This window comes from Deinococcus deserti VCD115 (genome assembly GCF_000020685.1).
Taxonomy (GTDB): Bacteria; Deinococcota; Deinococci; order Deinococcales; family Deinococcaceae; genus Deinococcus; species Deinococcus deserti.
Window position 1 is genome coordinate 167,501 of record NC_012526.1, and the last position, 55,559, is coordinate 223,059.

Consider the following 55,559-nt stretch of genomic DNA (forward strand, 5'->3'; position numbering starts at 1 on the left):
GGTCCTGGTGGGCATCGTGACTGGTGCCAGCGTCTGGTATTACCTGGCTGCGCTGGCGATGGGCGGCATCCTGCTCTATGAGCACCGTATCGTGAATCCGCAGGACCTGACTCGGGCCAATGTGGCTTTTTTTGACGCCAACATGTGGCTGGCGCTGACCATGCTCGCCGGAGTGGTCGTGGATGTGGCGTGGCGAACGCTGACTTAAGGGGCATCCACGACTTAAGGGCTCTGGTGCCCCCGGAAGCCAGGGAAGCGTTCGTCCAGGGTGACGAGCGCTGGGCTGCAACCCTGCTGGGCCGTGCCCGTGACGACCATCAGCCCGGAAGCCTGCCATGGGCGGTTCTGGAACGCCTGCTGGGGCTGGTCCTGATCCATGTCCTGCGGGAAGTTGAGGGTACCTTTGCTCTGGAAAGGGCCGATCCTGTGCTGGACGCCGCCGGAATGCCGCGTCCTACCCTGGGCTGGCTGGAGGCAGACGGCCTGAGCGACGATGGCCCGCTAGAATCTCCCTGATGCGCGCGTGTGGAGGGCTGGCTTGACACTTGAAAATTCCGAGAGCGAGTTCACGGCGCGTTTTGCGGAGTATGCCGCACAGGGAACGCTGTATCCCCAGCGAGAGGGCAGCCCTTTGATGGAATTTTCTGCTGGTGGCCGGGTGCTGTACCTGTTCGACCGCAACGGTCCTTATGCCGCTAAGGCTGGACCCGCACATGTCATCGTGCATGGCGTGCTGGAACCTGAAGCCCTGACTCTGCTGCCTGGCCCCCAGCAGGAAAAGCTTGCCCTGGTGGGGGTCTCAGCCCTGGAAGGCCAGGGGCGGGTGCTGGCCATCTCGCGGCAGATCTGCGTGGTCCAGGCTCGCATTCCGCTGGTGTTGGCTGCCTTCACCCCTCTGCCTCAGTGCCGGCCAGAAGACTGGGTGAGTTTTCGTACAACAGCCCCACTGCATGGTTTTGTACTCGGTTGAAAGCTAAAGAACGCTGACAGGCACGGTAACCAATCTTTCATTCTCATAGAGATTTAGATAAGATGAATGCCTTCCTATGCGCGAACTTCTGCTTCCCCTCCCCCCACCTCAGGAACTGGAAAGTATCCGTGCCTGCCTGGTGATGGTTGATCTGGTTGGAAGCACAGGGATCGCGCATCGCCTTCCGCTTTCGCATTACATGGCCCTGATGACTGAGTTTGTACAGGTGATGATTCTCAGTTTTGAGGCCTCAGGTGGCGAGGTATTGCAACATCAGGGGGACGCCGTGCTGGCCCTGTGGCCAGCTGACCGGACTCCTCACGCCGCACAGGCAGCGCTGCAGGCCCATGAACGTGCTGCCCGAATCGGCCTGGCTCAAATGCTTGGTCTGCCCCTTCATTTACGGGCTGGTGTGGCGGTTGGGGAAGTCATTACCGGTGTTGTGGGAGGGCAGCCCAGTGCATACGGCCTGCCGGTTAACTATGCGCGTCGCCTGTGCGAAGCCTGTCAGCCCGGTGAAACGCTGGCCTGCGGGGGTGTGCTGAAGCATCTGGAGCCTGCTCAACAGAGCGGCTCCCACCATGTGCTGGAACTTCAGGGCTTTGGGCACAATTGCCAGGCTCATAGTCTCATTCCTCTGGCCGCTCAACGCACTGCCTGACCGGGCGGTTGTTGTGAACGCCTGGAAGCCATGCTGGTCCCGGGCTGATGACGGCCATGAATTTGGATTAAGCCCCGCGGGCGGCTTCTCATGAGAACGCTTCATACACTAGCGTCCATGGAACGCAAACCGCTCGTCCTCGTTATCGAGGATGAAAAAGACATTGCCCGCTTTATCGAACTGGAACTTGCCGCTGAAGGCTATGCCACCGAGGTGGCCTTTGATGGTGTCACCGGTCTGTCGAAATTTCGTGAAGTCAACCCTGATCTGGTGATCCTGGATTTGATGTTGCCGGTGCTTGATGGTCTGGAAGTGGCCCGCCGTATCCGGAAGACCAGCAACACGCCGATCATCATCCTGACCGCCAAAGACGGTATTCAGGACAAGGTCGAGGGCCTGGACTCCGGGGCCGACGATTACCTGATCAAGCCGTTTTCTATCGAGGAACTGCTGGCCCGCGTGCGCGCCCACCTGCGCCGTGTGAACCCGGCCGTGACCGGCGAGGTACGCGTCGCCGACCTGGTCATGAACCTCGATGGCCGTGAGATCTTCCGTGGAGGCCGCCGTGTGGAGTTGTCGGCCAAGGAATTTGAACTGCTCGAACTGCTGGCCCGCAACCCGGGCAAGGTGTTCTCGCGCTTTGAGATCGAAGAGAAGGTCTGGCCGGAATACACCGGGGGCAGCAACGTTGTGGACGTGTATATCGGTTACCTGCGCCGCAAGCTTGAAGAGGGTGGAGAGCGCCGCCTGATTCACACAGTCCGCGGCGTAGGATACGTACTGCGCGAAGAGTAACCATGCCGCTCCGCTGTGCCCTGTCGTGCAGGCGATCAGGGCGAGGTTGTGCGCACGCTCCTGCTTCTGAAGGCAGTATCTTCACGCACATGCTGGAGGTGCTGTGGTAAGCCTGCGCTGGCGCCTGACGTTGTTCTATACGGCGCTGCTCGCCGTGCTGCTGACCGTGGTGGCCGTCGCAGCGCTGTACATGATGCGCACCAGTCTGATCAGAGGTCTGGACCGGGAACTACAGGACACCTACAGCAGTTTCACGGCGGTGGCGTCCACGCTGAATCTGGGCAGCAGAAACGCCCAGGTGGTGCGGGATGAGAGCGGTCAGCCGATTATTCTGCGTTACCAGTTCCCGTCCTCGTCCATTCAGGTCGAGGAGTTGTCGTTTTACGATCTGCAGAGCCTGACAAGCGAGTTGCAGACCGCACGGACAGCGCCGGAGCGTGCGCGGCTGCTGGGCTTTCTGCGGGCCATGATGAATGCCAGCCGTCAGGTGATCGCCATTGATCCCACACAGCCTATCCGGCTGGAGGATCAGGAGCTGATACAGCTGATCGAGGCTCCAGACGGTCAGTTGCTGATGAACCGTCTGGTCAAGGAGACATTCAAGAAAGAGCCTACGCTGATGCGCGTGCTGGTGCGGCTGGGCCCGGTCCAGTTGCATCCGGCTCCCCTGGGCAGTCCCGAGGACACCAGTCAGACGCTGGCAGTCACCTATGTCGGGCGGAGCCTCGATGAGATCAGCGATACGCTGGCCCAACTCCGGAGCGTGATCATGCTGCTGTTCCTGGCCGGACTGGCGTCAGCAGGTACCGGAGCCTATCTGCTGGCCGGGCAGGCGCTGAGTCCGCTGCGGCAGGTTCAGCGTGCCGCCGAGCGGATCGGTGGCCAGAACCTTGGAGAGCGGGTTCCGGAACCTCAGACGGACGACGAGGTACAGGCCCTCGCCCAGGCGCTCAACGGGATGCTGGGCCGCCTGGAGCAGAGCTTCGAGTCTCAGCGCCGCTTTACCAGCGACGCCAGCCATGAGCTGCGCACGCCTGTCACGGCCATCAGTGGTCACGCGAGCTATCTGCTGCGCCGCACAAGTCCAACGGGGCAGCAGGCCGAAAGCCTCAAGATTATTCAAAGTGAGTCCGAGCGGCTGACGAACCTGATTGCCAGCCTGCTACAACTGGCGCGTTCAGACAGTGGAGCCCTGGTGCTGAACAAGGCGCCTATCTTCTCTACCCTGTTCCTCGGCGAGATCTCCCGGGAACTGGCCCCACTGGCGCAGGCGCAGCAGACCACGCTGGACGTATCCGGGCAGGACATTCCCTTCGAGGGGGATCCGGACCGGCTCAAACAGGTGATCATCAATCTGGTTGGCAACGCCCTGAAAGCCGGGGCGCGCACCGTGACGCTGCGCAGCGCCCTGGAGGACGGGGGCACCCAGGTACACCTGAGGGTGCAGGACGACGGGCCGGGCATCCCGGAAGATCAGCTGGAGCGTCTCTTTGACCGTTTCTACCGCCTGGAAGACAGCCGCAGCCGGGACCAGGGCGGCGCTGGCCTGGGCCTGAGCATCGCCAAGGGCATTGTTGACGCGCATGGCGGGCGCATCTGGCTGGAAAGCACCCTGGGCCAGGGCACCACTGCGCACGTGCTGTTGCCGGTCGGCAATGTGCCGGTTCTCGACGAGGACGACGTCCCGTGATCCACGCCTCGTAAAAAAGCAGCCAGCCGCTGGAGAGCCTCTCCGGCGGCCTTTGTCCGGGTCTGCCTACCCCAGCATCAGGGCGTGAAATTCCTCCATCAGAGACTCGGCTTCCAGAGTGGTGCGCGCCACCACGAAAATAGTGTCCTCTCCGGCCAGGGTGCCCACGATATCGTCGCGCCGCAGGCGGTCAAGCAGCAGCGCCACGCCGGTGGCATGTCCGTCGGCGGTGCGGATGACCAGCATGTTCTCGCCGCGGTCCACGTCATGCACGAAGTTCTGGAACAGACGCCCGAGTTCTTCCTCGACGTCGGTGTGGCCAGTCATCTGCGCCAGGGCATAGCGGTGACGCCCCTTGCCGATAGGCAGGCGCACCAGCCTCAGCTCGTTGATGTCGCGGCTGATGGTGGCCTGGGTAACCTGAATGTTATCGGCGCGCAGGCGCTGCACGAGTTCGCCCTGGGTGCTGATGCTCTCCCGGGCGATGATGTCCTGAATACGTTTCTGACGCTGCTCTTTGCTGAGTTCCTTGCTGACCACCTTCCAATATTATGTATATGCAGTGAATAATTCAATCACTGAGGGTGGGGATCAGCTGCCGCGCCTCGTTCAGGAGCCGCCGGGCCACCTCACGCTTGCTCAGGCGTGGCCAGGACTCGGAGGTGCCATCGGCGCGGACCAGCGTGACCTCGTTGTCGTCGCCTCCAAACGCAGTGCCCTCGCGGGTGGGATAATTGAGCAGGATAAAGTCTGCATTCTTGCGCTGGGCCTTCAGGGCTGCGCGCTCGATTCCGGCATGCGTCTCCATGGCAAAGCCAACCAGCACCCGGCTGCCCTTGTCGCGTCCCAACTCAGCCAGGATGTCCGGATTGGGGGTCAGGTGAATGGTCACGTCTCCGGCCACCTTGGCCTGTTTTTCGGTGGCGGCGCTGGCTGCGCGGTAATCGGCCACCGCTGCTGTCATGACCACGATTCCCGCGTCACGCCCCGCTTCCACCACGGCGTCACGCAGCTCCAGCGCGCTTTCGATGCGCACCACATTTATGCCTGGAGGGTCGGCAAGAGTGACCGGTCCGGTCACGAGGGTGACCTGCGCGCCACGGTCGCGGGCTTCCTCGGCCACTGCGAACCCCATCTTCCCGCTGCTGGGGTTGCTGATAAAACGCACCGGGTCGAGGTACTCGCGTGTCGGTCCGGCGGAAACGACCACCCTCACGCCTTTCAGATCCTGCGCAGTCGGGGCCTGGTAAGGGGAGAGCAGGGCCAGGGTGGCTGCCACAATGTCCTCCGGCTCGGACATGCGGCCCACGCCACTTCCCTCACCGCGTGTGCCAAAGGCACCAGTCTCCGGACCCAGGAAGCTGTGACCCCAGCCGCGCAGGCGGTCGGCGTTGGCCTGCACCGCCGGGTGGCGCCACATCCGCTCGTTCATGGCCGGAACCCACAGGACTGGTCCCTCCACGCTGAGCAGGGTGGCCAGCGCCAGATCGGCGGCGTGTCCGCCTGCGGCGCCGGCCAGCAGCTCGGCCGAAGCGCCCACCACCACCACGGCGTCGGCCCGGGCCAGCGCCAGGTGCTGAGCGTCCGGGCGCGCGGCAAACCAGGTCTGGTCCGTGGCCACGGTTCCATCGGCTGCGGTGGCCAGACTGAGCTCGGTGATAAAGGCCAGGGAGGCGCGGGTGGCAATCACCTGCACCTGAACGCCTCCTTCCCGCAGCCGACGCAGCACCGAGGGCGCCTTTACTGCTGCCATGCTGCCGCCCACAATCACCAGCACGGTTTTTAAGGCCGGGGCCTGAGCTTGCTCAAGAGTCACCTGGACAGTGTAGGTCGGGGACGCAAAGGAGCAGTGGTATGGCCCGGCGCGACCTCAGGCGTCCGGGTCCCGTGAACACCAGAATCGCGCTTGATGCCGCGCTGAAAGCACTCTACGCTGCGGTGGGCGGGCCGGCGAACAGCGTGTGACCGCTTTAGCTCTCCGCACAGGTATACTGCGCGGGTTATGCGTACGGTGACGGTAGGGACGCGCGGTTCAACTCTCGCGCTCGCTCAGACCCGGTGGGTGGTCGCCCGCCTGAAGGAGGAATGGCCCGACACGGACTTCCGGATTCAGACCATCAGCACAAAAGGCGACCGAAACCGCGAAAGTCTGGAAGCAATGGCTCAGAAGGGCGACAAGGGGTTCTGGGTCAAGGAAATCGAAGACGCCCTGCTGCAGAAACGGATTGATATCGCGGTACACAGCCTCAAGGATCTTCCCACCGAACAGCCCGAGGGGCTGGAGGTGGCCAGTATTCCCAAGCGTGTGGATGCCCGTGACGTCCTGATTGGCAAGGAAGGCATGAAGCGCCTCGCGGACCTGCCTCAGGGTGCGCGGGTCGGGACCAGCAGTGTGCGCCGCAAGGCCTTCCTGCGGGCTTACCGTCCGGACCTTCAGGTCATCGACCTGCGCGGGAACATCGACACCCGGCTCGCGGCCCTGGCCGGAGACGAGTACGACGCGATTATCCTGGCTGCTGCAGGACTGATCCGTACCGAGATGCGCCACCGTATCGACGAGTTTGTCGAGCCTGACATTCTGCTGCCGGCTCCGGGCCAGGGAGCGCTGGCCCTTGAAACCCGCTCGGGTCCTGAAAATGACCTGACTATTGAAGTGGCCTATGCCATTCACGACCACGGCACCGACGACCGCATCACCGCCGAACGTGAATTCCTGGCTGGCCTGGGTGCAGGGTGCATGGCCCCGGTAGGCGCGCATGCCAGCATCAAGGGTGGCGTGCTGACCCTGGAAGGCTGGGTTGGCGCCCTGGACGGCAGCAAGGTGATTCGCGCCACCAGCATTGGCGATCCCGCCGAGTGTGCCGACATTGGTGCGGAACTGGCCGGAGACATGCTGGGTCAGGGTGCCCAGGCGCTGATCGACGCTGCGCGCGAGTAACCGTCAGGTGACCGCGTCATGAGAACCAGACCGTGAAGGTGACCGGCCGCCACGCGGCCCTGGCGTTACTGGCCACCGTGCTGTGGATCGCCATCGGGCTTTACAAGCGGGTCCAGGATGGTCAGCCGTTTCTGGAGGCGACCTGGGCTGAACTGCCGCTGGGTCTGGTGGTGTTCGCAGTGTCCCTATGGTGGGTATCGCGTCAGCGGCACTGAAGGTCTGTCCGGTGAAGAGCAGGCAGAATGCGTGAGATGAAGCGACTTGCGGTGATTCATACAGGGGGAACCATTGCCAGCCGGCCTAATCCGAATGGCCCCGGTGTGACTCCGCAGACCCCTCCCAGTGTGCCCGGCCTGCCGGGAGTGCAGGTCACCGATCACCAGCCATTTACGCTGCCCAGCCCCCATGTGACCCCCACGCACATGCTGACGCTGGCTCAGCTGATCGAGACGCTGGCGCCTACGCATGACGCGGTGGTGGTTACGCACGGCACCGACACGCTGGAGGAGACCGCCTTTGCCCTGCACCTGCTCCTGCGGACCTCGACCCCGGTGGTGCTGACCGGCAGCATGCGTCACGCCGAGGCTGCCTCATGGGATGGTCCGGGCAATCTGCTCGACGCGGCGCAGGTCGCGCTGCACCCTGCCACGGCCGGGCGCGGTCCCCTGGTGGTGTTTGGCGGCGACGTCTTTGATGCGCGCACAGTAACCAAGGTTCACAGTACGGCGGTGGACGCCTTCGGCGGCTATCCCGGCCCGATCGGACGCATTGACCGGGTAGGAGAGACGCCTCAGGTACGTTTCTTTGCCAGCCCGGAGCCGCGCCAGTCGTTTACACCCGTGCAGTTGGGCGCACGGGTGGACATTCTGTATGCCTACGCCGGCTGGACCGGGGAAGGCTACGCCGAAGCCGCCGAGCGTGCCGACGGTCTGGTGATCGCTGCTCTGGGAACCGGGAACCTGCCGGGCGAATTGCTGCCGCTGATCGAGACCACCGAGATCCCCGTCGTGATTGCCACGCGCACCCACGCCGGGCCGGTGATTCCGGTGTACGGCTACGCAGGCGGAGGAGCGACACTGGTGGAGGCAGGCGCCATTCCGGCCAGCTTTCTCAACGCCCATAAGGCCCGGATCCTGCTGCTGGTGCTGCTAAGCCTCGGGCTGAACCGCGACGCCATCCGGCGGGTATTTGTAGACGACCCGTTTTAAAGCGGGTGTTTCTCTGGCGCTGGCAGGTGCCTGCCTCTGGATGGTTTCATCCTGATTTAATTGCAATCTGCAATTACCGAGAGCAGAGTATGGCAGGCTTGTGGGGCGATGACGAATCCCGAAGCCTTACCCATGGCATTTATGCAGGCCTTCTGGGAGGTCTGGCAGACGCTGGGCGCCCGAGTGGACGCTGCATTGACAGCCCGACATGGCCTGGACCTGCGTGCTTTCATCACGCTGGCCTATGTTCAGGGCAAAGAGTCCGGAACCGACCAGCCGGCTGCCCTCGCCCGGGCGACTGGCGTTCCCCGCTATGAAATGAGCCGCATCCTGTCGTATCTGGAAGCACAGGGGTCCATTACCCGGCAGAGCATCCGCTCCGACGCCCGGCGCATCAGCGTGAGCGCCACCCCTGAGGGCCGCGCCCTGTACGCCGGGGCCGAGAAGACAGTCCTGGAAGTGGTGGCCCCGCTGCTTGGCCAGCTGGGCGAGCCGGCCACTGCCAGGCTTACAGAGGCCCTGCGGCAGCTTGCCCAGTCTGCCCGCGCCCAAGGAGATCTGTCATGACCAGCGAGAGCCATTCTCCTGACCCCGCCCGCTGCCCGGTGACGGGCCAGCCAGCCACGGAGCAGGGTGCTGGCCCCGCCAGGGCAAGCCGCACCAGTCGTCAGGAACCGGTCCCCAATGAGGCAATCAAGCGGGATGCCACCGGCGTCTACCGGGTTCATTCGTTCCAGGCCGCCCGCGACATCCTGCGCAGCGAAGGGGTCCGGCAGGCGGGCTTCATGGCTGAGGCCGCCGGAGAGATGGGCGGACGCACGCCCCTGATGACGCGCATGCCGGTCCTGTTTGCTGAAGGCGAGGAGCACCACGAGATGCGCCGCGCCACGGCCCGTTACTTCACGCCAGCGGCAGTGGGAGCGTATCAGCCTATGATCGCTGCCCTAGCGGACGATCTGATGGCGCAGCTGGTCCGGCAGGGAGAAGCCAACCTGGACGACCTGAGCCTGCACCTGGGCGTCAATGTGGCAGCCCGGGTCGTGGGTCTGACCAGCAGCCGTCTGCCGGGAATGGAAAAGCGCATCACGGCGTTTGTAGAGGGTCCAGGTAACAGTGAGCCGGGAGCCGCCCAGCCTTCGGGCCGCTTGGAAAGTGCCCGGCAGCAGGCCCACCTGGGCCTGTTCTACCTGCTTGATGTGAAACCGGCGATTCGGGCCCGCCGCAAGGCGCGCCGCGACGACCTGATCAGCTACCTGCTGGACCGCGGGTACAACGATCTGGAGATCATGACCGAGTGCCTGACATATGGAACGGCCGGAATGGTCACCACCCGCGAGTTCATCACGGTTGCTGCCTGGCACCTGCTGAAAAGCCCCGGACTACGCGCGGATTACGTTCACGGCACCGAGAAGCAGCGGTATGACATCCTGCACGAGATCCTGCGGCTGGAGCCGGTCGTGGGCACGCTGTACCGCCGGGCCCAGACGGAACTGACCGTGGGGGACACGGTCATCCCACCGGGTAGCCTGCTGGCGCTGAATGTCCAGCACGCCAACCTGGACCCACAGGTGGCGGGCGACAGTCCTGAACAGCTCTGCCCGGCACGTCCGCTGCCCCGTGGGGTGCAGCCCCCGGTGCTGTCGTTCGGAGACGGTCACCACCGCTGTCCCGGGGCTTTTCTGGCCATCAAGGAGAGCGATGTCTTCCTGCGCCGGGTGCTGCTATGGCAGGACCTCGAGCTTGTCCAGGAACCACAGGTGACCTACAACGAGGTCGTCAAGGGCTTTGAGCTGCGCGGCCTGCGGGTGCGGCTCGGACGCCGGGCCTGAGGCGCTACCAGACTGCTGGCACGGCAATACCGGCCCGCGATAGCAGAACTTTTCGGCCAGACGGGCGCTGTGTATCTCCCTTTTCAGGAGCCTGATCACTGCGCCGCACTGCGCGTGAAAGTGCTGGAGAAGATCAGGGAATACCTGAAGTCCGGCAGCGTGCTGGAGACGATCTACGGTCTGGCTTCACTGGACGAGATGAGGCCCAAAAAGCCCATGAGTGCAGTGATTTTGCTGCCCAGTGGTGGCGAGAGAACGCTGCCCGATCACACTGACCGGACGTCTTCCTGGCAAGAGCCTAACGAGCGTTAGGTTGGTCTTGCTACACTGATTCCATGTCAAAAGCTGTGATCGTGGCGGCCTCGCGCGTGCCGACCGGCAAGTTTATGGGAGCCCTGGCGGATGTGGGAGCAGTAGACCTGGGGGCCATTACCCTGGCCGAAACACTGAGGCGCAGTGGCCTTCCCGCCGAACTGGTCGAGGACGTCATCATGGGTCAGGTGGTGCAGGCTGGCAGCGGGCAGAACCCGGCCCGGCAGGCGGCCCTGAAGGCAGGGCTGAGCCACGAGGTGGGCGCCCTGACCATCAACAAGGTGTGCGGCAGTGGACTCAAGGCCGTGATCCTGGCCGCGCAGAGCATCCGCGCAGGCGACCAGCAGGCGGTGCTGGCCGGCGGCATGGAAAGCATGAGCAATGCCCCGCACCTGCTGCCGCAGGCCCGCAAGGGGTACCGCCTGGGTCATGCCCAGGTGCTCGACGCCAATACCCATGACGGGCTATGGTGCTCGATCAACAACGAGGGCATGGGATTGACCGGCGAGCGAGTGGCCGAAAAGTACGCCATCAGCCGCGATGAGCAGGACGCCTTCGCCACGGCAAGCCACCAGAAGGCGGTGGCGGCCATTCAGGAAGGCCGCTTCCGCGACGAGATCGTGCCGGTGACCGTCCGGGGCCGCAAGGGTGACGTGGTCGTGGACACCGACGAGGGACCGCGTGCCGACACCAGCGCCGAGACCCTGGGCAGGCTCAAGCCGGCCTTCAAGCAGGACGGCAGTGTGACTGCCGGGAACGCTCCTGGCCTGAACGACGGCGCCGCCAGCCTGCTGGTCATGAGTGAGGAAGCGGCCCAGGCACATGGCCTGACGCCGCTGGCCGAGATCATCGATTACGCCACCGGTGGCCTCGCTCCCGAGTGGGTCATGATGACCCCGGTGCCCGCAACCCAGAAACTGCTGCAGAAACTGGGCATGAGTGCCAGCGATGTGGACCTCTGGGAACTGAACGAGGCTTTCAGCGTGCAGAGCCTGGCCGTCAGCCGTGAACTGGGCCTGGACCCCGCGCGGGTCAATGTGAATGGCGGGGCTGTGGCCCTGGGCCATCCCATCGGCGCGTCGGGCGCACGCATCCTGGTGACCCTGCTGCACGCCCTGAAGCAGCAGGACAAGGAAACCGGCGTGGCGACCCTGTGTATGGGCGGCGGCAACGGACTGGCCATGGCGGTCCGGCGGCTGTGAGGCGCCACAGGCTGAATCACGGCACAAGGGCCGCTCCTGAGGCTGTGACGACGTCCTGCGGCCGCGAGGGCTTAGGCTGACAGCATGAGCCAACCGACCTTGTGGATCATTGAAAGCACCTATCTCAAAAGCGGTGACGAACTGGTGGCCGTCACGCCCCGTCACCGTGAATGGCTCGACCAGCACTACGTCAGTGGAATCTTTCTGACCAGTGGCCGTAAGGTGGACGGCACCGGCGGGGTGCTGGTTGCCCTGGCCGAAACCCAGGAGCAGCTCGAAGCCATCTTCCAGGACGATCCCTTTGTGAAGGAGGGCTGCAGCACCTACCGCTACACCGCCTTTACCCCAGTCAAGCGCGGCCGCAGCCTGGAACTCAGCGGCGTGCCGCTGGTGGAATAGCCGGAATGAATCTGTCTTTCAGCGGCCATGACTTCCACCCTCCGGAAAGCGAGCAGTATCTCAACATTGCCATGAGCCGGCACCCCGCCACCCTGACGGCGTGGCTCAAGGATCAGGGGTGGTTCGATCCCCTGGCGGGCGCTACCCCGCTTTCCGCTGAGGCGTTCGGGCGCCACTGGACCAGGTTTCTGGCCCTGCCGCTCGACGCGCCTCAGATAGACATCAGCTGGGTGGAGCGGGGCTGGTGCTTAAAAGACGATCCTGCCGACGCCACCTTTATCGGAATCGGGCAGGGCCGCTGGCTGGCGTGGAACTGGTTCACGACGGCATAAGCCCCTGTTTGAAAACATAGCGGTCAGACGTGGTGGGCCGGTACGTCACTGACGTTATGACGGCCGCAATCCCCCTGACCATATTCGGGAGCCTGCGCTTTTCCGCACCTTGCAAGGAGAACACATGAAATTCGGAGTCATCGGAGCAGGCCAGATGGGCGGCGGCATCGCACAGGTCGCGGCGCAGAGCGGATTCGACGTGGTTGTTCAGGATGTTCAGCAGGCGTTTTTAGACCGGGGCCGCGGCGTCATTGAAAAAAGCCTTGCCAAGCTGCACGAGAAGGGAAAGCTGACCGGCACGCCGGACGAAATCCTCGGTCGCATCCGCTTCACGACTGACCTTGCGGACTTTGCAGACTGCGACCTCGTGGTGGAAGCCATCGTGGAGAACGAGGCCGTGAAGGCCGAACTGTTTCGCAAGCTGGGCGAAATCGTCAAGCCCGCAGGCATCCTGGCCAGCAATACCAGCTCCATTCCGATCACGGCTCTGGCCAGTGCTTCAGGCCGCCCCGAGCAATTTATCGGCATGCACTTCATGAACCCGGTGCCGCTCATGGCGCTGGTGGAAGTGATCCGCGGCTACAGCACCAGCGACGAGACCGCACAGATCGTGACCGAGACGGCGCAGAAGATGGGCAAGACACCGCTGTCCTGCAATGATTTCCCCGGATTTGTCAGTAACCGCATCCTGATGCCCATGCTGAATGAGGCCATTCAGTGCGTCATGGAAGGTGTGGCGGAACCCGAGGCCATCGACGGCATTATGAAACTTGGGATGAACCACCCTATGGGACCGCTCACGCTGGCCGACTTTATCGGGCTGGATACCTGCCTGGCCATCATGGAGGTGCTGCATCAGGGTCTCGGGGATGATAAATACCGTCCCAGTCCGCTGCTCCGCAAAATGGTGCAGGCCGGTCTGCTTGGGCGCAAGAGCGGGCAGGGCTTCTACAAGTACTGAGCTGAAGACTGCGGACCGGCCTGAGCACTATGAGAACAGTTGCCTGTCTGACGCAGATCCCTCAGGACTGGCTGACGTTCTTCATGAGGGGGTCTGGTACAACCCCCAGGATGAAAGGAATCTTCTACGCCCTGACCGTATTCGCTGCCCTGCTGGGAGGCGCTGCGGACGCAGCGTCACCGGCTGCGGCCAGCTGTACGCCCGCCCAGGACCAGGAAGCAGCCCGTGCAACGGCCGTCAGTACCGCGCGCAGCAAGCTCGCCAGTGCCGCCTTTTTTTACCGCCTGCAGTACAACGATGTGGGCTACGACGTGAAGGTCCGCGACGCCAAGGTTGCTGGCAGCAGCGCGACCGTCCGCGGCCTGCTGACCCTGCGGGCCACCCAGCGCCGTGACGGCAAGGCGATAGGAGTCACCTATGAGGGCGTGGTGTACCTCAAGCGCCTCAGTCCCTGCACCTGGACCGCCACTGGGTACAAGCAGGAAGGCGTTCAGTAAGGCTCAGCCTCTGCCCCCTTTCGGGGAGTGCAAAGTGAATCACCTCGCTGCCCCGGTCCACAAGACTAGACTGGAGAGGTGAAGAGTTCAGGCACGAGCAGGAAGTGGTCCGTGGAGAATATGCCGCCCTACCGGCAGGTTTTCCGGCGGGCCACTTCCCGTGCCCTGACTGCCGTGCAGGTGCGCCCATGAGTGCCATCTATCAGCGTGCCCGGCCCATCCGCTGGGACGAGGTGGTGGGTCAGGAGCATGTCAAGGACGTCCTGCGTGCGGCGCTGGAGCAGGGGCGGGTGGGTCACGCCTACCTGTTCTCCGGGCCGCGCGGGGTCGGCAAGACCACCACGGCGCGCCTGATTGCCATGACGGCCAACTGCTCCGGACCGCTGCCCAAACCCTGCGGTGAGTGCGAGAGCTGCCTGTCTGTGCGCGCCGGGTCGCATCCGGACGTCCTGGAAATCGACGCGGCCAGCAACAACAGCGTTGACGACGTTCGTGACCTGCGCGAGAAGGTCTCGCTGGCAGCCATGCGCGGCGGTAAGAAGATCTACATTCTCGACGAGGCGCACATGATGTCGCGGGCAGCCTTCAACGCCCTGCTCAAGACGCTGGAAGAGCCACCTTCGCACGTCATTTTTATTCTGGCGACCACCGAGCCGGAAAAGATTATTCCGACCATTCTGTCGCGCTGCCAGCACTACCGCTTCCGCCGCCTGACCGCCGAGGAAATTGCCGGCAAGCTGTCTGGTCTGGCCGCGAAGGAAGGAGTGCGGGCTGAGCCCGACGCGCTGCAGCTGATCGGACGCCTGGCCGACGGAGCCATGCGTGACGGAGAAAGCCTGCTGGAGCGCATGCTGGCTGCCGGAACAGCCGTTACCCGCGTCGCCGTGGAAGAAGCGCTGGGGCTGCCGCCGGGTGAACGGGTGCGCGGCATAGCCGGCGCCCTGGTGCTTGGGGACGCCGGGAGTGCCCTGCAGGGCGCAGCGCAGCTGTACCGCGACGGATTCGCCGCGCGCACGGTGGTCGAGGGGCTGGTCTCAGCGCTTGGTACGGCCCTGCACGCCGAACTTGGCCTGAGCGGCGAACGTCTGGAGGGCGCCGATGTGCCCCGGCTGCTTAAACTGCAGGCTGCCCTGGACGAGCAGGAGGCCCGCTTTGCTCGCAGCGCCGACCAGCAGAGCCTGGAACTGGCCCTGACCCACGCCCTGCTGGCCGCAGACAGTGGTGGCGCAGGCAGTGAGCGCGCGCCTGCGTCAGCGCCGGCAGCCGGCATTCCGGCGGATCTGGTGCAGCGGCTTAACCGTCTGGAGAAGGAACTGAGGTCTCTGCGGGCCGCTGGAGTCACCATTCCCTCTGCTCCCACAGCGCCTGTGGCTGACTTTGACCCTGTGGCGCGTCGTGGTCCGGCTCCGGTGCGCGAAGTCGCGGCGCAGGCGCTGGGCCAGGTGGCCCCGGCTGCGGCACCGGCAGCGGTCCAGGGCAGCTGGGCCGACGTGGTACGTCAGGCCAGCATGCAGCTCAAGGCCTTTTTGAAACCCGCCCGCATGCACGCCCAGCCGGGGTATGTCAGCCTGAGCTACGACGACAAGAATGCCTTTCATGCCAAACAGATCGCGGGCAAGTTCGATGACGTGGCCAAGCTGGTTCTGAAAGTGTTTGGACCAGTCACCTTCGAGCTGATCGCGCCGGAAGGTGGGCGCAAAGTCAATCTGGGTGGTGCAGGCAGCCACACTGACGCTCCTGTCGCGGCTCCCCCGGTGCCTGAGCCTGCTCCTGTTCGGCCGGAACGGGAAGAGGTGGCCCCGGTAGAGGTCGCTCCCTTTGATCCTGCCCCGCGCCGCACCAGCAGCCGGGGCCCGGCGTTCGAGCCGGTCGACGTCGGCCCTCAGGCGGCGGTCCCGCGGCCCGCGGTCCGGCCTGCCGGCACTGCTGTGGCCACGCTGGACGTTCCACCACCGCGTCCGCCAGTGGCCGAGCGCTCTCAGACTGAGCGGCGGGTGCCGCCGGCCAGCCCGGACGATGTGGCGCGGGCGCCGCTGCCTGTGCACGCCCCAGCACCCTGGGAGACGGGGCATGTGGCCGACAATCCCCAGCCTCCTGCGGATGCCCAGGGGGGCGACCAGGTACTTTCTGCTGCGCAGAGCCGTGAGCTGTATGTCGTCGAGCCCATTACCGAGGAGCCTGACTGGGGCCAGATCGGTGGTCAGCTTGCCGGCGAGGCGGCCCCGGACCTGGGTGATTCTCCGTTCACCGAATATGTCCCCCAGCGGCCCCGCCCCGCGGCCCCCTCACCGGCGCCTGCAGCCGCCGAGCCCAGCGCACCCGCCACGCCGGGCCGCCCCGCAGACATCCGGGCTCATCCCATGTACGAGAACATCAAGAGCCGGTTTAATGGCCGCGTTCGCGAAATCGGCAAGAACCGCAACGTCCCGGCGGTCACGCCAGAAACTGACGCGGACGACGAGGAACCCGAAGTCTGAGCCTGAGGTCTGATCGCAAACCGGGACCTCACCCGCCAGGTACGGGCGTGCGCTAGCCTGCCGCCTGACCCCATGAGCATCTTCTTCCGCCGCTCGGCGTTATTTTCCCTGTCTCTGATGCTAGGTGCCGCACAGGCACAGGGCCCTGCCTCTCCGGCGCCCGTTTCCCCAGCGGCACCGGCTGTAATGGCTCCCGGTGCCGATCTGCGTGGCCTGTGGGTGGACGCCTTCGGCCCGGGCCTGAAAACCCGCGCGCAGGTTCGCCAGACGGTGGATGACGCTGTCAGGATGGGCGTGAACACGCTGTTTGTCCAGGCCATCCGCCGGGGCGACTGCCTGTGCCTGAAAAGCTCCCTGCCGGTGGTCACGGATGCGGACCTGGAAAAGAACTTTGATCCGCTGGCCCTGGTCACGGAACTGGCCCATGCCCGTGGGCTGAAGGTCATCGCCTGGGCCAGCGTGACGGGGGTCTCCAATACCGCGGCGCCCAACAGCAACCCAAAGCACGTCACCCGGGCGCATGGTCCACAAAGCGGCAAGGCCTCCTGGATGGCGCGGCGACCCGACAACAGCTGGCTTGAAGGCCGGGACGGCTGGTTGGACGCAGGCATTCCCGAGGCGGCCGAGTATATGGCCGCCGGAGTGGTCAGCCTGGTCAGGAACTATCCGGTGGACGGCGTGCAGCTTGACCGCATCCGCTACCCGGACGGCGGCGCTTGGGGGTATGACCCGAAAGTGCTGGCCCGCTACCGCGCCGAGACAGGTGCCAAAGGCATTCCGGCGGGCAATGACGCGCGCTGGCAGCAGTGGAAGCGCGATCAGATCACTGGTCTGGTGCGGCGCATTACGCTGGAGGTCAAAACCCTCCAGCCGGGTGCCTGGGTCAGCGCGGCGACCATCACCTACGTGCGGCCTCCCGTGCCAGGGGACCGGGCCGGATTCCGCCGCACCCGGACCTACCTGGAAGTCATGCAGGACTGGCTGACCTGGATGAACGAGGGTTTGATCGACCTGAACGTCCTGATGAACTACAAACGCGACGGCGTCAACGATCAGGCAGCCTGGTTCGACGGCTGGAATGCCTTCGCCCACAGCGTCCGCGCCCGTCAGGACGGCCAGAGTTCCGGAGTAGCTGCGGGCACGGCCATGTACCTCAATACGCCTGAGGTCACCGCCTCACAGGCTGCGCGCAGCGTGCAGGCTGGTCTGGGCTGGGTAGGTTACTCGTACCGCACCCCAACCCTGAATGTGTTCAATACCAGAGAAAGCGCCGCGCAGGGGCTGACGGCCGTACGCGCCGTCCTGACCGCGCCGGGAGGTGTGCTGGCCACGCCGGTCCGCTGGGATGAAACGGCTCCGACCTCACGTGGTCTGATGGGCCGGATCACCGGCACGCCGGTTCCGGGACATCACCAGGTGACCGTGTGGCAGGGCGGGAAGCAACTTGCCCAGAGCCTGACCGACGGCAACGGTTACTACGGCTTCCTGACCCTGGAACCGGGCCGGTATGAGGTGCGGGTCAGCGGACAGCGCTGGGTGGACACGGTTCCTGCGCGCGGCGTCGTGCGGCTGCCGGACCTGCTGGTGCGGCTGCCCAAACCGGTGGCCATGCCGGTTCAGGCGCCTGCCCCGCTGCCTGAGCCGGTCCGCGATACCGATACGATTCCGACTCCTCCCTGAAGACCCTCAGGTCTTAGGCGGGCAGGTAGACTCCAGGCATGACCACGCCAGATGTCGGCATTCCTCCGTTCGAATTCAGGCAGACGCTGGGACGTTTTGCCAGCGGCGTGACAGTGATTACAGCCAAAGATGGCCAGCAACGGCGTGGTATGACCGCCAGTGCGTTTGTGTCGGTCAGCCTGACGCCGCCTCTGATTCTGGTCAGCGTGGACAACCGCGCCCACATGCATGCGCTGCTGTCCGAAGACCGGATCACGCACTTTGGCGTCAATATCCTGGGCGCCAGCCAGACACCTCTCAGCGACCACTTTGCCGGACGTCCGGGAGCCGAGGAGCAGGTCTCGTGGTTCGAACACGAGGGTCTGCCGCTGATCGGCGGCGCCATTGCACAGCTGGTATGCCGTAAATATCAGGTCATTCCAGCCGGCGACCACACCCTGTACCTGGGCTTCGTGGAGTACAGCCGCTACACCGACGACGATCCGCTGGTGTATTTCCGCGGGCAATACCACGAACTGGGCTGAGGTCCGGCCGTCCCTTGAACTGCAGGCCGGCGGCGTGCTTTGCTGCGGGTGTGCCGCCCTATCTGCCACAGCTGCTGCTCGCCTTTGTGCTTGTCGGGCTGACGTTCAGCGTCTCCTATCTGATTACCCTGGGTGGACAGACCCAGATCGACGTCCTGGACGCAGCGCTGCTGATGCTGGCCCTGGTCAACCTCCGGCTGGGCTGGAGCGGCGCACGTCATGCGCATGGCGGGCGTACGCCGCTGGCCGTCAATCTGGCCGGTCTGATCGCTGCCGCGCTGATTACCTGGCGCATGCTGATGGCCCTCAGCCCTCTCTCCGGCTGAGGGGAGGTTTAGGGGAATTTCAAGTTCCGGGGGCGAAGGGGAGGGGCTGGGCTAGACTTCCTTCATGATTCGCCTCGCCATTCTCGCGGACCTGCACGCCAACCTGGCGGCAACGCTCGCGGTTCATGCCGATTTGCAGCGGCGCGGGGTCACGGAAATCTGGGTCCTGGGCGACCTGGTGGGCAAAGGACCCCGCCCAAAGGAAGTCGTGGAATGGACGCAGGCACATGCCACGCGGGTCATCCAGGGCAACTGGGATGCCCGGGTTGCTGGGGCCACGCACCGCCCGCAGGACCTGTGGCCCCGCAGCAAACTCACGGCCGCTCAGCTGACCTACCTCGAAGAGTTGCCCTACGGCATTGAAGAACAGTTCGGAGGCGCGTGGTGGCGCTTTGTGCACGCCAGCAGTCACGGGCTGTTTCACCGCCTTTACCCGCACAGCAGTCTGGCTGAGCAGCTTGACGCTTTCCGGCCCAATCCGCAGTACGGCCTGCGCGAGCATGCCGACGCCCTGGTCTACGCTGATGTACACGAGGCCCTGATGCTCGATGTGGAGGGCCGGCCGCTGATCAACTGCGGCAGCGTCGGCAACCCGCTGGACAGCACACTGCCCTGTTATCTGCTGCTGGAATTTCAGCGGGACAATCCATCTCACAGCGCGACCTTCGTGCGCCTGACCTATGACCGCGATTCGGAGATTTCGGCGGCCGAGGCCAGTGGCATGCCCTTTACCCGCGAATACATCGCCGAACTTCTGACCGGCGCCTACCAGAAACGCCGCGCCCGCACCGGTGAAAGTGCAGAGCCGGCCTGAACTCAGGTGCCCAACCGTAAGAAACCTCCCTGTCAGGGAGGCTTCTTGCACTGTACTCAGCCGAACGGTTGATGTTGCTCTTCTGGTGAAATGAATTTCCTTATCTGCTCGGGTTGCCGGTACTCCGGGACAGCATGTGGCCTCAGGGTCAGGAACTGAGAGACGGAGTCTCTTCCCGCTGCTTCTGGGCCAGCTTGGCCGGCTCGAAAATGCTGGCATCCGAACCGTAACGGGCCTTGACGGCCCGCTGCACGAACCAGATCGCTGCAAAGACGCCGAGGAAACTGACGATCATGCCAGGGATACGCATCATCGCGTTGACCTCCGCGATCTGGGCATTGAATTCGTCGGTGCCGAACCGGGCCACGACACGCTGATAGTTCACGACGCTGTTGATCAGCCCGCCGATCAGGTCCACCACCGCAAAGACCACAGTGCCCAGCACCAGCCCGCGGTGCACGCCAGGGTCGCGCAGGGCCTGCTGGGTGGCGGCGCGGTCCTCCGGACTCTCCGCGATGGTCGTGGCGTCCAGGAAGATCCGGAACAGCGGCACGCTGGTCACTGCACTGAGCAGAAACAGCAGCCCCGTGAGGTACATCCGGGCGCTGTCCTTGATGGCGTACCAGAAGCCGTCCACGTACCAGAACGCCAGCGCGCCGGACACAATCGCGCCTGCTCCACCGAACAGCGCCACCGGACTGACGTTCTTATTTTTCAGGATGTCCCACAGCACATAGACCACAGGGATCAGTGCGGCCAGCAGGTAGGCCCGGATATTGCCGGTCTGGCCCCCGCCCAGCAGGCTCGCTACCCCGATTCCCTCGCCCAGCACGTTGGGGGTCAGAATCAGGATTGGGATCAGCAGGGTGAAGACCAGGTCCCATATGGTCTTTGGAATCTTGGTGCGGGCTTTCTTGGGGGCAGGGCGGGCAACCGGTTCGGTCATACGCCCGGCATTCTCTCACGGACGGGTGAGGCCCGGACAAACCGCTCCCGCCCGGTCAGGTCAGGATGCACGCTGGTGTCCCAGCCGGTGGAACGCAATTCGGCCGCAAAAACAGTGGCGTTGCGGGGGTCAAGTTCCAGCCAGAGCGGCGCACCCGGGGTCAGAGCTCCAGCCGCCTGGGCCGCCAGTGGCCGGGCCAGCTCCAGTCCATCTGTGCCGGCATACAGGGCCAGCGCGGGGTCATGCTTTACTTCCGGGTCGGCTTCCAGGCGGTCACTTTCGGGCAGGTAAGGCGGATTGCTGACGATCAGGTCAAACGGCCCGGCCAGACCGGCCAGCAGGCTGCCCTGTACGAAGGTCACTTCCAGGCCGTTCCTGGCTGAATTCTCCTGCGCCAGGGTCAGGGCCTCAGGGCTGATGTCAGTGGCCCATACCTGAGCGTCGGGGCGCGCTGCTTTCAGGCCCAGCGCCAGTGCGCCGCTCCCGGTGCCCACGTCCAGCACGCGGGGAAGGGAAACCGCAGAGAGGTCCTGTAGGCTCAGGTGCAGCAGCCACTCGGTTTCGGGACGGGGGATCAGAGCCCGCGTGTCGCTACGCAGATGCACACCCCCCCATTCCACTTCGCCCAGCAGGTGCTGCAGGGGAACGCGTGCCGCACGTTTCTCCAGGAGCCCGTTCAGCCGGGCCGCGTCGTCCGGCAACACCTGCTCAGGGCCCCTCAGCAGCAGACCGGTAGGGGAGAGCCCCAAGGCATGCTCCAGCAGGGCCCGGGCGTCCACCTCAGGGGAGGGCACACCGGCTTCTGCCAGTCGCCGGCTCGCTGCCTGGAACCATTCACGCACCGTCGCCATATCTCACCTCAACTGTCCCAGGGTTCGCAAGGTCATAAAGAGGGGGGCCGGAGGGACAAACCTCCGGCCCCCCGTACCGCCAGCAGGTCTAGCCGTGCCGCGGCTTGATGATCAGCCGCCGGGAGGCACCTTCGCCGACCGACTCGGTCATCACGTCGGGATGTTCCTTCAGGGTGATGTGCAGGATGCGTCGCTCGGCGGCAGGCATGGGCTGCAACTCGTGGGGCTCGCCGCTCTTGGCCACCTGCACTGCCAGCCGCTCGGCCAGCTTGGACAGCGTGTCGGCCTGCCGCTTGCGGTAACCGCCGACATCTATCCGGACGCGCTGTTCACTGCGGCCTTCCAGCTTGGCCAGTACCGTGTAGGCCAGCACTTCCAGGGCCCCCAGGGTCCGCCCGTCACGGCCTGCCAGACGGGCCGCATGCTCACCGGTGATTTCCGCTTCCAGGGCGTCTTCACCCTGGGTGACAGTAACGCTGAGTTCCGGGTCAATCCGCGCGATCACACCGCGCAGGAAGCGTTCCAGAACCACACGGGGATCCTCATGCGCGGCACCCAGGGCGGGGGCCACGGCGGGCGCGGCGTCCGGCGCGGGTGGCGGCGGTGCGCTCTCGTCCGCGTCGCTGATGCCCAGTCCCGCGAGGTAGTCGTCGAGGTTCGTGCGGTTGTCCATAATCCTCAGTCTACCCCGCCGTTCTCACCTGTTTCCCACAGGTGCCCTTCACGGGCCTGCATGGCGAATGTACGGGCGCTGCGTTCCAGCATGCGGTAAACCGCCTCGAAGCCTTCGGGGCCAGCGCTGTAGGGGTCAGGCACCTCAGCGCCCGGCGCCTGCGGGTCGAAGTCACGCATCAGACAAATGCGGGCTTCTGCGTTCGGCGGGCTCAGGCGGCGGGCATCAGTGAGGTTCATGGCGTCCATGGCCAGGATCAGGTCCTGCTCGTAGAAATCCGCCACATCCAGCTGACGGGCCCGGCCCTCCAGGTCCAGACCATGGCGGCGCGCGACCTCCCGGCTGCGGGGGTCTGCAGGCCGGCCAGCGTGCCACGGTGCCGTGCCCGCGCTCTGTACCACGGCCGGTATACCCGCAGCCGCCAGTTCCCGGCGCAGCAGTGCCTCAGCCAGCGGACTGCGGCAGATGTTCCCGTGGCACAGGGCCAGGACCCGCAGGGGTGAATGGGAGCTCACACCTCGGTGAATGCACCCAGGGCCCGGAACCGCTCGTGCCGCTGGTGAACCAGCGCGGCGGCGTCCAGGGCCGCCAGTTCACGCAGGTGACGGCTGACAGCTTCACCGACCCGTGCGGCGGCGGCGTCTGCGTCCAGGTGTGCGCCGCCAGCAGGCTCGGGAATCACTTCCTCCACGACGCGCATTTCCAGCAGGTCTGGGGCTGTCAGCTTGAGGGCCTCGGCGGCCAGCGGGGCCTTGGCGGCGTCTTTCCAGATAATGCTGGCTGCACCCTCGGGGGAGATCACGCTATACCAGGCATTTTCCTGAATCAGGACGCGGTTGCCTACCCCGACCGCCAGCGCCCCACCGGAGCCGCCTTCGCCAATAACCACACTGATGGCCGGTACCCGCAGGTTCAGCATGCGGCGGATGCTTTCGGCAATGGCCCAGCCCTGACCACGTTCCTCAGCTTCCAGTCCCGGATACGCACCCTGGGTGTCGACCAGGGACACCAGGGGAAGCCCGAACTTGTCCGCCATGTCCATCAGCCGCACGGCCTTGCGGTAGCCCTCGGGGTTGGCACTGCCAAAACGGCGCTTGATCTTGCTTTTGGTATCGCGGCCCTTCTGCTGCAGCAGCAACATCACGGGAACGCCCTGCCAGCGGGCCGGGCCACCGATCAGCGCGGGATCGTCGCCGTAGCGGCGGTCGCCGTGAAGTTCGGTAAATTCGGTGCACAGCCGGTCCACGTAGTCCAGGGCGGTGGGACGGCCCGGGGCACGTGCCAGCTGCACACGTTCCCAGCGCCCCATCACCTGGGACTTCTGCTCACGCAGGCGCTGCACCTCGCTGCGCAGGGGGTTCAGGGCCGCGTCGAGGTTCTGTCCGGTGCGGCGGGCGGTGTCTTCCAGGTCGTGCACGCGGGCTTCAAGTTCACGCAGGATGTCGGCTGTCATACGCCCACCTCCTGGGCAGGCACTTCCAGATCAGGGGTCTGTGCAGGCCGGCGCATCAGCAGGCCCAGCAGCCGGGACAGATATTCACGGTGCTCGCGGCGGTCGACCACGTCATCCACCATGCCGTGGGTCAGCAGAAATTCAGCGCGCTGAAAGCCCTCGGGCAGGTGCTGACGGATGGTCTGCTGAATCACGCGCGGGCCGGCGAAGCCAATCAACGCATCCGGCTCGGCCACGATGACATCGGCCACAGTGGCAAAGCTGGCGGTCACGCCCCCGGTGGTGGGGTCGGTCAGGACACTTACGTAGGGCAGATTCTTTTCGGTCAGGCGTTCGAGGGCCACGGTCGTCTTGGCCATCTGCATCAGTGACAGCGCACTTTCCTGCATGCGGGCGCCCCCACTGGCCGTCACGATAATCAGCGGCAGGTCATGCGCCGCGGCATGTTCGGCAGCGCGGGCAATTTCTTCCCCGACGACACTGCCCATGCTGCCCCCGCTAAAGGCGAAATCCATCACGGCCAGCGTGACGGGCAGCCCCTCGATCCGACCGGTTCCGGTCAGGATTGCGTCGGGCCGGCCAGCCTTGCGCTGAGCACGCTTCAGACGGTCGGTGTAGGCCTCGGTATCCACGAAGCCCAGCTGGTCGGTGGGATGCACCGCGCCTGAGAGCTGGACGAAACTGCCCTCGTCCAGCAGGACCTCGACACGCTTCTGTGCATCCAGACGCAGGTGGTGCCCACACCTGGGGCAGACGTGGGCGTTCTGGTCCAGCTCACGGTTGTAAAGCCCCTCTTTGCACTTGGGGCATTTTGTCCACAAATCGGGCAGATCTGCGCCGCTCTGTTGCTGTGGCCGGCGCCGCCGGAAAAAACGATCTAGGGCCATGTACTCGACTCTCCTTAGGAACGCATTCTAGTCGCGCTTTCTGCTCCAGGTTACACCGGGTTCAGACGCGGACTTCTCCTGGCCGCGCCGCCTGCAACGAGGCACCCCGGTTTCTGCCTGGAAGGTGTGCTGTCAGCCCAGCCGACGTTTGAGATAATCGTCCAGCTGCGCGAGTTGCAGAGTGACGTCGCGTTGCAGGGCGTCGATCCGGGCGTTGACTTCGCTCAGGTCCTGCTGTCCCCGTCCGTCTCCCAGGGCGTCCATGCGGCTGTCGAGGTGAGTCTGCAGCTGCGCAAAGCGGCTGCCCTCCTGCGAATCCAGACTGTTGCGCAGCGCTTCCATGTCGCGCAGCAGCTTGGCGCTGTCGGCCTGGGCACGCAGGCTGGCCAGACCTGCCCAGAAGTAGAACAGCAGGGCCAGAGCCACGGCCAGGATCAGCAGAATCAGGCCCATCGGAACACCGCTGTAGGTCACGAACCCCAGGCTCAGGGTGTGGGGAAACATCAGCGCGTTGGTGTTCAAAACCGCAAACAGCCCCAGGAGCACGACAATGACGATCAGGACGGCGGTCCGCATATCTGGAGCGTAACACCAGCCCGGCGTGAGCCGGACTGGAAGGTAGTTGTGGGAACATTTACAAACGTAACCGTGCAGCTGTTGCGCGCTCAGCCAGCGTATTCTGGGGGTGTTATGTCACTCGTGGTTCTGGTTACCGTGCCCCCTGAACGCGCCCATGAACTCGCGCGGATCCTCGTTTCCGAACGGTTGGCTGGCTGCGTGAATATTGTGGGCGGGGTGCAGAGCATCTACCGCTGGCAGGGCGATGTTGCCGAGGACCCGGAGAGCCTGCTGATCATCAAAACGACTGGCGATGTCTACCCGGACCTGGAGCGGCGCATCAAAGAGCTGCATTCCTACGAGGTTCCGGAGATCGTGGCGCTGCCCTTTGACCGCGCCAGCAGTGAATTTCAGGCCTGGCTTCGCGAAAGTCTGGCACCCGAGAGGGCCTGAGGCGCACGGGCTGAGCGTCATGCTCTGCCTGGTCCGATGTTTGAGACGGAGGATCAGTGGTGGGTCGGCGGGACTGCAAGGGGACCTGAACGTCCAGGCGACCCGTCTCTTTTTGTTTCTGGCGCACAGCAGTGGGATGAGTGACGAAACCATGCACAGTGGGTTGTCACCGCACCTATAGCAGTGCACATTTTTTCATGCGTGTCATAAGCAGAGGCGGTCTCTTGGCCGTCTGATTCGGTCAGGACTGCCCCCGGAGGGTATAGGACACGGTCCAGAACGCAGGCTGGACAGGCTTTACCGGCAGACCGGCAGTAAATGACTCCAGGACGCTCCCGGCATGTCGTCACAGAGCATGGCTGGCATGTCAGCAGACTGGGCGACATGTCGCTTGGTGGCCTGCATTGATTTTTACGAGCGGAGGCGTCCAGCCAATACAGGGGGCGCAGGAACTGCTCCTGAAAGCAGAGCGGATTTCAGGCGCTCAAGTTTGGCTGTCGTCTTTACATCGCGTGAGGCTCGGATTCAAGCAGATGTGAGCTGCAGAGAACTCCAAGAGCTTTGCACGCTGGATTGTTCTTATATTCCAGGCAGGCACCCAGCGCCCTTGACACCGCGCTGGTCGCTTTCCCAACCGCTTTTCATACTTTCTTCACAGCCCAGGAAATCTGATTTAGTGTGAAGTTTTTCAATGTTGTGCAGGCAATGACCCGGCAGCATGTCTAAGCAGCACAAATTTCGTAGGCACACCCGGCGTTGGAGGCGACTCAGACGTCAAATTACGGGTGTCCTGCATGGAGACTTATGGCAAAACCTGCCCGTCATGCCCTATTGCTTCCTGGCCTCCTTTTGACCGCTACACTCGCCGCCTGCGGACAGGATTCCTCGCCTACCAATGCCGATCTATCGGCCCAGGTGGCTTCCACCAGTCACCCGGCCGTGGCAGGAGAGATTCTGGTGCAGTTCACCCGTGGGGCTGGCAGCCAGGGTGTCCGTGACGTTGAGCGCCAGGGGCTGCGTGTGGCCGAGCAGGTTGCTGTGACGGACGGGGCGCCCCTCTACCGGATGCAGGTCACCAACGGGCAGGCTGTAGACGCCTTGGTGCGCGCCCTGAGCCGCAACCCCAACGTGCGCTTTGCGGAGCCGAACTGGATCTACACGCACGCAGCAACAAGCAATGACCCGTTCTACACCGACGGCACGCTGTGGGGGATGCACGGCGACGCGACCACGCCGGCCAACCAGTTCGGAAGCCAGGCAGGCGAGGCCTGGGCGAATAACCACATCGGCAGCAAGGACGTGTACATCGGTGTGATTGACGAGGGCATCCAGTTCACCCACCCGGACCTGGCAAACAACATCTGGGTGAACCCCTTTGATCCGGCAGATGGCGTGGACAACGACGGCAACGGGTACGTGGACGACACCCGCGGCTGGGACTTTGCCAACGGAAACAACACCATCTTTGACGGCAACAAGCGTGAAGGTACCGACGAGCACGGCACACACGTCGCCGGCACCATCGGGGGCATTGGCGGCAACGGTCAGGGTGTGGCGGGCGTCAACTGGAACGTCACCATGATCAGCGGCAAGTTCCTCGGGGCCCGCGGCGGCTCGCTGGCCGACGCTATTAAGGCCGTGGACTACTTCACCGACCTCAAGAAGCGCCACGGCCTGAACATCGTGGCGACCAGCAACTCCTGGGGCGGGGGCGGCTTCTCGCAGGGCCTGCTCGACGCGATCAACCGCGGTGGGGACGCCGGCATCCTGTTTATCGCCGCAGCCGGCAACGGCGGCAGTGACGGCGTAGGCGACAACAACGACACCACGGCCACCTACCCCAGCAACTATGAGTGCACCAACGCGGGCACACGTGGCTGGGACTGCGTGATCGCCGTAGCCGCCATCGACAAGACTGGTGCGCTGGCCAGATTCTCCAACTACGGAGCCAAAACAGTGGATGTCGGAGCGCCTGGCGTGGCCGTGATGTCGACCCTGCCGACCAACACCTACGGATCATACAACGGCACCAGCATGGCCACCCCACATGTCTCTGGCGGCGCAGCCCTGTATGCCAGCACCAACGCCGGCGCCACTGCTCGGCAAATCAGAGACGCCATCACGAGCAGCGCCCTGTTCACCACCAGCCTGAACGGCAAGACCGTTACAAACGGCCGCCTGAACGTCAGCGGCTTCTGAGCCTGCCTGTCTGCGGATTTCCGGCTGCCTGATTCAGCTCGCCCCTTGCCTCCAGGAGAAACGACACATGCACATGATGAAAGTTGCTGTTGGCCTCACCCTTGCTCTGACCCTCGCGGCCTGCGGAAATACCACCCCGGGTAGCACAGCCAACGACACCGACACTGAAACGGTGATCGAGAATGCCGCAGCGTCCTCTTCGGGTTCCCTGAGAGAGCAGGCGGTGCCCAATGTCGCTGGCGCTGCCCGGAACATTATTCCCGGTCAGTACATCGTGGTGCTGAAAGAGGGCGCCGAACCCCGTGGGCTGGCGCGCGCCGCTGGCGTGACGCCCAGGTTCGTGTACAGCATCGTCAATGGATTCGCGGGCAGCCTGAGCGAAGGGCAGCTCAATGCCCTCAAAAACCACCCAGACGTCGCCTACATCGAGCCTGACCAGGTGTACACCGCCACCGTGGAGCAGTCCATGGACACCAACGGCGACCCCTGGGGCCTGGACCGGATCAACCAGCGTGATCTGCCCCTGGACCGCAAATACAGCTACACCTACACCGGCAGCGGCGTGCGCGCCTACATCATCGACACTGGCCTCGACGCTGCGCACGCCGACTTCGAGACCCGCGCGCAGAACGTGTACGACGCGTTTGGCGGCAACGGCAACGACTGTAACGGCCACGGCACGCACGTGGGCGGCACGGTCGGCGGCAAGGTCTACGGGGTGGCCAAGCAGGCCCTGCTGCGCGGCGTGAAGGTGCTGGACTGCAACGGGTCCGGCAGCACCTCGGGCATTATCGCTGCCGTGGACTGGGTGCGGACCAACCACATCAAACCCGCCGTGGCCAACATGAGCCTGGGCGGCGGCTACTCCAGCACCCTGAATAACGCTGTGGTCAACCTGTCCAATGCCGGGGTCTTCGTGGCGGTCGCGGCCGGCAACGAAAACCAGGATGCCTGCAACGTATCGCCCGCCAGCGCCGGATACAACACGGCCGTCACCACGACCGCCGCTTCGGACAAGACCGATACGCGGGCCTCATTTTCCAACTACGGTCAGTGCACTGACCTGTACGCACCGGGCGTGGCCATCAAGGCCCCCTGGATCGGCAGCGGCACCACCGAGACCAATACCATCAGCGGCACCAGCATGGCCTCCCCCCACGTGGCCGGCGTAAGTGCACTGGTCAAGCACCGCTACGGTGACATCTCATCGGCTTCGGTATGGAGCTACATCTCGGGCGCCGCCAGCACGGGCAAGATCAAGAGCAACCCCACCGGCACGCCCAACGTGCTGCTGTACAAGTACATCACTGCCTGGTAAATCAGGCACGTAAACACAGTCAGGAATGAAGCCGGCGCCGGATGCAACGGGGCCGGCCTCCTCTATGGATTCCGTCGGCAACACCACACCCATAAGCGGGAGCTGCGTATATACGTATTGGGCAGGCTGGAGACGCTGGTCAGAAGCATGCCGGACAAGAGCAGGAACAGCCCCCACACCTGCATGACCCACGCTGCCCAGTGAAGTTGCATATTCCTGTGTTCCATGTTGCCAATTGCCCCGGCCCGGCGGTGCTGATCTGTGTGGGTTGACTGAAGCGGTATGAAGGAGTTCGCAGCACATTGTGAGCAGAAATGTGAGAAGTGGAGATGAGCGTTGTGAGCTGCCATGGGTTGGTGTGCCGCACCACAACGCGCTACGAATCGGGGTGATTGGAGGCATCTGCAGCGTCTGGTCTATAAGGGCCTGAAGCGGCAGACGACCTGCTTGCTGCATGTCGTCTGCCACAGCTGTTAGGCAAGCTCGATAGGGTTTTGCTTTTGGGGGCAATAGCTGTTCGGGCTGCGAACGCACGGTGGGACTGATTGGAAAATCAGGCTAATTTTTTAATCCTTCCTTAAGAATTTCGGATGTTCACAGAGCGTACACATGAGTTTCTTACAGTCATGCCACCGGATTCCCGGCTGTGCGCTTGCTGTACGCGCCCTGGAAAGGAGAGCGATGATGGAAATTCTTACACGTAGACTGAATCGGTCACCCCACACTCTCGCCCTGCTCGCGGCGCTCGTACTGGCAAGCTGTAACTCCGTCACACCCGGCAGCCCCGACGCCACCCTGCAGCCTCAAACCATCAGCAGCGCCAACCCCAGCGCCTTCAAGTACCTGCATGATCTTGTGGGCGTCCCCGCCAGAACCTCCACTGCTGATCTGGAGAAGCTGTACTCCGGCATCGTCATCACCCGCGACGTGACCGCCGGCACCGCGACCATCGCCAACAACGCGCTGAACAAGGGCCGCTACGACAGCGCTCCCGCCGTCGAGGTCAACGAGCGCAAATTCAGTGTCGATGTCGGCGCTCAGGGCTACAACGCCTGGAGCAGCGGGTATAACGCCTGGAGCAGTGGGTACAACGCCTGGTCCAGCGGCTACAACGCCTGGAGCAGCGGCACCACCAGCACCGCCACCACGTTCATCGAAAACATCCCCACCTGGGACTTTGCTGGCATCGGCGGTGCCCAGGCCCTCGTTCCCGAACTGGGCAAGGGCATCAAGGTGGCGGTCATCGACACCGGCATCGACATGAACCACCCCGCCTTCACCGGCAAAATCGATACCACCTACGCCAAGGACTACCTCGACGGCGACAAGGTCCCGCAGGACGTCAACCTCAACACCGACGGCACCTTCTCCGCCGCCTACGGGCACGGCACGGCGGTGGCGGGCATCATCACCCAGATCGCTCCGAACGCGACCATTCTGCCTATCCGCGTGCTGGACGCAACCGGCGGCGGCGACACGGCTACCATCGCGTCTGCAATTGATTACGCGGTTGCTTCGGGCGCCAAGGTCATCAACCTCAGCCTGGGCAGCACCAGCGACTCCGCCGCTGTGAACCAGTCCATCAAAAACGCGGTGAGCAAACTGGTGACCGTCTTTATCGCCTCCGGGAACTCGGGCACCACCAACGTGCTGTATCCCGCTGCACGCTCCCTGGACTCCGCAGCACTCGGCAACGGCAGCATCGGGATCGGCAGCGTCAACCTGCTGACCCACAAATCCAGCTTCAGCACCTACGGCGCCAACCTGGAATTCACCGCCCCTGGTGAAAACATCGTTACCGCTTTCCCCGGCAACGGGATCGTCGCGGCCACCGGCACCTCCTTCGCCACCCCGATCGTGTCCGCCACCGCAGCGCTGGTGCTCTCCGCTGGCGTCCCCATCAGAACCACGGACGACACGAAGGTATTCATGAACAACATGGCGGCCACCGCCACACCGTCCACGGACCCCACCTACGGCACGCAACTGGGCCGGGGTACGCTGAACGCATTCAAGTTTGCAGACATCTACCGCTAAGGAGGAGTGACCATGTTACGCATCACGAAACAGACATTCCTGCTGGCCGGTTTAACAGCCCTGCTGGCCGCGTGTGGGACGACCACGACCACCGCCGACACCACCCTCTCCGCTCAAGCCGCCATGCCTGCGTCCACGGCCAGCATCAGGATGACCACCGCTGAGGCCGCCGGTTCCTTCGGTGCCTGGGCCACCGGTTCGTTCGGTGCGTGGGCCAGTGGATCGTTCGGTGCCTGGGCCAGTGGATCGTTTGGCGTGTGGGCCACCACCTTCGCGGATGGCACGCCCAACCCGCTGCATAACAACGTCGAGGAATGGAACCAGATCCATCTCGCCGGCGCACAGACCCTGGCTCCCAACCTCGGTGCAGGCGTCATCGTCGCCGTGATCGACACCGGCATCGACCTCAAGCACCCGGCCTTCGAAGGAACCCTTACTCCCGCGAGAACCTGGCGCGATTACGCCATGAGTGGGCGACCGGACCGCGACCCCAGCGAGGAAGGCACGCCCGCTGACCACGGGTACGGACACGGCACGGCTGTGGCGGGCATCATCCTGCAGGTGGCGCCCAACGCCAAAATCCTCCCGATCCGTGCCCTCAGGGCTACCGGAGAAGGAAGCTCGACCGACATCGCCGAAGCCATTACGTATGCGGTCGATCAAGGCGCGAAAATCATCAACGTCAGCGCCGTGGCCGACCGGGACAGTGACATCAGTAAAGCCATCGATTACGCCTCGGTCAAGGGTGCGTACGTGGTCATGGCCGCCGGTAACCGCGGGGATCACGTCGTGCAGTACCCCGCGAGCAAGGCGGGCCTGACCAACTCCATGGGGATCATGGGCATCTCGGTGGGCAGCATCGAACGCACGTTCAAGAAGTCCGCGTACTCCAACTACGGGCACCAGCTTGAAATTCTGGCCCCCGGAACGGAAATTGTAACGGCCTACCCTGAAGGGCAGATCCGGGCGGTCACCGGGACGTCCTTCGCCGTACCTGTGGTGTCGGGCGTGCTGGCGCTGGCACTTGGGGAACGGTACAGCGCCGACAACGCGGGTCAGCTTGCCGAGAAGCTGAAATTCGGGGGGCGCAACGTCGACGAGTACAACACGGACCTGATGGGGACGATGGGTGGACAAATCCTCGGCTCTGGTCTGCTCAACGCCGAAGCGTTCCTGAACAACGTTAGGTAAGCCTCTTCCAGGGGGGTTCAGGGGTGCGGACGACTTCGTCCGCACCTCTCCTTCTTCTAACAACAGAACCCACAATGAGTTCAGTTCCTACATTTTGTTCAGCCTGCCTCGCTTTCTGTTGTTAATGACTGAGCGGCCTGGCCTTGCTTGCCTGGGCGAACCTCTGGCCCCCGCCCCATCTGTTTTCTCCTGCGCAACTCCAATAATCCTGCATTCCTCTCGTGCGAAGTACCCTGGAGTCAGGCACCTGCAGGAGATGCAACCTCGCCACCTGAAAGCGCTGATGGTGAAACGGAGCCGGAAGCCCCCGGTACGCACTGGGCAGCCAAGGGCAGCACAGCCACAGGTGTATGCGCACACGGCGGCGCTTCAGGCGGCTGTGCAGGTAGGGAAGAAGCAGCGAGAAAAAGAAAACCCCCGCACCAGGCGGGGGATTTTTTGGCGGGCCCTGCAGGACTTGAACCTACGACCTACGGTTTTGGAGACCGCCGCTCTACCAACTGAGCTAAGGACCCTGGGACTGTGCCGGAACACAAGCCCATATAAATTAGCAGAGGGCCACGAAACGTGCAAGAAGGCGATGACAGGCCTGAGCCTTACAGCACGCCACCACCGACGGACAGCCGCAGCAGGGCAATGGCAATCACCACGGCGTTCAGCATCATGGCCCCACGGTCGCGGGCCAGGACACCAAAAATCAGGCCCAGCACCGCCGGGGGCAGCACCACCAGCCAGTTGAGCCAGCCAAAGAGTGGAAGCAGGCCCAACAGCAGCCCCAGCGCAGCCAGCACACCCAGGATCAGGGATAGGGTTCTCATACCTCTCTCTACGCTTGTGCGGGCGTGGCGGTTCCCTGGCCAGCCCAGCGGGACTAGGCCGGACGGCTTACTGTCTCCTGAACGGCAGCAGGGGTAGGCTGCGGCGCGTGACCCGCAAGCCCCAGACCGCTCGCCTTCCTGCCGGCGCCAGAACGCGCGCTCCACAGGTGCTCTCGGCCCTGGAAGTCCTGTACCCGGACGCCCGCACCGAGCTGGAGTTCCGGACTCCTTTTGAACTCCTGGTCGCAACGGTGCTCAGTGCGCAGGCCACCGATGTCAGTGTCAATGCCGCCACACCCGCCCTGTTCGCCGCCTACCCGGATGCTCACGCCATGAGCCGAGCCGAGCCGGAGGATATCGAACCCCTGATCCGGCGCATCGGGCTGTACCGGGCCAAGGCCCGCAATCTCGCGGCGCTGGCCCGGCTGCTGGTCGAGCGCCATGACGGCGAGGTGCCCAACGACTTCGATGCGGTGGTGGCGCTGCCCGGCGCAGGGCGCAAGACGGCCAACGTCGTGCTGAGCAATGCCTACGGCTACCCGGCCATCGCGGTGGATACCCACGTCGGCCGCCTCGCGCGCCGGATTGGTCTGAGCACCCAGACCAATCCGGATAAGGTCGAGGTGGACCTGCAACGCCTGTTCCCGCGCGAGCGCTGGGTATTCCTGCACCACGGCCTGATTCTGCACGGGCGGCGCGTCTGTATTGCCCGGCGTCCCCTGTGCGAGAACTGCCTCATGGCGTCCTTCTGTCCCAAAGTAGGCGTGACCCTTTGAACTGGACGTTCTCCAGTCAGGTCTGGCTGTACCTGGCCTCGGTCTTCAGCTTTGGGCTGGCGCAGGCGTTTGCGGCGCTGTTCCTTAATTTCTACCTGCGTGCCCTGGGACTGGGCGCCGAGTGGCAGGGTCTGCTCAATGCCCTGCCGGCGCTGACCCTGGCGGCCCTGAGCCTTCCGGCGGTGGCGCTGGCGCGGCGTATCAGCAATGCCCATACCCTGAAAATCGGTGCGGGCCTGAGTCTGGTGGGTACGCTGCTACTGGCCAGTGCCCAGGGTCCGGCGATGGCCATTCTGGGGGCGCTGGTGCAGGGGGGTGGCGCGGCACTGACGGTGGTGGCCGGTTCCCCGTTCATGGCCAACAACAGCGATGAGCGCAACCGGGTCACCCTATTCAGCGTTCAGAACGCCCTGATGACCGGGGCTGGCTTTCTGGGCAACCTGCTGGGCGGCCGTGTGCCTGAAACCTACGCCGCGCTGACCACCACCGAACCGGACGGTGTGGGCGCGCTGCGCGCGGCGCTGCTGGTCGCCTCGGCATTCCAGCTGCTGGGGCTGCTGCCGGTACTGCGCCTGCGCCCCAGCGGAAAGCCTGCCCGTGAAGGCCGCAGTTTCGCGGTCCGGGATAAGCGCACCATGGCCCGGCTGGTGCTGCCCAATGTCCTGGTGGGCCTGGGCGCAGGGGCCACAATTCCCTTTCTCAATGTTTTTATTGAAGGCAAATTCAACGTGAGCTACGCCAGCCTGGGCATGCTGTTCGCCTGGACCAGTCTGGCGACGGCCGCCACGGCCCTGCTGCAACCGCTGCTGGTCGGCCGGCTGGGCCAGTTGCAGGCGGTGTTGCTTGTGCAGGCCTGCAGCCTGCCGTTTCTGGCGGTTCTGGGCTTTGCACCGCACCTGTGGATGGTGGCCGCAGCGCTGTTTACGCGCGGCGCCCTGATGAACGCTGCTGGGCCGGTCTACAGCGCTTACGCCATGTCTGCGCTGCCTGAAGAGGACCGGCCGATGTACTCGGCCGTCAACGTGATCGCCTGGGATGTGGGCTGGGCAGTGAGCAGCCTGCTCGGCGGCGTGGTGCGGGCCGGTCTGCCGTTTCACACAGCCTTCAACCTGCTGTTCAGCTGGACCCTGCTCCTGTATGCCTCGAGTGTGCTGGCAATCTATCTCGGCCTGTACCGGCCAGCGCAGCGCGTCGTGCAGCCGGCGAGGTCCTGAGCAGTGCTAAGGGACGCTCAATGCTCAAGTGGAATCCCCTCCAGGACGCCATGCATCTCCGGCGCGGGAAGTGGAGTGAGAGACACACAGGGCCCCCGCACGGCTGGAGGGCAGTAGACTGCCCCTGATGAGCGACACCGGATCTTTACAGCGCCTGCACCGCGTTCAGCAACTTGACCTGAACCTCGACACACTGCGCGCCGAGGAAGGCAACATTCCGGATGCCCTGCGCGACGCCCGCGCTCAGCAGTCTCAGCTGAACAATGACCTCGAGGACACCGAAATCACCCTGGAGGACGTAGAAAAGCGCCTGCGTCAGCAGGAGCAGGACCTGGCCACCACCCGTGAACAGATCGTGCGCGCCACGGAAGAGCAGGAGAAAAATGCTTTCGATGCGCGCGCCCAAAGCCAGTACGGCAGCCGCATCCAGATGCTGGGTGAGCGGGCCGATGAGATGGAAGAGGACCTTGTGCCGTTGCGCGAGCGCCGCCGCGAGCTCACGGAGCGTGCCTCTCAGCTGCGTGAGCAGCACCGCGCCCTGCGCCCCACGCTGAACGACCTCGAAAGCCAGGACGACACCCGTATCCAGGGCCTGCGCGATCAGGGCGAGGCTGACCGTCAGGAGCGTGCCAAGCTGGTGGCTGACCTGGACGCGCGCACCGTGCGTGAATACGACATGATCCGCAAGGCGAAAAAGGGCCTGGGGGTCGTGGAGATCCGGGCGGGACGCTGCACCGGCTGTAACGTCGTGTTGCCTGTCAACGTGCAGCAGCGCGCGGCACTGGGCAAGCTGCCGCCGGTCAAGTGCCCCTCGTGTGGTCGCTTCCTGATCCGCCTCGACCTCACCTGAGCAGCCGGGTAACGCCGGTCAAGCCATGAAAGTTGCTGTTGCCGACGTGGGCACCAACTCCAGCCACCTGCTGCTGGCCGAGGCCAGCGGCGGTGACTACCGGGTGCTCGACAGCCTGAAAGACCGCACGCGCCTGGGAGAGTGCCTGGACGCGCGCGGCTACCTGACCCCCGAGGGAGAGGACCGGCTGGCCAGTGCGCTGCTGCGTTTCCGCGAACTGAGCAGCGCGGCTGGCATCCCGGAAGTCCGGGTGTACGCCACGAGCGCCCTGCGCGAAGCACCCAACGGACCGGAAGTCGCCGCGCGCATGCGTGAGCGCACGGGCATCTATCCCGCCATTATCAGTGGCGAGCGTGAAGGCCAGCTGACCTACCTGGGAGCGGCCGACAGCGTGGAGTTTGGCGCTGACAACGTGCTGCTTGACCTGGGGGGCGGCAGCCTGGAACTAGCCCGGGGCGGGCCTCAGGAGGCGGCCGACGTGCTGAGCCTGCCCCTGGGAGCCATTCGCATGACCCGGGCTTTTCTGACCGAGGAGCCGCCGGGCCGCAAGGCGCTCAAGGCTGTGCAGGAGCATGTGCGGAGCCTGCTGCTTCCCTTCGCGGCACGCTTCCAGGCCGGGCCGGGCACGCGCATGATCCTCTCGAGCGGCACGGCCGAAGCCGCTGCATTGGCCATCAGTGCCGGTCGTGGCCACAGCGGGGGTCACATCAACGGAGTGACCTTCTCGGTGGTGGAACTCGAGGCGCTGCTCGAACAGGCCCGCAGCAGCCGCCCAGCCGCACGGGCGCGGATTCCGGGTTTCGAGCGGCGGGTTGACACCATTGTGGCCGGGCTGGCGGTCCTGCACGCGGCGCTGGACGTGCTGGGCGCCCGCGAAGTCACAGTCAGCGAAGGCGCGCTGCGCGAGGGCATGCTGATCGAGGAACTTGCTCAGCTGCAGTCGTACTCGGGCACCCTGAGCGTGCGCCAGCGCAGTGTGCTGGCCACCGCCGAGCGCTTCGGGGCCAATCTGGCGCACGCCGGTCAGGTGGCCACCCTGTCGCGTGGACTGCTTGAGGCGCTGACGCACCTGGGTGAGCGCTTTCCTGAAGAGGCCCGCGCCCTGCTGACCGCAGCGGCCGCCCTGCATGAGGCCGGTCTGATCGTCTCGCAGAGCAGTCACCACAAGCACAGTGCCTACCTGATCCGTCACGCGGACCTGCGCGGATTCAGTCCGCGCGACCGGGAGCTGATCGCCCAGATCGCGCGTTATCACCGCCGCAGCCCACCTAAGCCCTCGCACACCGAGTACATGTCCCTGCCTTCTGCCGACCGCACGCTGGTCTGCCGGCTGGCGGCCGTGCTGCGGGTCGCTGACGGTCTGGACCGCGCCCACGCCGGCGGCACCCGGCTGGGGGAGCTGAGCCGCGACGGGAAGGGATGGACCCTGCGTCTGAGCGGCGCGACTCCGCTGGACCTGCTAGGTGCGCGCGAGAAGGCAGACCTGTGGGCGCAGGTCTACGGCCCGCTGACCTTCAGCCCGGCATAACACCGGCCCGCCGCAGCTGCTGCAGGGTGGGGGCCAGCGGCAGGGCTTCGATGGTGCGCCCGGCATGGCCCCGTACCGTACGGGCCATGAACAGGGAATTCAGGACGGCTTCCTCGGTGGCTTCGGCCACTGCCTGAAACAGGGGAGAGGTCAGATCGTTGGCGAGGTCCGGAACCGGCGGTGCCTGGGGGCTGCGGTGCAGCGGTGTGCGCCTGACCTGCGGGTGGGTGCTGAACGCCAGAGCGTAGTCCCCTGAGCCGTTGGCCAGGAAGCCCCCGGTGCGGGCAATTCCCAGAAAAGTTCGCCGGGCCAGCCGGGTCAGGTTGCGGTCGCTCAGAGGCGCGTCGGTGGCGACCACGATCATGACCGAGCCGTCAGGGGCAGGCGAAGGCGCAGCAGCAAGGTTCAGCGGAACACCGCACACCGTCAGCTGACCGCCGTAGTTGCTCTGGACCAGCACTCCCACGGTCCAGTGTCCGGCGCGGCGTGAACTGGTGCCGATGCCGCCTTTCCAGCCAAAGGCCACGGTACCGGTACCGGCTCCGACGGCTCCTTCCGCGACCGGTCCACTGGCGGCATTTTCCAGCGCCGCAAGCACGTGTGCGGGTGTGACTGCCCGGCTGCGGATGTCGTTGAGCAGGCTGTCATTGGTCTCGCCGACAACGGCGTTCACGCTGCGTACCGTTTCATTGCCCGGCTGGCGCAGGGTCCAGTCGATCAGACCCTCAAGGCCACGGGAGACGCACAGCGTGTTTGTCAGGACGATGGGGGTTTCCAGCTCACCCAGCTCCTGCACCTGGGTAACCCCGGCCAGCTTGCCGAAGCCGTTCCCGACCGCTACCCCCGCCGGGACCCTGTCCTGATACAGGTTGCCGCCATGGGGCCGCACGGCCGTGACGCCAGTCCGGACGCCCCCGCCTTCTCTCAGGGTGGCGTGGCCGACCAGCACTCCGGGCACGTCGGTGATGGCGTTGAAGGGGCCGCAGGGCAGCTGACCGGGCAGCACTCCGAAATCGCGCAACCGGCCGCGTGCGGGTTCTTCCTGGATCATGCCTGACAGCATGGCGTACTGACGCCATATGCATCCATCAGCCTGGAGTACCCCAGGTACGGCTGCTGATACGAGCGGACAATCGCTCGGTGCCCCTATCCCGCTGCCGCACATCCCTGGTCTATCCTCTGCGCATGACCGGGCACCCCGCTTCCCCTGCTGCGCCGCACCCGGCGCCCACGCTTCCACGCAACATCCTGAGCATCCAGTCGTGGGTCAGCTACGGGCATGTCGGCAACGCTGCAGCCATGTTTCCGCTGCAGCGTCTGGGCTTCGAGGTCTGGGCCGTCAACACGGTGCAGTTTTCCAACCACACCGGCTACGGCGCCTGGACCGGGAGTGTCTTTCCCCCGGAACTGGTGGCCGAACTGCTCGACGGCGTCGAAGCGCGCGGAGCCCTGCCGGACTGCCACGCCGTGCTCAGCGGCTACATGGGCTCGGAGGGCACGGTGGGGGCCGTGGTGGACGCCGTACGCCGGGTAAGGGAAGCCAACCCGCAGGCCCTGTACTGCTGTGATCCCGTGATGGGTGACGTGGGACGCGGGGTCTTTGTGCGCCCGGAACTGCCGGAGCTGATCGCGGCGCACGCCATTCCGGCGGCTGACATCGTGACCCCCAACCAGTACGAACTGGAACTGCTGACCGGACACCAGGTCGACACGCTGGAGCACGCCCTGCACGCAGCTCACACGCTGCGCGGGCGCCTGCGCCCGGAAGGCCCGCGCCTTGTGCTGGTGACCAGCCTGGTACGACGGGACGCCCCGGAAGGCAGTATCGAAACGCTGGCTGTGACCGGAGAGGGTGCCTGGCTGTGCCGTACCCCCCTGCTTCCACTTGACCCCCCACGCAACGGCACGGGCGACGCCATTGCTGCGCTGTTTTTCGGTCACTATCTGCAAAGTGGCAGCCCCGCGCAGGCCCTGAGTTTGTCGATGAGTGCCCTGTACGGTCTGCTGGATCTGACGCACCGCAGCGGCACCCGTGAGATTCAGCTGGTGGCGGCCCAGAACGAGTTTGCACAGCCCACGCAGGTGTTTGGCGCCCAGCAGGTAGAGTAGAAGCGGTCTTTCGATGAGTGATACTCCTGCCCCCCCGGACGACGGCGCGCTGGACCGTGAGGTTCTGGCGTTTCTGCAAGACGCTTTCGAACATGTGCGCAATGGCGACGCCGCGCAGCTGCGGCAGATGCTGGAGCGCGGCCTGCCACCCAATATCCGCAACAGTCAGGGGGATTCACTGCTGATGCTGGCCAGCTACCACGGCCACCATGCTGCTGCCCGCACCCTGCTGGAAGCCGGCGCGGACCGGGAACTTCGCAATGACCGGGGTCAGAGCCCCCTGGAGGCCGCTGCCTTCAAAGGAGACCAGGCGATGGCCGAACTGCTGCTCGAGTTCGGGGCGGACCCCAATGCCCGCAGCGCAGCAGGAAAAACCCCGCTGATGATGGCAGCCATGTTTGGCCGTACCGGCATCGTGGAGGTGCTGCTTGAGCGCGGCGCGGACCCGGCCGCACGTGACGAAGGCGGAATGTCCGCACTGGACGCGGCCCGTTTGATGGGCGCGGCCAGCACCGCCGCGCAGCTCGAAGCACTCTGAAGGCTGGACTGCGCCGGGCTGCGGTGTGAATTCAGGACCGGTGGGGCGGCAGCGCGACTTTGGTAAACCAGAAGTTCCCGAACGAGCGGATGACCTCCACAAATTCGCTGACACTGACCGGCTTGGGAATGTAGGCGTTGGCGTGCAGATTGTAGCTGCGCCAGATGTCGGTTTCTGCCCGTGAGGTGGTCAGCACGATCACAGGAATACTGCGCAGAGCCTCGTCTTCCTTGAGGATATCCAGCACCTCCAGGCCGCCCATGCGTGGCATGTTCAGATCCATCAGGATGACGTCCGGACGGGGAGCCCCGGCGTAGGCACCTTCGTGGCGCAGGAAGGCCAGGGCCTCGACCCCGTCTTTGGCGACATGCAGCCGGTGTTCGAAATCCGCCTCTTCAAAGGCCTCCTCTGTCAGCAGGATGTCGGCGGGGTTGTCCTCGACCAGCAGAATGTCAATGGGTTTCATGAATCAGTTGTCTCCTGAAGAGGGTTGGGGCCCGGTACTGTACCGTGATCGGGAATGCTGAAATGAAAGGTGGAGCCCTGGCCGGGCCTGGACCCCAGCCACAGCTCGCCACCATGCTGCTCGACGGCGCTGCGGGTAACAGCCAGTCCAATGCCGCTCCCGCTGTATTCGCCTAGGCCGTGCAGCCGCTGGAAAACACCGAAGATCCGGTCAAAATACTGCTCTTCGATGCCGATCCCATTGTCCTGGATATGAAAGACCCAGCGCCGGCGGTCCTCCTCGCGAGTGGCGCTGACGGCAATCTGCAGCGGGCGTTCGGGTGAGCGGAATTTCAGCGCGTTGCCGATCAGGTTGTGAAAGACGTGCCGCAGCAGGTCGGCGTTGCCATGAACCTGCGGAAATCCAGGCGCAACATGCACCTGAGCGGCGCTCCTTTGCACCTCCTCGTCCAGACTCGTAAGCACCTCGCGAACCAGCAGGTGGGTGTCGACTGAGGTGAAGGTCCGCTGCCCCTGACGCACCCGCGAAAAGGCCAGCAGGTCCTGGATCAGGGTTTTCATGCGGCTGGTGGCGTCGATGGTAAAGGTGATGTACTGGTCGGCACGCGCGTCAAGCTGTCCCTGGTAGCGCCGAGCGAGCAGTTCGGTGTAGCTGCCGATGGTCCGCAGGGGTTCCTGCAGATCGTGGCTGGCTACGTACGCGAACTGCTCGAGCTCGCGGTTGCTGTGTGCCAGCTGCTCATTGCTGGCTTTCAGGGCCTGGGCACTGTGCGCCAGCGCCTGCTCACGTTCGCGTACCGCGCGGGCCATTTCCTGGAACTGATGGCCCAGTTCGTCAATTTCCTGTACACCGGAACGCGGCAGGTGCCGGTCGTACTGGCCGGCAGAGATCTCCTGCGCGCCGGCAGTCAGCTGCGAGAGATGACGCGCCACCGTGCGGGCCATGCGCAGCGCGGTCAGCAGCAGCAGCAGCAGGGTCAGCAGCAGCCCCGCGACCGTGATCTGGCGCACCGTTCGCAGGGTCTGGGCACTGGACTGCACGGCGGCAGTCAGACGGGCGTCCTCGCGTTCGCGCATGATGGTCAACGTGGCACGCACATTGTCGAGCTGCCGGCGGCCGGTACTGATCAGCCGAACTGCCTGCTCCAGAGAGGTGCGGCGGGCACGGATCTGTGGATCGCCTGCCGTGAGGCGCCAGCGTGCAAGCTGGTCGGCGGCCTGGTTCAGGCTGCTGATCTGCGCGGGTGTGACGGACCGGCGACGCAACTGGTGTGCGTGCTCGTCAAAAGCGATCAGGCCATCAAGGTACGGTTTGAGAAAATCAGCCTGTCCGGTGATGACGTATCCACGTTGCCCGGTCTCCAGCTCCGAGATGTCACGCAACAGGGAGTTGATCAGCAACAGGCGGCCTTGTGACTCGGTTACCTGCCGGGCGGCCTGTGCATTGCGCTCCACCCCGGCGATCACCGATATACCCACGACGCTCAGCAGCACAAAGGGCACCACGAAGGGCCGCAGCAGCAGTGAGCTCAGGGTGGTTCGGGGCCGGAATGCCTGAAACCGTGAGCTTGACGTGGCCGATGCGGAGGGCGCCGGCATAGAGGATGCCTGCGGCGCAGGTGAAACAGAGTCAGGCATCGTGGGCCGATTGTAGACCAGGACCCTGAGTGCGGCGATGATTACATGCCGCGCTGGCCAGTTCCGAAAACGGACAATGGCCCCAGCACCCTGGCCGGAAAATTGAACCCGGTTCAGGACGGCGCGCTACACTCCGGTCATGACGTTGCAAAGCGTAAACCTTACCCGGCGGGGTGAGACGGCCACTTTGACCCTGGTGACCAAAAAAGGCACCCTGGGGCCGACCTTCTGGCGTGAAATGCCGGCGGTGCTGGAGGAACTGGCCCGCTCCCGGGTGGTGATCCTGCGCGGTCAGGACCTGTTCAGCGCCGGTCTGGACCTGCATGAGAGCGGCGCACAGATCCTGCCGGTGCTGGGTGATCCGGAGGCATTCAAAGCTGTGGTTGACGAGATGCATGCGACCATCGAAGGGCTGGCGGCGCTGCCGGTGCCAGTGATCGCGGCTGTTCACGGCTGGTGCATTGGCGCCGGCCTGGAGCTGATTGCCGCCGCCGATCTTCGGCTGTGCAGCCAGGACGCCCGGTTCAGCCTGCCGGAAGTCAAGCTTGGAATTACGGCTGATCTGGGCGGCCTGCAGCGGCTGCCTCACCTGATCGGCCGCGGGCGCGCGGCCCATCTGGCCCTCACGGCTGACCCTATTGACGCGGCCACTGCGGAACGCTGGGGTCTGGTGACCGAGGTTCACGCCAGTCCCGAAGCCCTCTTTGCCCGTGCCGACGCGCTGGCTGATCAGCTCGCCGCGCTGCCGCCCAGAGCCCTGGAAGGCACCAAGCGCACCCTGAACGATGACCGGCCGCACAGACAGAGCCTGGACAGTGCGGTGGCCTGGAATGCGCAGCACATGACGGCCGAAGCCCTGCTGGGCGCATTACGTAAATAATCCCCATGTTCCCAAGGAGCCCCATGACCCTATCCGCTGGTACCCCTGAAAGCACCTTCCGTCCTGACCTGCTTGCTGGAAAACACGCCCTGATCACGGGCGGCGGCAGCGGCATCAACCTGGGCATCGCCCGGAGCTTTGCCGCGCACGGCTGCGCCGTGACCCTGCTTGGGCGCAATCTCGAAAAGGCCCAGGGGGCCGCTGCCGGGATTCAGGCCGAAGGAGGCCGGGCTATGGGCGTCAGCGCCGACGTGCGTGACTTCGCCGCGCTGCAGGCCGCAGCGGAACAGGCCACCTCCGAGTTCGGTCCGCTGGACATCGTGCTGGCGGGGGCGGCAGGAAACTTTCCGGCTCCAGTAGACGGCATTTCACCGAACGGTTTCAAGACCGTGGTCGACATTGACCTGCTGGGAACCTACAACACCATCAAGGCCTGTGCGCCGCATCTGCGCGCTCCGGGCGGCAACATCCTGAGCATCAGCGCCTACGGAGTGCCGGTGCCGCTGCAGGCGCACGTGGTGGCGGCGAAGGCCGGTGTGGACGCCCTGACGCAGACTCTGGCGGTGGAGTGGGGACTGCGGGGCATCCGCGTGAATGCCATTATTCCCGGTCCCATCGACGGCACCGAGGGCATGGCCCGCCTCGCTCCGGACGAGAAGACCCGCCAGAAGTTCATTGCTACCGTGCCCCTGGGCCGCTTTGGGGTGCCGCAGGACATTGCCAACGCGGCGCTGTTCCTGGTCAGTGACGCGGCGAGCTACGTGACCGGCGTCATTCTCCCGGTCGATGGTGGTCAGAACATGCTTGGAGGCGCGCCGCAGTACATGATGTACCAGCAGATGGGCCTGGCGCAGCCGAAATCCGGGAACACGCAGTAAAAGGACAGGCAATAAAAAAGCCGCCTCTCGGGCGGTGATGAAAAGAAGATAGCGTCTTATGCGCTATTCGTCAAGAAGATGCACACCGGGGTCGTGGATTTTTGAGCATGACGGGTGTGCAATGAAGCATGAATGGTCTGGTCGCTGTGCTGCCTGCCGAGCTCCTGGGAAGGCACCCGGATGCCACCAGTCATCTCGTCGCGGTCAAGCCTGATATGCGTCTATGCCAACCCTGTAGCTGTGGTCTGCTGGCTGCATGCTGAAGACCATTGGTATCTTTATTGCCACTTTTTTTGCACTGACTTTCCTGATCGAAGGCATTAAATATCTATGGACAGGTACCTTTGAGATCGATTGGTTCTCTTCTACGGGCTCCATTACTGGTGGCTTTATAGGTCTATATATCGCCAAGGCAACTGGGCTTCTCAACCGGAACCGACGATAATCATCGACTGTTGGGTATGGCCATGCTCCAAGGGTAGGCGAAGTCCTTGACGCCACATGACGCACAACAAGCAGAGGAAGCCGCGACCTGACCCTTCATTTCCTTGAAGCCACTACCCACGCCTGGGGTGGTTGCGTTTCTCTGGCCACGGATACACAAGCGCGCCTGCCCCGAGCACAGGGCAAGCGCGCTTTGGATAGGACGGTCAGGCCTTCAGACCTGCAGCCACGGCTTCTGCGGGGCCAACGGTAGGACGGCCGATCAGGCGGCGCAAGTCACTGCTGTCAGTAGCCAGGAACCCTCGCTCTATGCCTGATATGAACGTCGGCGAGCACCGCTTACAGGGGGCTCTGGATGGGGCTCCTGGCCGTACATCTGGGATCAGGATCCCATGGAGCCTCATCGCCGCCCCCAGCGCGGCTGTCCGGTGATGTCGCGCACCCCCACAGCGTTGGTCCCCATGCTGTTTGTAATCTCCCCGGAGGTCTGGGCATTCCCAGAGCACAGACCAATCAGAGCCAGAACATGCACCTTGACCGCGTAATGACTGTTGACCTGCTGCCGGGAGGTAACAACTCTTACATGTTGGCAGGATTTGGTCAGCGGGCCTTCAGGACCACAGCCTGGTACGGTTGCAGCTGCAGGTCACGCGTGCTGTCAAGCGCGGGGTAGTTGTTGCTCAACACGGCGCCGCCTATGAACTCGTCCGAGATGGCGTAATGAACAGGCTGGTCACTGAAGTTTCCGGCAACCAGCAGCCGCGTGCTGCCGTCATCCCGGACGTAGGCAAAGACGCTGGAATGGTTCTCGTCCAGAAGCGTGAAGGTTCCGTCCCGCACGACGGTTAGGGATTTCCGCAGCGCGATGGTCTCACGGTAGTGATGCCACACCGACGCCGGGTCCGTTTCGGCCTCCTGGGCATTGATATCTGGGAAATTAGGGTTCACACCAATCCATGGGGTTCCGGTTGTGAAACCCGCGTGCGCTGAGTCGTCCCACTGCATGGGCGTGCGTGCATTGTCGCGGCCGCGTGCCCAGACGGCGGCCAGGATGCGCTCATCGTCCCAGCCGTGTTCGTCTCGCAGAACGCGGCTGGCATTGATCGTCTCGATGTCGCGGTAGTGGTCCAGACTCTGGAAACTGACGTTGGTCATGCCCAGTTCCTGCCCCTGATAGATGTACGGCGTCCCCTGCATAAACAGAAGCACCGTGCACAGCATCTTCGCGCTCTCTACACGGAATTCGCGGTCATGACCGAAGCGAGAGACGGCGCGGGGCTGATCGTGGTTGTCCCAGTAGAGGCTGTTCCAGCCGCGTCCATGCAACTCCGTCTGCCAGCGCGAAATGATGCGCTTGAGCTCCGGCAGGGTCCAGGCCTCGTTGCTCCACTTGCCGCGCTCGCCGCGGTCGTCGCCTATAAAGACGTGTTCGAAGTGAAAGACCATGTTCAGCTCATTGCGGTCCTCGCCGCTGTACAGCGCGCCCTCCGCCGGCGTGACCCCCGGTGTCTCACCCACGGTCACGACGTCGTAATGGCTCAGAACCTCGCGGTGCATCTCCTGCAGGAATTCATGGATGCGTGGCCCGTTCAGAAAATGCGGCTGTCCGTCCGTGAGGTCGGTGCCAGGAAGGGGGTGGCCTTCCGGGAAATTCTGTGGCTTGGACAGCATGTTGATGGTATCCATGCGCCAGCCACTGATGCCCTTGTCGAGCCAGAAACGCATCATGTCGTAGACCTCGCGCCGCACCAGCGGGTTTTCCCAGTTGAGGTCCGGCTGCTTGCGGCTGAACAGGTGCAGGTAGTACTCGCCGCTGGGCTCGTCAAGTTCCCAGACACTGCCGCTGAAATACGACTGCCAGCGGTTCGGCGGGTTGCCGCCCTGCGGCGCGCGCCAGACGTACCAGTCCCGTTTCGGTGAGTTCCTGCCCGAGCGCGACTCGACAAACCAGGGATGCTCGTCGCTGGTGTGATTGACCACCAGATCAAGCATGATTTTCAGGCCGCGCGAACGGGCCTCACGAACAAGCTCGTCGAAGTCGTCCATGTTGCCGAACTCCGGCATGATGGCGCGGTAATCGCTGATGTCATAGCCGTTGTCGTCGTTGGGAGACGCGAAGATCGGCGAGATCCACACGATGTCGACTCCCAGCCGCGCGAGGTAGTCGAGCCGCGCCGTGATACCGCGCAGATCACCAACGCCGTCTCCGTTGCTGTCCTGAAAGGACCGGGGATAGATCTGATAGACGACGGCGTCCTTCCACCAGGGAACAGGCGTGGTGTGGGTCATTGTTCACACCTATCACCTGAAGGACGTATCACACCAATAAGGTGAACGACTTCATAACAGTGTCCGGGCACGCAGCGTGGTGCTGCACACCAGTCCAGAGCCTTCGACAGGCTCCGGCGCGTCAGGATCTGGGGTCCTTGACCGGACCGGATACGTCGGAATTTTTGAGTGCAGGTCCGTACACCAGCGTCCTGACCAACCACTCCATGGGTCCGGTTCCGAAGTGACGCAGCCACCACATGCTGACTGGAATCTGCAGCAGTCCCAGCGCCAGGGCCAGCACCACCGCCGACGCGGCTCCGAACTGACCGGTCAGCCCCCCGGCGTATGGATAGAACAGCGTGGTCATGACCAGGCTCTGGGCCAGGTAGTTGCTCATGGCAACCCGGCCGCTGGCGGCAAAGGCCCGCAGCACCCCCAGGCGCCCGGTAACCGTCAGCAGGCCGATCAGCCCCACATACCCCAGGCCGCCCGCCAACCCACCGGTCATCCTTACCGGAATGGCCAGCAGACCGCTGGCCCGGTCTCCCTGGGTGTTCAGGTAGGCCAGCGCTACACCCAGCAGTAACCCCAACGGCACGCCCACAACCGCCAGACGGTGCAGCAGCGGCAGGTGGTCCTGGGGACGCAGCAGCAGCCCGGTTCGCTGCGCCGCAGCTCCCAGGAAAAACAGACACAGCAGCCAGGGACCGTTGTACAGGTTGCCCCCGATCACGTTGGGCCAGAACTCTGTAGCGCGCTCGGCCACCAGCGCCGCATAGGAACTCCCCGCTGAAAGATCCGGCAGTCCGGTAAAGCGTGGGCGCTCAGGCCGCGAAAAAGCCACCAGTGCGTCCATCAGCCAGACCCACTGGCCCCAGGCCCCCACCGCAATTCCCAGGGTCAGCAGCGCCCGTGCGTTCAGCCGCGCCGTGAACAGCAAAAAGCCGGCCATCAGTGCGTAGTTGCTGATGATGTCGCCGTGCCACACCAGCACAAAATGCAGCGCCCCGATCAGCAGCAGCAGGAGGTGGCGACGAACGAATACGCCCGCCCCCTGGCGTGCCAGCAGCCCGGCCGCACCCCAGCCGAACAGCATGGCGAAGATGCTGATAAAGCGGCCATTGGCCAGCACGTCGGTCAGCGCCTGCGCCACACGGTCGAGTCCACGCTGCTGCCACTCCAGGAAGCCCGCAAAGTCCTGCATGTTCACGACCAGAATGCCCACCAGCGCGACTCCACGCAGCACATCCGGCAGCACGGAACGTTCCCGGACCGGACCGTGTTCGGCCGGCTCAGGCGCCACATCGGCCGGAAGGGAGGCGGCAGGGTCAGGCGCGGTCATGGACGCAGGCTAGCGCAGGGGAAGTCACCGAACGGCCCAAAATAAAAAAGCCGCCTCTTGGGCGGTGATAATAAAAAGATAGCGCGATATGCAGGTCGTGTCAACCAGCTGCAGGGCGATGTCAGAATGTCCGTTCCAGACGCTGAATTCCGGTGAGGCACTCCAGGACAGTCATGTATACCCGTAGGTCCCACACGACAGTGCAGGTGGCCGGACGCTACGCTGCGGGCATGTTCGGACGCCGCGTGCCGCCCCACATCGTCTTTGCCCTGAGTCTGCTGCTCGCAGTCCTCTGTGCCGGGTGGGCTGTTCTGGCCTGGCGCGCGGACAGTCTGGTGTGGGCCGGCGTGGCGACCCTGCTGGCTGTCTGGCTGGCTGTCGACGCTGTGCGCTCCTATGGCTGGGCGCAGGAAAAAAAACGGCAGGATGCCGAAAAGCGCCGTCAGAACCATCCTGACCTGAAGTAAGGACCACCGCTCTCAGATTCGCCGCACCCAGAAGCGCATGGGTTTTGGAGTTTCATGATCCTCGTCCAGATCCTGCCAGCTCAGGGTGGTCGTCAGGTCCGGACGTTCCGTATAGCCCCGCGCCGCCCAGAAAGCATTCAGGGGCCGGTAGGACGCCGGACGCCGGGGATGGTCACTGGGACGCTGCACTGCACAGAAGGCAGTGACCTTCAGCCCCAGCCTGCGGGCGTGGGCCTCGCGGTGGTCGAAAAAGGCGTGGCCCAGACCGCGTCCCCGGTACTCGGGCAGCAGCACACTTTCACCCAGGTACAGGATGTCTTCGGAAATAAACTCTGAGGCCTGAAACGGAGCCTGGATTTCGGGGGTTTCCTGCACCAGGGGCAGGGCCGTGCTGGCGCCCACAACCTCTGCGCCGTCGCGGGCCACAACCACCAGGCTGTCCGGAGCGTCCAGGTAAGTCTGGAGGTAACGTTCCTCGTACTCGGCGCTGCCGGCATACAGATATGGGAAGTCCCGGAAGACCTTCAGGCGAAGCCGCGCCAGATCCGCAATGTACGGCTGCAGTCCTGGACCGTCGAGAGGGGTCAGGGTCAGGCTCAACCGCTGACCTGCCGGGTCCAGTCCGCCAGGTTGTAATAGTTGGTTACCCGCGCAATTTTGCCGTCTCTGATATCAAAAAAGGCTCCAACCGGCAGCACGTAGCGCTGGCCGCGCGCCTCAGGCAGGCCGTCGTCGGTGCGAAGGTATTCGCCGTGAATTATGAACTCGGCCGCTGCCCGCGTGCCATCGGCGCTGGTCATCACGACCACATCTTTGGCCTTCTCCCGGTAGTGGGCGTCCATGCGGGCCAGAAATGCCCGGAAGGCTTCCACGCCGGTCTGGCTTTCGCCCTCGTTGATGTCGTGACGCACATCGTCAGTAAGCAGGTCCAGCATGCCCTGGGCATCCGAGGCGTTGAAAGCGGCGTAGTAGCGTTCGATCAGCAGGGCGGTGTCACTCATGCGCCGCAGCATACCGAGCAGCCAGGGCTTGCGGAGCAGGTAGGCAAATACGCCTACAGACGCACGTAGACTTCACACGCGCTTCATGAGGCTGGGGCTCAATGAAGCAGTGGACCTCCCGCCCAGGGCGGGGAGCTTGTTGTGCAGCGGAACCTGCCCTTTATGCCGTGAAGTTCTGCTAGTTTAGAAACACTTTAACTAACCCCATGCGTTGCCGGTTTGGAACGCTGTCCTACGAGGAGCTACTGCGTGAAATCAATGCGCTACATCATTACCCGCCCGGACCTGCAGGAAGGCAGCATGCGGCTTCTGAAATACCTCGAGGGCACGTTTCCGCAAAGTGGCCCTGCCCACTTCGTGGACGACCGTGGTCAGGAACATGCGGTGCAGGTGGACCTTGAGAGGAAGCGCGTTTGGGGTCTGAGTGGTTTTTTTCATGCCCAGCACCTTGGGGTCAACGATGTGCTGCATCTGACCAACCTTGCTCCCGCGCGTTATCAGGTTGAAGCGGTGGTCAAGCCTCACGCGGCGCCGTTGCCTCCGCGCCCGCCTGTATCCGCTGCGCCGGAAACGCGGCGGGTTGTGGTGTCGACCTCTCCCCATGTGCGTGAGGTCCGCGTTCAGGAAATCCGCGCAGTGAATACGGCTCCGGTGCAGCCCCGCCAGGAAGCGCAGGTGCAAGAAGCGCCGCCTCGTCAGGACATCCAGTCCCGTCAGGAGGTCCCTGCCCGTGGAGAGGCACCGGCCCGCCAGGAGGCGCAGCCACGGCCTACGCCAGAGCCGGTCGGTGGGACCCGAATAGGCACCGGCCCGACTGAACGGGACCCGGGTGAAGCCCGCGTGCAGATCACCGAGCGAATCCAGGCGGCGCCGACACGTGAAATCCGGAGTGTCGAGGCGGCTTCCCTGAACCGCTCAGGAAGTGCTGCTTCTGCCGCTGCTGCCCCGGCTGTGGCCCGCCCTCTGGATGTGCGGTTTCCGGAAGCCACTGCCCGGGTCGTCCCGGCTTTTGTGCCGGTGCCGGATGAGATCGGAGCGCAGCTGGCCGAACTCGCGCGGCTGACCGGATACCGCCTTCACGACGCCGGCGCAGGCGTCTCCCGCCTGAGCGCGGAACTGGGCGCCCACGGGTACAGCGTGCTGATTGCCCAGAGCGAGGCGGCGCTTGAAAGTGATGCCTGGCAGGAAGAGGCCGATTACCGTGTGCTGCTGACCGATGAGGCCCAGCGTCCTGCCAACCAGGGCCGCCTGACCCGTGAAGCGCTGGTTGCTCTGATCGAGCATGCCCGTCTGGCGCCGCTGTCGCCTGTGGATCTGCGCGGTTACTGGAAGGCCGGCAGTGTGGACCTGGAATCTGCGGCCAGTGTGGCTGAGTTTGTCAGCGCTCACCTGGCCCAGCGGGGAGCCTTCAGCTTTGTGCTCCTGACCCTGGCGCAGCAGCCCGCGCACAGCGTGGTCAGCGTGCAGCGCCTGGCTGAGCGCCTGGGCAGCGGCGTGAACTATGCCGAGCTGGGCAGCATCCTGGATACCCTGACGAAGCCGCCCTTCCTGGCTCTGACTCCGCTGCCCGCCGGACAGTATCTGTTGCGGGTCGGCGTCCCTGAACTGCTGGGTGACCTCTCTGAATACGCCGAGGGAGTGCGCCGCCGGGTCCGTGTTCCGGCACGTCCCCGCGAGCGCGAGGTTGTGCGCGCCTGAGCCCAGGGTCAGGGTGTAGCAAACGCCTGCCAGCACAGTCTGTCCGTCACCGCGCCCCTACACTGGCGCGGTGAGTGTTTTTGGCGGACCCGGACACAACGAGGCACCTGACAGGGCTGGTCTGCGGACCTCGCTGCTGGCTTGGTTCGACGCTGCGGGCCGTGACCTGCCCTGGCGGGCTGGTGTAGAGGGCCGGCGTGACCCGTACCGGGTGTGGATTTCAGAAGTGCTGCTGCAACAGACCCAGGTCGCCCGGGGTCTGACGTATTACGACCGGTTTCTTCAGGCGTTTCCGACTGTCCAGGCCCTGGCCCTGGCATCTGAGGCCGACGTGCTCAAGGCCTGGGAAGGCTGCGGCTATTACGCACGTGCCCGTAACCTGCACCGGGCTGCCCGGCAGGTGGCCAGCGACGGCCGCTTTCCCGACACTTATGCAGGCTGGCGGGCTTTGCCTGGCGTCGGCCCCTACACGGCGGCGGCGGTCACCAGTCTGGCTTTTGGCGAGGCACGTGCAGTGAACGACGGCAATGTGCGCCGGGTCCTGGCCCGGCTGTATGCCCAGGCTGCGCCCAGCGAGACCTGGGTCCAGGCTCAGGCCGACGCTCTGCTTGATTCCCAGCGGCCAGGTGCCTGGAACGAGGCCCTGATGGACCTGGGAGCGACCATCTGCACCCCCCGGTCCCCACGGTGCAGTGACTGTCCTGTTTCAAAGTACTGCTGTGCTTTTGCCGAAGGGCGCCCGGCTGCCTACCCTGCCCCCAAGGCGCGTGCAGCAGTGCAGGCAAAAGAGGCCGTGGCGGTCCTGATCGGTGGCCACACCCACGCGGTGCTCGAGCGCCGGACGGGTTCCCTTCTGGGCGGTCTGATGGGTCTGCCTATGGAAGTGGTGAGTGACGGAGAGACGGCTGAGCAGGCCCTCCAGAGACTCTGTGAGCGCCTGCAGGCTGACCACACGACGCTGCTGGGCCAGGTGACTCACACGATGACCCATCGCCGGATCACGCTGCGGGTATACGCGGCCCGGGCACCTTTACCGCTGCGGTCGGTGGCCGACTCGGCCCTGTCGCGGCTGGACCACAAGGCGCTGGAACTCGACGTCCGGCGGCAGGCAGCGCTGCTGACATCGGGGTAGGGTTTTTCTGCCCTGCATCTAACGGAGGAGGCGGCGCCTGAGCACTGCGCGCTACACTGGTCGCCGGTATGTCAGGAACGCCCGTAAAAGCTGCTGTCCGCACCCTGCAAAAGACCCGGAGTGCGGCGCGTGGTGCTCTGATGTGGGGCTACGAGCAGCGCCTGACCCGCGCAGTGAAAGGCCATGGCAAACTGCCGCGTCACCTGGGCCTGATTCTGGACGGCAACCGTCGTTTCGCGCGCGCCGCAGGATTGCAACGCGAGATGGGCCATTCGTTTGGTGCAGAAAAGGCACATGAAGTGTTGCAATGGTGTCTGGAACTCGGGATTCCTGCTGCGACGATCTGGGTGCTGTCGACGGACAACACCAGTCGTGATCCCCAGGAACTGGCGCACATTCTGGCTTTGTTGGAGAAGGAAGCACGGAATCTGGCCACCGATCCCCGAATTCACGCCAATCGGGTGCGGGTACGCGCCATCGGGCAGCATGCCAACTTTCCGTCTCATGTTTTAACAGCGTTGCGCGAGCTCGAAGAGCGAACCGCGCACTACGACGGAATGCGGCTGAACATCGCCGTGGGCTATGGGGGACGCGAGGAAATCGTGGACGCCGTCAAGACGCATCTGCAAATGCAGGCTGCCGCCGGGCGCGACCTGAGTGAAGTGGCCGCCTGCCTGCGCCCGGACGATATCAGTGCTCACCTGTATGCCGCAGATATTCCGGACCCGGATTTTATTATCCGGACCAGCGGGGAGATCCGCCTGTCGGGTTTTATGCTCTGGCAGAGCGTGTACTCCGAGTACTACTTCTGTGATGTGTACTGGCCTGGGTTCCGTCGTGTGGACTTTCTGCGTGCCTTGAGGGATTTCCAGGGACGCGACCGCCGGTTTGGCAAATAAAGAATCTCGAGAGAGCTGACTGCAGATCCTGCGCTACGCAGAGGGCAGCCTGTACACCCGATGGGGGCAAAGGCTGCGCGCAAACAGCCCGGAGGGCAACGCGGATTGCTGGGGCTGTGAAAAAAATGCTGTCCTGATCGCAATTGGACAGAAAGACGAGCTGAGCTGAACCTGCTGCCCATCCACGATCTACAAATCAGGAAAAAAATCTTAATACTGCATGTAAGCAGCATGTAAGAATCTTACAGCTACCTTCATGAAGCAAGGAGAAGGTGTAGAAGCCTGAATGTGCTTCACATGTTCTCTCATTTTGTTGCCTCTTCAAGGAGTTTCATGAAGCGTTACGTCCCCTCGGTCCTTCTCGCTCTGTTGCTTGGTACCACGCTTGCCCAGGTCAACAGTCCTCTGAGCCTCACGCTGACGCTGAATGTTGTCAAGACTGTGACCGAGAACGGGAAACCTGTTGAGAAGATGTCTCCTGCACAGGGAAACGCGCCCGGCGACGTGCTCAGTCAGGTGGTGACTGCCAAAAATATCAGCAGCATGGCGCTGAAAAACGTTCGGATTCCCGTAAATGTTCCCAGAGCGACCACGTATCTGGCTCCGGAGCAGGGGCTGGACAGCGCCCGCACCGAATACAGCATTGATGGAGGCAAAACCTTTGCCCCCGCCCCGCTCAAGCGGAAGGTCACCCTGACAGAGAACGGCAAGTCCGTGACCCGCGAGGTGGAAATCAAGCCCAGCGAGTATCAGGCGGTTCGCTACATCATTCCCGAACTCAAGGCCGGACAGACTCTGAAGCTCGGCTACCGCGTGCAGGTCAAGTAACACCTCTTCCACGGTGCTCAGGCCTCAGCTGGCCATGGCAACAGTACGGCTTTCTTGTAAGGAGAACGAATGAACGTCAACCCCAAAGTCCTCGCCCTGATGGCCGCCCTGGCCGCCGGAAGTGCCAGCGCCGAGTACACCCAGGCCGGTACCTCCATCGAGAACATCGCGACTGCGACCTTCGACAACCCGACCTACGACCCCAGCAAGCCAGCAGATCCCAACACCAACCCTGCCACAAACACCCAGAACTCGAACAAGGTCACCACCACGGTGCTGGCTCTGCCTGACTTCGACGTAATCTTTAAAGGTGGGACTCCGGCTGACGGCGGCACTCAGAACAGCCTGAGTGATACCACGATGGTCAAGAGGGGTAGCCTGGCTTCCTCCGGTGCAACCACATTTGAAACTGCCTATACCATCACCAACGACGGCAACATCGAGCTGAAGGTCGATATTGCGGCCAACACCCAGAACTCCACCGGGCCCCAGGCGGTTTCGTACTACAGAGACGTCAACAGCGACGGCGTGCTGGACGGCAGCGATACGCTTCTGACCGATACCAACGCTGATGGCAAGGTGGACGTCATGGTGGCGTGGGACAATCCCGGTACGTCCGCCGACGAGGGCCTGACCCAGATTCTTCAGGTCGTGTCGATCAATGCCGGCTCTGACCCCGCGCTGGTTTACGGTGCTTCTCCGGTAGGCACGGTCGTAGGTACAGGCGCAGGCCTGGGCCAGAACGGGTACACCGTCGGCAGCGTGAACACCGAGCAGGCCAAGGCCAGCGGCACTGACCTGCAGTTTACGAAGGTGCAGCTGTACTCCGTGGCCGTCAACCCGCCGCCCACTTCCAAACCCCTGAACCCGGACGGCACGCCTTATACCCCGCCTGCACCGGCAGATGTGGACGTGCCTACCCTGGCCAGCGGACCCACCGACACCACCATCAACACGCCGCCTGTACAGACGGTCAAGGGCTACACCGATGCTGGTTCCACGCCCATTGTTCCCAATACGGGCAGCAATCTTCAGATCGCCTACCCCAAGGCGGACAACGCTGACAACAATCCCGACGTAGTGACCTTCAACAACGTCATCAGCAACACCGGTTCGGCCCCGGACAAGGTGCAGCTGTTCCCTGAGGACGCCGTGAAAGCTGATGGCACCCTCAATGCCAACTGGACCTTCGACGCAGCAACGGCCACGTTTACCTACACCAATGGGGGCAGCGTGACCAAGGTGCAGTTCCTTGATCCGTCCGGAAACGTGATCGCTACCCCCGGTGGCGCCCTGTACCCAGCATTCGATCTGGCCGCTGGCAGCTCGGTCTACTATCGAACCAAGGTGACCTACCCCGATCCTGATGACTCGGCCGCCGTGAGCCCGGTAACCCTGGTGATCGGTGCCGACTCGCTGAGTGACAGCGACACCACGGCGAACGCCACCACGACCAACATCATCTACCCGGCTGCGGCTCAGTTTGGTGACGGCACCTCTACTTTGGGCGCTGTCAACACGCCCGATCCGGTCGAGACTGTGACGCCCTATGGCAACTACAGCGCGCCAAAGACCAGCCCGGACAGCACCGACGGCACCGCA

At 64.1% G+C, this 55,559-nt stretch carries 59 protein-coding genes and 1 tRNA gene (2 of these 60 running past the window's edge); 42 read left to right on the plus strand and 18 right to left on the minus strand.

What is annotated here, in order from left to right:
• From mqnP to DEIDE_RS00870, 6 genes are all read left to right on the plus strand, one after another.
• On the plus strand, window positions 1–208 hold the 3' end of the coding sequence (gene mqnP / locus DEIDE_RS00845; RefSeq protein ID WP_012692075.1) for a menaquinone biosynthesis prenyltransferase MqnP. The gene continues 677 nt to the left of window position 1, outside the view; the window shows 208 of its 885 coding nt (coding positions 678–885); its start codon lies off the left edge, out of view; it ends in the stop codon at window positions 206–208.
• Complete coding sequence (locus tag DEIDE_RS00850; protein ID WP_012692076.1) at window positions 190–516, plus strand: hypothetical protein; 327 nt, start codon at window positions 190–192, stop codon at window positions 514–516. The genes mqnP and DEIDE_RS00850 overlap by 19 nt, the downstream gene beginning before the upstream one ends.
• A gap of 22 nt (window positions 517–538) precedes the next feature.
• Window positions 539–970: a hypothetical protein gene (locus DEIDE_RS00855; protein WP_041226964.1), complete on the plus strand. Its 432-nt coding sequence runs from the start codon at window positions 539–541 to the stop codon at window positions 968–970.
• Between the two features lie 76 nt (window positions 971–1,046).
• Complete coding sequence (locus DEIDE_RS00860) at window positions 1,047–1,631, plus strand: adenylate/guanylate cyclase domain-containing protein (RefSeq protein ID WP_012692078.1); 585 nt, start codon at window positions 1,047–1,049, stop codon at window positions 1,629–1,631.
• A 117-nt stretch (window positions 1,632–1,748) separates the two neighbouring features.
• Window positions 1,749–2,426 carry a response regulator transcription factor gene (locus DEIDE_RS00865; protein WP_010887388.1) on the plus strand — a complete coding sequence of 226 codons (678 nt, stop codon included), beginning with the start codon at window positions 1,749–1,751 and terminating at the stop codon, window positions 2,424–2,426.
• A 103-nt stretch (window positions 2,427–2,529) separates the two neighbouring features.
• The gene (locus DEIDE_RS00870; RefSeq protein ID WP_012692080.1) at window positions 2,530–4,116 is read left to right on the plus strand and encodes a sensor histidine kinase; all 1,587 of its coding nucleotides are present in this window, start codon (window positions 2,530–2,532) and stop codon (window positions 4,114–4,116) included.
• Window positions 4,117–4,182: 66 nt separating this feature from the next.
• Here DEIDE_RS00870 and argR read toward each other — a convergent pair whose 3' ends face one another.
• Entirely contained in the window at window positions 4,183–4,656 is a 474-nt protein-coding gene (gene argR / locus DEIDE_RS00875; RefSeq protein WP_012692081.1) for an arginine repressor, read from the minus strand.
• Window positions 4,657–4,687: 31 nt separating this feature from the next.
• Window positions 4,688–5,893: a bifunctional phosphopantothenoylcysteine decarboxylase/phosphopantothenate--cysteine ligase CoaBC gene (gene coaBC, locus DEIDE_RS00880; RefSeq protein ID WP_012692082.1), complete on the minus strand. Its 1,206-nt coding sequence runs from the start codon at window positions 5,891–5,893 to the stop codon at window positions 4,688–4,690.
• Window positions 5,894–6,118: 225 nt separating this feature from the next.
• Here coaBC and hemC point away from each other — a divergent pair, with 225 nt between their 5' ends.
• The 16 genes from hemC to DEIDE_RS00960 all read left to right on the plus strand — a co-directional run bounded on the left by hemC (window position 6,119) and on the right by DEIDE_RS00960 (window position 19,615).
• Window positions 6,119–7,054: a hydroxymethylbilane synthase gene (hemC, locus tag DEIDE_RS00885; protein WP_012692083.1), complete on the plus strand. Its 936-nt coding sequence runs from the start codon at window positions 6,119–6,121 to the stop codon at window positions 7,052–7,054.
• Between the two features lie 32 nt (window positions 7,055–7,086).
• The gene (locus DEIDE_RS00890; protein ID WP_012692084.1) at window positions 7,087–7,269 is read left to right on the plus strand and encodes a hypothetical protein; all 183 of its coding nucleotides are present in this window, start codon (window positions 7,087–7,089) and stop codon (window positions 7,267–7,269) included.
• A 36-nt stretch (window positions 7,270–7,305) separates the two neighbouring features.
• Window positions 7,306–8,262, plus strand: a complete 957-nt coding sequence (locus DEIDE_RS00895; RefSeq protein WP_162485361.1) for an asparaginase — start codon at window positions 7,306–7,308, stop codon at window positions 8,260–8,262.
• Window positions 8,263–8,370: 108 nt separating this feature from the next.
• Window positions 8,371–8,829 (plus strand): MarR family winged helix-turn-helix transcriptional regulator, encoded by a 459-nt coding sequence (locus tag DEIDE_RS00900; protein ID WP_012692086.1) that lies wholly within the window; start codon window positions 8,371–8,373, stop codon window positions 8,827–8,829.
• Window positions 8,826–10,091: a cytochrome P450 gene (locus tag DEIDE_RS00905; RefSeq protein ID WP_012692087.1), complete on the plus strand. Its 1,266-nt coding sequence runs from the start codon at window positions 8,826–8,828 to the stop codon at window positions 10,089–10,091. Before DEIDE_RS00900 ends, DEIDE_RS00905 begins: the two co-directional genes overlap by 4 nt.
• A 69-nt stretch (window positions 10,092–10,160) precedes the next feature.
• Window positions 10,161–10,403, plus strand: coding sequence for a hypothetical protein (locus tag DEIDE_RS00910; protein ID WP_162485362.1), 243 nt, complete (start codon window positions 10,161–10,163; stop codon window positions 10,401–10,403).
• Window positions 10,404–10,426: 23 nt separating this feature from the next.
• Window positions 10,427–11,605: a thiolase family protein gene (locus DEIDE_RS00915; protein ID WP_012692088.1), complete on the plus strand. Its 1,179-nt coding sequence runs from the start codon at window positions 10,427–10,429 to the stop codon at window positions 11,603–11,605.
• Between the two features lie 84 nt (window positions 11,606–11,689).
• On the plus strand, window positions 11,690–12,004 hold the full coding sequence (locus DEIDE_RS00920) for a YciI family protein (protein WP_012692089.1): 315 nt from the start codon (window positions 11,690–11,692) through the stop codon (window positions 12,002–12,004).
• A 5-nt stretch (window positions 12,005–12,009) separates the two neighbouring features.
• Window positions 12,010–12,336 (plus strand): hypothetical protein, encoded by a 327-nt coding sequence (locus tag DEIDE_RS00925; RefSeq protein WP_012692090.1) that lies wholly within the window; start codon window positions 12,010–12,012, stop codon window positions 12,334–12,336.
• Window positions 12,337–12,460: 124 nt separating this feature from the next.
• Window positions 12,461–13,297, plus strand: coding sequence for a 3-hydroxyacyl-CoA dehydrogenase family protein (locus DEIDE_RS00930; protein ID WP_012692091.1), 837 nt, complete (start codon window positions 12,461–12,463; stop codon window positions 13,295–13,297).
• Window positions 13,298–13,407: 110 nt separating this feature from the next.
• The gene (locus tag DEIDE_RS00935) at window positions 13,408–13,794 is read left to right on the plus strand and encodes a hypothetical protein (RefSeq protein WP_012692092.1); all 387 of its coding nucleotides are present in this window, start codon (window positions 13,408–13,410) and stop codon (window positions 13,792–13,794) included.
• A 188-nt stretch (window positions 13,795–13,982) separates the two neighbouring features.
• A complete protein-coding gene (gene dnaX, locus DEIDE_RS00940) occupies window positions 13,983–16,271 on the plus strand; it encodes a DNA polymerase III subunit gamma/tau (protein WP_012692093.1) in 2,289 nt (762 codons plus the stop codon).
• A gap of 72 nt (window positions 16,272–16,343) precedes the next feature.
• A complete protein-coding gene (locus DEIDE_RS00945) occupies window positions 16,344–17,951 on the plus strand; it encodes a family 10 glycosylhydrolase (RefSeq protein WP_012692094.1) in 1,608 nt (535 codons plus the stop codon).
• A 38-nt stretch (window positions 17,952–17,989) separates the two neighbouring features.
• On the plus strand, window positions 17,990–18,475 hold the full coding sequence (locus DEIDE_RS00950; RefSeq protein ID WP_012692095.1) for a flavin reductase family protein: 486 nt from the start codon (window positions 17,990–17,992) through the stop codon (window positions 18,473–18,475).
• Window positions 18,476–18,525: 50 nt separating this feature from the next.
• Window positions 18,526–18,801, plus strand: coding sequence for a hypothetical protein (locus DEIDE_RS00955; RefSeq protein ID WP_041226966.1), 276 nt, complete (start codon window positions 18,526–18,528; stop codon window positions 18,799–18,801).
• Window positions 18,802–18,865: 64 nt separating this feature from the next.
• A complete protein-coding gene (locus tag DEIDE_RS00960; protein ID WP_012692097.1) occupies window positions 18,866–19,615 on the plus strand; it encodes a metallophosphoesterase family protein in 750 nt (249 codons plus the stop codon).
• 148 nt (window positions 19,616–19,763) lie between these two features.
• Here DEIDE_RS00960 and DEIDE_RS00965 read toward each other — a convergent pair whose 3' ends face one another.
• The 7 genes from DEIDE_RS00965 to DEIDE_RS00995 all read right to left on the minus strand — a co-directional run bounded on the left by DEIDE_RS00965 (window position 19,764) and on the right by DEIDE_RS00995 (window position 25,001).
• Window positions 19,764–20,561 carry a VC0807 family protein gene (locus tag DEIDE_RS00965; RefSeq protein ID WP_012692098.1) on the minus strand — a complete coding sequence of 266 codons (798 nt, stop codon included), beginning with the start codon at window positions 20,559–20,561 and terminating at the stop codon, window positions 19,764–19,766.
• Window positions 20,558–21,412 (minus strand): peptide chain release factor N(5)-glutamine methyltransferase, encoded by an 855-nt coding sequence (prmC, locus tag DEIDE_RS00970; protein WP_012692099.1) that lies wholly within the window; start codon window positions 21,410–21,412, stop codon window positions 20,558–20,560. Before prmC ends, DEIDE_RS00965 begins: the two co-directional genes overlap by 4 nt.
• Window positions 21,413–21,500: 88 nt before the next feature.
• Window positions 21,501–22,085, minus strand: coding sequence for a Jag family protein (locus tag DEIDE_RS00975; RefSeq protein ID WP_012692100.1), 585 nt, complete (start codon window positions 22,083–22,085; stop codon window positions 21,501–21,503).
• A 5-nt stretch (window positions 22,086–22,090) separates the two neighbouring features.
• Window positions 22,091–22,600, minus strand: coding sequence for a low molecular weight protein-tyrosine-phosphatase (locus DEIDE_RS00980; RefSeq protein WP_012692101.1), 510 nt, complete (start codon window positions 22,598–22,600; stop codon window positions 22,091–22,093).
• On the minus strand, window positions 22,597–23,538 hold the full coding sequence (locus DEIDE_RS00985) for an acetyl-CoA carboxylase carboxyltransferase subunit alpha (protein ID WP_012692102.1): 942 nt from the start codon (window positions 23,536–23,538) through the stop codon (window positions 22,597–22,599). The genes DEIDE_RS00980 and DEIDE_RS00985 overlap by 4 nt, the downstream gene beginning before the upstream one ends.
• Complete coding sequence (gene accD, locus DEIDE_RS00990) at window positions 23,535–24,425, minus strand: acetyl-CoA carboxylase, carboxyltransferase subunit beta (protein ID WP_012692103.1); 891 nt, start codon at window positions 24,423–24,425, stop codon at window positions 23,535–23,537. Before accD ends, DEIDE_RS00985 begins: the two co-directional genes overlap by 4 nt.
• Window positions 24,426–24,557: 132 nt before the next feature.
• Window positions 24,558–25,001 (minus strand): hypothetical protein, encoded by a 444-nt coding sequence (locus tag DEIDE_RS00995; protein ID WP_012692104.1) that lies wholly within the window; start codon window positions 24,999–25,001, stop codon window positions 24,558–24,560.
• A 114-nt stretch (window positions 25,002–25,115) separates the two neighbouring features.
• On the opposite strand from DEIDE_RS00995, the gene cutA reads away from it, so the two are divergent.
• From cutA to DEIDE_RS01020, 5 genes are all read left to right on the plus strand, one after another.
• Window positions 25,116–25,436, plus strand: a complete 321-nt coding sequence (gene cutA, locus DEIDE_RS01000) for a divalent-cation tolerance protein CutA (protein ID WP_012692105.1) — start codon at window positions 25,116–25,118, stop codon at window positions 25,434–25,436.
• 804 nt (window positions 25,437–26,240) lie between these two features.
• Window positions 26,241–27,635 carry a S8 family peptidase gene (locus DEIDE_RS01005; RefSeq protein ID WP_012692106.1) on the plus strand — a complete coding sequence of 465 codons (1,395 nt, stop codon included), beginning with the start codon at window positions 26,241–26,243 and terminating at the stop codon, window positions 27,633–27,635.
• A 73-nt stretch (window positions 27,636–27,708) separates the two neighbouring features.
• On the plus strand, window positions 27,709–28,953 hold the full coding sequence (locus tag DEIDE_RS01010; RefSeq protein ID WP_242402930.1) for a S8 family peptidase: 1,245 nt from the start codon (window positions 27,709–27,711) through the stop codon (window positions 28,951–28,953).
• A 681-nt stretch (window positions 28,954–29,634) separates the two neighbouring features.
• Window positions 29,635–30,990: a S8 family serine peptidase gene (locus DEIDE_RS17860; RefSeq protein WP_012692108.1), complete on the plus strand. Its 1,356-nt coding sequence runs from the start codon at window positions 29,635–29,637 to the stop codon at window positions 30,988–30,990.
• A 12-nt stretch (window positions 30,991–31,002) separates the two neighbouring features.
• Window positions 31,003–32,181: a S8 family serine peptidase gene (locus DEIDE_RS01020; RefSeq protein WP_049760424.1), complete on the plus strand. Its 1,179-nt coding sequence runs from the start codon at window positions 31,003–31,005 to the stop codon at window positions 32,179–32,181.
• A 439-nt stretch (window positions 32,182–32,620) separates the two neighbouring features.
• Here the strand turns inward: DEIDE_RS01020 and DEIDE_RS01025 are convergent.
• A tRNA-Trp gene (locus DEIDE_RS01025) sits at window positions 32,621–32,696 on the minus strand.
• Window positions 32,697–32,777: 81 nt separating this feature from the next.
• Window positions 32,778–32,999, minus strand: a complete 222-nt coding sequence (locus DEIDE_RS01030) for a hypothetical protein (protein WP_012692110.1) — start codon at window positions 32,997–32,999, stop codon at window positions 32,778–32,780.
• 107 nt (window positions 33,000–33,106) lie between these two features.
• On the opposite strand from DEIDE_RS01030, the gene nth reads away from it, so the two are divergent.
• The 4 genes from nth (at window position 33,107) to DEIDE_RS01050 (ending at window position 37,367) form a co-directional block, all read left to right on the plus strand.
• Window positions 33,107–33,775 carry an endonuclease III gene (gene nth / locus DEIDE_RS01035; protein ID WP_012692111.1) on the plus strand — a complete coding sequence of 223 codons (669 nt, stop codon included), beginning with the start codon at window positions 33,107–33,109 and terminating at the stop codon, window positions 33,773–33,775.
• The gene (locus DEIDE_RS01040) at window positions 33,772–34,989 is read left to right on the plus strand and encodes an MFS transporter (RefSeq protein ID WP_012692112.1); all 1,218 of its coding nucleotides are present in this window, start codon (window positions 33,772–33,774) and stop codon (window positions 34,987–34,989) included. Before nth ends, DEIDE_RS01040 begins: the two co-directional genes overlap by 4 nt.
• Window positions 34,990–35,116: 127 nt before the next feature.
• The gene (locus tag DEIDE_RS01045; protein ID WP_012692113.1) at window positions 35,117–35,839 is read left to right on the plus strand and encodes a zinc ribbon domain-containing protein; all 723 of its coding nucleotides are present in this window, start codon (window positions 35,117–35,119) and stop codon (window positions 35,837–35,839) included.
• A gap of 25 nt (window positions 35,840–35,864) precedes the next feature.
• Complete coding sequence (locus tag DEIDE_RS01050; protein WP_012692114.1) at window positions 35,865–37,367, plus strand: Ppx/GppA phosphatase family protein; 1,503 nt, start codon at window positions 35,865–35,867, stop codon at window positions 37,365–37,367.
• On the opposite strand, the gene DEIDE_RS01055 is transcribed toward DEIDE_RS01050, so the two are convergent.
• Entirely contained in the window at window positions 37,354–38,418 is a 1,065-nt protein-coding gene (locus tag DEIDE_RS01055) for a DmpA family aminopeptidase (RefSeq protein ID WP_242402931.1), read from the minus strand. The genes DEIDE_RS01050 and DEIDE_RS01055 overlap by 14 nt on opposite strands.
• A 134-nt stretch (window positions 38,419–38,552) precedes the next feature.
• On the opposite strand from DEIDE_RS01055, the gene pdxY reads away from it, so the two are divergent.
• Together pdxY and DEIDE_RS01065 are read left to right on the plus strand one after the other, a co-directional pair.
• Window positions 38,553–39,476 (plus strand): pyridoxal kinase PdxY, encoded by a 924-nt coding sequence (gene pdxY, locus DEIDE_RS01060; RefSeq protein ID WP_012692116.1) that lies wholly within the window; start codon window positions 38,553–38,555, stop codon window positions 39,474–39,476.
• 13 nt (window positions 39,477–39,489) lie between these two features.
• Entirely contained in the window at window positions 39,490–40,014 is a 525-nt protein-coding gene (locus DEIDE_RS01065) for an ankyrin repeat domain-containing protein (RefSeq protein WP_012692117.1), read from the plus strand.
• Window positions 40,015–40,045: 31 nt separating this feature from the next.
• Here DEIDE_RS01065 and DEIDE_RS01070 read toward each other — a convergent pair whose 3' ends face one another.
• Together DEIDE_RS01070 and DEIDE_RS01075 are read right to left on the minus strand one after the other, a co-directional pair.
• Window positions 40,046–40,480 (minus strand): response regulator, encoded by a 435-nt coding sequence (locus tag DEIDE_RS01070; protein ID WP_012692118.1) that lies wholly within the window; start codon window positions 40,478–40,480, stop codon window positions 40,046–40,048.
• Window positions 40,477–42,078 carry a sensor histidine kinase gene (locus DEIDE_RS01075; RefSeq protein WP_012692119.1) on the minus strand — a complete coding sequence of 534 codons (1,602 nt, stop codon included), beginning with the start codon at window positions 42,076–42,078 and terminating at the stop codon, window positions 40,477–40,479. The genes DEIDE_RS01070 and DEIDE_RS01075 overlap by 4 nt, the downstream gene beginning before the upstream one ends.
• Before the next feature lie 178 nt (window positions 42,079–42,256).
• On the opposite strand from DEIDE_RS01075, the gene DEIDE_RS01080 reads away from it, so the two are divergent.
• The 3 genes from DEIDE_RS01080 to DEIDE_RS18935 all read left to right on the plus strand — a co-directional run bounded on the left by DEIDE_RS01080 (window position 42,257) and on the right by DEIDE_RS18935 (window position 44,320).
• Window positions 42,257–42,997 (plus strand): enoyl-CoA hydratase-related protein, encoded by a 741-nt coding sequence (locus tag DEIDE_RS01080; RefSeq protein WP_012692120.1) that lies wholly within the window; start codon window positions 42,257–42,259, stop codon window positions 42,995–42,997.
• Between the two features lie 23 nt (window positions 42,998–43,020).
• Window positions 43,021–43,875, plus strand: a complete 855-nt coding sequence (locus tag DEIDE_RS01085; protein WP_012692121.1) for an SDR family oxidoreductase — start codon at window positions 43,021–43,023, stop codon at window positions 43,873–43,875.
• A gap of 256 nt (window positions 43,876–44,131) precedes the next feature.
• On the plus strand, window positions 44,132–44,320 hold the full coding sequence (locus tag DEIDE_RS18935) for a hypothetical protein (RefSeq protein ID WP_162485363.1): 189 nt from the start codon (window positions 44,132–44,134) through the stop codon (window positions 44,318–44,320).
• Window positions 44,321–44,919: 599 nt separating this feature from the next.
• On the opposite strand, the gene DEIDE_RS01090 is transcribed toward DEIDE_RS18935, so the two are convergent.
• Together DEIDE_RS01090 and DEIDE_RS01095 are read right to left on the minus strand one after the other, a co-directional pair.
• The gene (locus DEIDE_RS01090) at window positions 44,920–46,608 is read right to left on the minus strand and encodes a glycoside hydrolase family 13 protein (protein ID WP_012692122.1); all 1,689 of its coding nucleotides are present in this window, start codon (window positions 46,606–46,608) and stop codon (window positions 44,920–44,922) included.
• Window positions 46,609–46,729: 121 nt separating this feature from the next.
• Window positions 46,730–47,932: a DUF418 domain-containing protein gene (locus DEIDE_RS01095; protein ID WP_012692123.1), complete on the minus strand. Its 1,203-nt coding sequence runs from the start codon at window positions 47,930–47,932 to the stop codon at window positions 46,730–46,732.
• A gap of 230 nt (window positions 47,933–48,162) precedes the next feature.
• On the opposite strand from DEIDE_RS01095, the gene DEIDE_RS01100 reads away from it, so the two are divergent.
• Entirely contained in the window at window positions 48,163–48,399 is a 237-nt protein-coding gene (locus tag DEIDE_RS01100) for a hypothetical protein (RefSeq protein WP_012692124.1), read from the plus strand.
• Between the two features lie 12 nt (window positions 48,400–48,411).
• On the opposite strand, the gene DEIDE_RS01105 is transcribed toward DEIDE_RS01100, so the two are convergent.
• Window positions 48,412–48,999, minus strand: coding sequence for a GNAT family N-acetyltransferase (locus tag DEIDE_RS01105; protein ID WP_012692125.1), 588 nt, complete (start codon window positions 48,997–48,999; stop codon window positions 48,412–48,414).
• The gene (locus DEIDE_RS01110) at window positions 48,996–49,400 is read right to left on the minus strand and encodes a ketosteroid isomerase-related protein (RefSeq protein ID WP_012692126.1); all 405 of its coding nucleotides are present in this window, start codon (window positions 49,398–49,400) and stop codon (window positions 48,996–48,998) included. Before DEIDE_RS01110 ends, DEIDE_RS01105 begins: the two co-directional genes overlap by 4 nt.
• A gap of 258 nt (window positions 49,401–49,658) precedes the next feature.
• Here DEIDE_RS01110 and DEIDE_RS01115 point away from each other — a divergent pair, with 258 nt between their 5' ends.
• From DEIDE_RS01115 to DEIDE_RS01135, 5 genes are all read left to right on the plus strand, one after another.
• Window positions 49,659–51,098 (plus strand): hypothetical protein, encoded by a 1,440-nt coding sequence (locus tag DEIDE_RS01115; RefSeq protein ID WP_012692127.1) that lies wholly within the window; start codon window positions 49,659–49,661, stop codon window positions 51,096–51,098.
• A 70-nt stretch (window positions 51,099–51,168) separates the two neighbouring features.
• Window positions 51,169–52,230, plus strand: coding sequence for an A/G-specific adenine glycosylase (gene mutY, locus DEIDE_RS01120; protein ID WP_012692128.1), 1,062 nt, complete (start codon window positions 51,169–51,171; stop codon window positions 52,228–52,230).
• 68 nt (window positions 52,231–52,298) lie between these two features.
• Window positions 52,299–53,129 (plus strand): isoprenyl transferase, encoded by an 831-nt coding sequence (locus DEIDE_RS01125; RefSeq protein WP_012692129.1) that lies wholly within the window; start codon window positions 52,299–52,301, stop codon window positions 53,127–53,129.
• 333 nt (window positions 53,130–53,462) lie between these two features.
• Entirely contained in the window at window positions 53,463–53,957 is a 495-nt protein-coding gene (locus tag DEIDE_RS01130; RefSeq protein ID WP_012692130.1) for a hypothetical protein, read from the plus strand.
• A 69-nt stretch (window positions 53,958–54,026) separates the two neighbouring features.
• Window positions 54,027–55,559 carry the 5' portion of a DUF11 domain-containing protein gene (locus DEIDE_RS01135; RefSeq protein ID WP_012692131.1) on the plus strand. 738 nt of this gene lie beyond the right edge of the window, so only the first 1,533 of its 2,271 coding nucleotides appear in the window; it begins with the start codon at window positions 54,027–54,029; the stop codon falls past the right edge of the window.

Coding starts and splice junctions, on each gene's coding strand:
- DEIDE_RS00860 (WP_012692078.1), top strand. CDS start 1,047: ATGCGCGAACTTCTGCTTCCCCTCCCCCCACCTCAGGAACTGGAAAGT.
- DEIDE_RS00865 (WP_010887388.1), top strand. CDS start 1,749: ATGGAACGCAAACCGCTCGTCCTCGTTATCGAGGATGAAAAAGACATT.
- hemC (WP_012692083.1), top strand. CDS start 6,119: ATGCGTACGGTGACGGTAGGGACGCGCGGTTCAACTCTCGCGCTCGCT.
- DEIDE_RS00895 (WP_162485361.1), top strand. CDS start 7,306: ATGAAGCGACTTGCGGTGATTCATACAGGGGGAACCATTGCCAGCCGG.
- DEIDE_RS00900 (WP_012692086.1), top strand. CDS start 8,371: ATGACGAATCCCGAAGCCTTACCCATGGCATTTATGCAGGCCTTCTGG.
- DEIDE_RS00905 (WP_012692087.1), top strand. CDS start 8,826: ATGACCAGCGAGAGCCATTCTCCTGACCCCGCCCGCTGCCCGGTGACG.
- DEIDE_RS00915 (WP_012692088.1), top strand. CDS start 10,427: ATGTCAAAAGCTGTGATCGTGGCGGCCTCGCGCGTGCCGACCGGCAAG.
- DEIDE_RS00920 (WP_012692089.1), top strand. CDS start 11,690: ATGAGCCAACCGACCTTGTGGATCATTGAAAGCACCTATCTCAAAAGC.
- DEIDE_RS00925 (WP_012692090.1), top strand. CDS start 12,010: ATGAATCTGTCTTTCAGCGGCCATGACTTCCACCCTCCGGAAAGCGAG.
- DEIDE_RS00930 (WP_012692091.1), top strand. CDS start 12,461: ATGAAATTCGGAGTCATCGGAGCAGGCCAGATGGGCGGCGGCATCGCA.
- DEIDE_RS00935 (WP_012692092.1), top strand. CDS start 13,408: ATGAAAGGAATCTTCTACGCCCTGACCGTATTCGCTGCCCTGCTGGGA.
- dnaX (WP_012692093.1), top strand. CDS start 13,983: ATGAGTGCCATCTATCAGCGTGCCCGGCCCATCCGCTGGGACGAGGTG.
- DEIDE_RS00945 (WP_012692094.1), top strand. CDS start 16,344: ATGAGCATCTTCTTCCGCCGCTCGGCGTTATTTTCCCTGTCTCTGATG.
- DEIDE_RS00950 (WP_012692095.1), top strand. CDS start 17,990: ATGACCACGCCAGATGTCGGCATTCCTCCGTTCGAATTCAGGCAGACG.
- DEIDE_RS00960 (WP_012692097.1), top strand. CDS start 18,866: ATGATTCGCCTCGCCATTCTCGCGGACCTGCACGCCAACCTGGCGGCA.
- DEIDE_RS00965 (WP_012692098.1), bottom strand. CDS start 20,561: ATGACCGAACCGGTTGCCCGCCCTGCCCCCAAGAAAGCCCGCACCAAG.
- prmC (WP_012692099.1), bottom strand. CDS start 21,412: ATGGCGACGGTGCGTGAATGGTTCCAGGCAGCGAGCCGGCGACTGGCA.
- DEIDE_RS00975 (WP_012692100.1), bottom strand. CDS start 22,085: ATGGACAACCGCACGAACCTCGACGACTACCTCGCGGGACTGGGCATC.
- DEIDE_RS00985 (WP_012692102.1), bottom strand. CDS start 23,538: ATGACAGCCGACATCCTGCGTGAACTTGAAGCCCGCGTGCACGACCTG.
- accD (WP_012692103.1), bottom strand. CDS start 24,425: ATGGCCCTAGATCGTTTTTTCCGGCGGCGCCGGCCACAGCAACAGAGC.
- DEIDE_RS00995 (WP_012692104.1), bottom strand. CDS start 25,001: ATGCGGACCGCCGTCCTGATCGTCATTGTCGTGCTCCTGGGGCTGTTT.
- cutA (WP_012692105.1), top strand. CDS start 25,116: ATGTCACTCGTGGTTCTGGTTACCGTGCCCCCTGAACGCGCCCATGAA.
- DEIDE_RS01005 (WP_012692106.1), top strand. CDS start 26,241: ATGGCAAAACCTGCCCGTCATGCCCTATTGCTTCCTGGCCTCCTTTTG.
- DEIDE_RS01010 (WP_242402930.1), top strand. CDS start 27,709: ATGATGAAAGTTGCTGTTGGCCTCACCCTTGCTCTGACCCTCGCGGCC.
- DEIDE_RS17860 (WP_012692108.1), top strand. CDS start 29,635: ATGATGGAAATTCTTACACGTAGACTGAATCGGTCACCCCACACTCTC.
- DEIDE_RS01020 (WP_049760424.1), top strand. CDS start 31,003: ATGTTACGCATCACGAAACAGACATTCCTGCTGGCCGGTTTAACAGCC.
- DEIDE_RS01030 (WP_012692110.1), bottom strand. CDS start 32,999: ATGAGAACCCTATCCCTGATCCTGGGTGTGCTGGCTGCGCTGGGGCTG.
- DEIDE_RS01045 (WP_012692113.1), top strand. CDS start 35,117: ATGAGCGACACCGGATCTTTACAGCGCCTGCACCGCGTTCAGCAACTT.
- DEIDE_RS01050 (WP_012692114.1), top strand. CDS start 35,865: ATGAAAGTTGCTGTTGCCGACGTGGGCACCAACTCCAGCCACCTGCTG.
- DEIDE_RS01055 (WP_242402931.1), bottom strand. CDS start 38,418: ATGATCCAGGAAGAACCCGCACGCGGCCGGTTGCGCGATTTCGGAGTG.
- pdxY (WP_012692116.1), top strand. CDS start 38,553: ATGACCGGGCACCCCGCTTCCCCTGCTGCGCCGCACCCGGCGCCCACG.
- DEIDE_RS01065 (WP_012692117.1), top strand. CDS start 39,490: ATGAGTGATACTCCTGCCCCCCCGGACGACGGCGCGCTGGACCGTGAG.
- DEIDE_RS01070 (WP_012692118.1), bottom strand. CDS start 40,480: ATGAAACCCATTGACATTCTGCTGGTCGAGGACAACCCCGCCGACATC.
- DEIDE_RS01075 (WP_012692119.1), bottom strand. CDS start 42,078: ATGCCGGCGCCCTCCGCATCGGCCACGTCAAGCTCACGGTTTCAGGCA.
- DEIDE_RS01080 (WP_012692120.1), top strand. CDS start 42,257: ATGACGTTGCAAAGCGTAAACCTTACCCGGCGGGGTGAGACGGCCACT.
- DEIDE_RS01085 (WP_012692121.1), top strand. CDS start 43,021: ATGACCCTATCCGCTGGTACCCCTGAAAGCACCTTCCGTCCTGACCTG.
- DEIDE_RS18935 (WP_162485363.1), top strand. CDS start 44,132: ATGCTGAAGACCATTGGTATCTTTATTGCCACTTTTTTTGCACTGACT.
- DEIDE_RS01090 (WP_012692122.1), bottom strand. CDS start 46,608: ATGACCCACACCACGCCTGTTCCCTGGTGGAAGGACGCCGTCGTCTAT.
- DEIDE_RS01095 (WP_012692123.1), bottom strand. CDS start 47,932: ATGACCGCGCCTGACCCTGCCGCCTCCCTTCCGGCCGATGTGGCGCCT.
- DEIDE_RS01100 (WP_012692124.1), top strand. CDS start 48,163: ATGTTCGGACGCCGCGTGCCGCCCCACATCGTCTTTGCCCTGAGTCTG.
- DEIDE_RS01110 (WP_012692126.1), bottom strand. CDS start 49,400: ATGAGTGACACCGCCCTGCTGATCGAACGCTACTACGCCGCTTTCAAC.
- DEIDE_RS01115 (WP_012692127.1), top strand. CDS start 49,659: ATGCGCTACATCATTACCCGCCCGGACCTGCAGGAAGGCAGCATGCGG.
- DEIDE_RS01125 (WP_012692129.1), top strand. CDS start 52,299: ATGTCAGGAACGCCCGTAAAAGCTGCTGTCCGCACCCTGCAAAAGACC.
- DEIDE_RS01130 (WP_012692130.1), top strand. CDS start 53,463: ATGAAGCGTTACGTCCCCTCGGTCCTTCTCGCTCTGTTGCTTGGTACC.